The organism is Enterobacter cloacae complex sp. IR5450 (assembly GCF_049238665.1).
GTDB classification, from domain to species: domain Bacteria; phylum Pseudomonadota; class Gammaproteobacteria; order Enterobacterales; family Enterobacteriaceae; genus Enterobacter; species Enterobacter hormaechei_C.
Genome location: NZ_JBMKIC010000036.1, coordinates 1 through 48,014 on the forward strand (window position 1 = coordinate 1; position 48,014 = coordinate 48,014).

Genomic DNA, 48,014 nt, shown 5'->3' on the forward strand with positions numbered 1-48,014 from the left:
GCGCAGCGATGCGTTGAGCTAACCGATACTAATGAACCGTGAGGCTTAACCTTACAACGCCGAAGGTGTTTTGGCGAAGAGACAGACACGATTTTCAGCCTGATACAGATTAAACAGAATTTGCCTGGCGGCTTTAGCGCGGTGGTCCCACCTGACCCCATGCCGAACTCAGAAGTGAAACGCCGTAGCGCCGATGGTAGTGTGGGGTCTCCCCATGTGAGAGTAGGGAACTGCCAGGCATCAATTAAAGAAACCCCGTACCGTAAGGTGCGGGGTTTTTTGCTTTTGTTTTTCTCCCTCTCCCTGTGGGAGAGGGCCGGGGTGAGGGCATCAAACCGCACCGTCCCCTCCTTGAAACTTTCTCACCTTATGCTTGCAGGCTCGACATTAACCCCGTTTCTGGGTATCGTTAGCTGTCTGGATGTCTAAACGTTTATACGTATGCTGTGAGGATTTAAGGTTATGCCGATTCGGGTGCAGGACGAGCTACCAGCCGTCAATTTCTTGCGTGAAGAGAATGTCTTCGTAATGACAACTTCGCGTGCTTCTGGTCAGGAAATTCGCCCGCTGAAGGTGCTGATCCTTAATTTGATGCCAAAGAAGATCGAAACAGAGAACCAGTTCCTGCGTTTGCTCTCCAACTCTCCGCTTCAGGTTGATATCCAGCTGCTGCGCATTGACGCGCGTGAGTCACGCAACACGCCTGCTGAGCATCTGAATAACTTCTACTGTAATTTTGAAGATATTCGCGATGAGAATTTCGATGGGCTGATCGTCACCGGCGCACCGCTGGGTCTGGTGGAATTTAATGACGTTGCCTACTGGCCACAGATCAGGCAGGTGCTGGAGTGGGCAAAAGATCACGTCACGTCCACCTTATTTGTCTGTTGGGCGGTACAGGCCGCACTGAATATCCTCTATGGCATTCCCAAGCAAACCCGCAGCGACAAACTTTCTGGCGTATACGAACACCACATTCTTCACCCGCATGCGCTGCTGACGCGTGGTTTCGATGACACTTTCCTGGCCCCGCATTCTCGCTACGCCGATTTTCCGGCACAGCTGATCCGCGATTATACCGACCTGGAAATCCTGGCCGAAACGGAAGACGGCGATGCCTACCTGTTCGCCAGTAAAGACAAACGCATCGCGTTCGTTACCGGCCATCCTGAGTACGATCCGCATACCCTCGCGGCAGAGTATTTTCGTGACGTTGAAGCGGGTCTGAATCCGGATGTCCCGTACAACTATTTCCCGAAAAACGATCCACAAAACACGCCCCGGGCAACCTGGCGTAGTCATGGAAATTTGCTGTTTACCAACTGGCTCAACTATTACGTCTACCAGATTACGCCGTACGATCTTCGCCACATGAATCCGACGCTGGAGTAATCGTCTGCATTAAACGATCCTAAAGCGTTTCAGCTATTCAGATCAGGCACCTTCGGGTGCCTTTTTTATTTCCGAAATCCTGTTCAACATACCATGAAACTTTAACTCTATATTAATCATGAAGTTGCGTTGCAATTAAAATTAAAATGGAAATTGTTTTTGATTTTGGAAAATTTATAGATAGTCTTAATTCTGCTGAGCGAAAACTACACAACGATCTTTCGCTCGCATCGGGGGCGTGATTTTGGATCTTTGATGAGGAGCAGAACGATGACTCAACAGGCAACAACGGTCGATGAACTGACCTTTACCCAGCCGAATGGTGAGCAAGAACAGCAAGTTTTGACGGCAGAAGCGGTAGAGTTTCTGACTGAACTGGTGACTCGCTTTACGCCACAGCGTAATAAACTGCTGGCGGCGCGCATTCACCAACAGCAGGGGATCGATAACGGCAAGTTGCCAGGATTTATTTCGGAAACTGCTTCCATTCGTCATGGTGATTGGAAAATCCGCGGAATCCCTGAAGATTTACAGGATCGTCGCGTAGAGATCACCGGCCCGGTAGAGCGCAAAATGGTGATCAACGCCATGAATGCCAACGTCAAAGTCTTTATGGCCGATTTTGAAGACTCGCTGGCACCGGACTGGCAGAAAGTTATCGACGGGCAGATCAACCTGCGCGACGCCGTCAATGGCACCATCAGCTATACCAACGAAGCCGGTAAAATTTACCAGCTCAAACCGAATCCGGCGGTGCTGATCTGTCGCGTACGCGGTCTGCATTTGCCAGAAAAACACGTCACCTGGCGCGGAGAAGCGATTCCGGGCAGCCTGTTCGACTTTGCGCTGTACTTCTTCCACAACCATAAGAACCTGCTGGCGAAAGGCAGCGGCCCCTATTTCTATCTGCCGAAAACCCAGTCCTGGCAGGAAGCGGCGTGGTGGAGTGAAGTTTTCAGCTACGCAGAAGACCGCTTCAGCCTGCCGCGCGGCACCATTAAGGCCACGCTGCTGATTGAAACCCTGCCTGCCGTATTCCAGATGCATGAGATCCTCCATGCGCTGCGTGACCATATTGTGGGCCTGAACTGCGGCCGTTGGGATTACATCTTCAGCTACATCAAGACGCTGAAAAACCATGCCGACCGGGTATTGCCGGATCGTCAGGTTGTCACTATGGATAAACCGTTCCTCAGCGCCTACTCGCGCCTGCTGATTAAGACCTGCCACAAACGCGGCGCCTTTGCGATGGGCGGCATGGCGGCCTTTATCCCGAGCAAAGATGCTGAGCGTAACAACCAGGTGCTCAACAAGGTGAAAGCCGATAAAGAGCTGGAAGCCCGTAACGGCCACGACGGGACGTGGATTGCCCATCCTGGTCTGGCCGACACGGCGATGGAGGTCTTTAACCGCGTACTCGGCGACAACAAAAACCAGCTGTTTGTCACCCGTGAAGACGATGCGCCCATCGCAGAAGAACAGTTGCTCGCGCCGTGTGCGGGCGAGCGTACGGAAGAGGGCATGCGCGCCAATATTCGCGTCGCCGTGCAGTACATCGAGGCATGGATCTCCGGCAACGGCTGCGTGCCGATTTACGGCCTGATGGAAGATGCCGCCACGGCGGAAATTTCACGTACCTCCATCTGGCAGTGGATCCATCATCAAAAAACGCTCAGCAACGGCAAACCGGTAACCAAAGCCCTGTTCCGTCAGATGCTGGCCGAAGAGATGCGGGTCATCCAGGACGAACTGGGCGAGCACCGCTTCAGCAGTGGGCGTTTTGACGATGCTGCACGTCTGATGGAACAAATCACCACCTCTGATGACTTAATCGACTTCCTGACCCTGCCGGGCTACCGCTTCCTGGCGTAATTCACCACATAACAATATGGAGCATCTGCACATGAAAACCCGTACCCAACAGATCGAAGAGTTACAAAAAGAGTGGACCCAACCGCGCTGGGAAGGCATTCGCCGTCCGTACAGCGCAGAGGAAGTGGTGAAGTTACGCGGCTCGGTTAATCCGGAGTGTACGCTGGCGCAGAACGGCGCGGCGAAAATGTGGGATCTGCTGCACGGGGGGTCTAAAAAAGGCTATATCAACAGCCTCGGCGCACTGACTGGCGGTCAGGCATTGCAGCAGGCGAAGGCCGGCATTGAAGCTATCTATCTTTCCGGCTGGCAGGTCGCGGCGGATGCTAACCTTGCCTCCAGCATGTATCCGGATCAATCTCTTTATCCGGCGAACTCGGTGCCGTCAGTGGTGGATCGGATCAACAATACCTTCCGCCGTGCGGATCAGATCCAGTGGGCCGCGGGTATCGAACCCCACGATCCGCGTTTTATAGACTATTTCCTGCCGATCGTCGCCGATGCGGAAGCCGGTTTCGGCGGCGTGCTGAACGCCTTTGAGCTGATGAAATCCATGATTGAGGCCGGTGCAGCGGCCGTTCACTTTGAAGATCAACTGGCGTCGGTCAAGAAGTGCGGGCATATGGGCGGGAAAGTGCTGGTACCAACCCAGGAAGCGATCCAAAAGCTGGTTGCCGCGCGTCTGGCTGCTGACGTGCTCGGCGTGCCGACGCTGGTGATTGCCCGTACCGATGCTGATGCGGCGGACCTGATCACCTCTGACTGCGATCCGTACGACAGCGAATTTATTACCGGCGAGCGCACCAGCGAGGGGTTCTATCGCACGCATGCCGGTATCGAACAGGCCATCAGCCGCGGTCTGGCCTATGCCCCTTACGCTGACCTGGTCTGGTGTGAAACCTCCACGCCGGATCTGGCGCTGGCGAAGCGTTTTGCCGATGCGATTCATGCGAAGTATCCGGGCAAGCTGCTGGCCTATAACTGTTCGCCGTCCTTCAACTGGCAAAAGAATCTGGACGATACCACCATCGCCAGCTTCCAGCAGCAGCTGTCGGATATGGGCTACAAGTACCAGTTCATCACCCTGGCGGGTATCCACAGCATGTGGTTCAACATGTTCGACCTGGCGCACGCCTACGCGCAGGGCGAAGGCATGAAGCACTATGTTGAGAAGGTGCAGCAGCCAGAATTTGCGGCAGGCAAAGAGGGATATACCTTCGTTTCGCACCAGCAGGAAGTGGGAACCGGCTACTTCGATAATGTGACCACGATTATTCAGGGCGGGGCCTCCTCCGTCACGGCATTAACGGGCTCAACGGAAGAAGCACAGTTCTAATCTTTTCCCCCTCTCCCCCCTCGGGGAGAGGGTTGGGGTGAGGGGGAATATATGTCGCGTGGTCTGGAATTACTGATTGCCCAAACTATTTTGCAGGGCTTCGATGCCCAATATGGCCGCTTTCTGGAAGTCACCTCCGGCGCGCAACAGCGTTTTGAGCACGCCGACTGGCATGCGGTTCAGCAGGCCATGAAGCAGCGTATCCATCTTTATGATCACCATGTAGGTCTGGTGGTGGAGCAACTGCGCTGTATCACCGACGGTAAAAGCCCGGATGCGGATTTTTTACTGCGCGTGAAAGAGCATTACACCCATCTGTTACCCGACTACCCGCGCTTCGAGATTGCGGAGAGCTTTTTCAACTCCGTCTATTGCCGGTTATTTGACCACCGCTCATTATCTCCTGAGCGGTTATTTATCTTCAGCTCCCAGCCGGAGCGCCGCTTCCGTACCATTCCGCGTCCGCTGGCGAAAGATTTCTTTCCCGATCGCGGCTGGGAAAAGCTCCTGCACCGCGTCTTAACGGATTTGCCGCTGCGCCTGCCGTGGGAGAATAAACCCCGGGATATCGGCTATATCCATGCGTATCTCAATGAAACCTTCGGCGAGGAGGTGCTCAGCCGCAGCCATTTGCAGGTTGCCAACGAGCTTTTCTACCGGAATAAGGCCGCCTGGCTGGTGGGCAAACTGGTTACGCCGACAGCCATCGTGCCGTTTCTGCTGCCCATTCACCGTACCGACGACGGCCAACTGTTTGTCGATACCTGCCTGACTACCAGCGCTGAGGCCAGTATCGTATTTGGCTTCGCCCGTTCCTATTTCATGGTCTATGCCCCACTGCCTGCCGCCCTGGTGGAGTGGCTGCGCGAGATCCTGCCGGGCAAAACCACCGCCGAGCTGTACATGGCGATTGGCTGTCAGAAGCATGCCAAAACGGAAAGTTATCGGGAATACCTGCGTTATGTCACCACGGCTGATGAGCAGTTTATCGAAGCGCCGGGGATCCGCGGCATGGTGATGCTGGTTTTCACACTGCCGGGCTTCGACCGCGTGTTTAAGGTGATTAAGGATAAATTCGCCCCGCAGAAGGAGATGAGCGCCGCGCACGTTCGCGCCTGCTATCAGCTGGTTAAAGAGCACGATCGTGTCGGGCGAATGGCCGATACCCAGGAGTTTGAAAACTTTGTGCTGGATAAGCAGCAGATCGATCCGTCGCTGATGTCGCTGCTAATGCAGGAAACGCCGACGAAAATTACCGATCTTGGCGATAAGATTGCGATTAGCCATCTCTATATCGAACGCCGGATGGTGCCGTTAAATATCTGGCTGGAGCAGTCCGAAGGCCAGGCTTTACGAGACGCCATTGAAGAGTACGGCAATGCGATTCGCCAGCTCGCCGCCGCCAATATTTTCCCCGGCGACATGCTGTTTAAAAACTTCGGCGTCACCCGTCACGGGCGGGTGGTGTTCTACGATTACGATGAAATTTGCTACATGACCGAGGTGAACTTCCGCGATATCCCGCCGCCGCGCTATCCGGAAGATGAGCTTTCCAGCGAGCCGTGGTACAGCGTATCGCCGGGCGATGTGTTTCCGGAGGAGTTTCGCCACTGGCTGTGTGCCGACCCGCGCATCGGGCCGCTATTCGAAGAGATGCATGCCGATCTGTTCCGCGCCAGCTACTGGCGCGGGCTGCAAACGCGGATCAAAAACGGACACGTGGAAGATGTCTACGCTTACCGCCGCAAGCAGCGGTTTTGCATCCGCTTTTCTCCCTCTCCCTGTGGGAGAGGGCCGGGGTGAGGGCATCAGGCGGCAATGCACGTTTAACGAATCCCACCATACGCCAGCGTCACCTCTTTCGCGGCCTTAATCACCATCGCGCCCAGCTCGGTGACGCGGTCGTCGGTCATGCGTGAAATCGGCCCGGAGATGGAGATGGCGGCAAACGGCTCGCGGTGCTCGTCAAAAATGCAGGACGCGAGGCAGCGCAGCCCGAGGGCATGTTCTTCGTCATCAAACGAATAGCCGCGCTTGCGGGTTAGAGCCAGATCTTCTTTCAGATGTACGGGCGACACCAGCGTGGCGTGGGTATAGGCGTGCAGCCCTTTACGGTGCAGCAGCCCCGTTACCTGCTCTTCGCTCAGCTGCGAGAGAAACGCTTTCCCTGCGCCAGAGGCGTGCATCGGCAGCTTGCCGCCAATCGGTGCGGACATGCGCATCAGCTGCGTACACTGCACCTGGTCGATAATAATCGCCTGGTGATCGCTCTGATCCAGTACGGCCAGGTTTACTGTCTCGCCGGACTCCTCCATCAGCTTGCGCAGAATCGGGTGCACAATCGCCAGCAGGTTACGGCTCTGCAGGAAGCTGCTGCCCACGATAAACGCATGCGCGCCCACCGCCCAGTGCCCCAGCTCGCCTACCTGGCGGACAAAGCCCAGCTGCTGCATGGTGGTCAGCAGGCGGTGCGTCGTGGAGTTCGGCAGGCCAGCCTGCTGGGCCAGCTCCGTCAGGGCCACGCTGCTGTGCGACTCGGCTATCCACTCCAGCAGCTTCAGACCGCGCGTGAGCGATTGAACCTGTCCACCCTGTTGTGCGGCAGCGGTGGTGGCAGCAGGTTTTCTGCCGCGTTTAGCGGGAACGGTCGCGACCATGACGATCTCCTTTTTCTGTATCGTGGAAATCATTTTCGTTTTATTTGGTGAATTTGCAACCGTTATCCTGACTGATCGGAGGAGTAATAGTGAACATGTCTCATGTTACCGCTGAGCGACTTTTCCACCCTGCGAGATTGTGCCAGTATGGAACGCAGCCTTTTGGCCTTGTTGAGCGTTGTCGGGAGCAAGTGTGAGCAGCAAAGTAGAGCAACTGCGTGCGCAGTTAAATGAACGAATTCTGGTGCTGGACGGCGGCATGGGCACCATGATCCAGGGTTATCGCCTGAGCGAAGACGATTTCCGCGGCGAGCGCTTTGCCGACTGGCCTTGTGACCTGAAAGGGAACAACGACCTGCTGGTGCTCAGCAAGCCGTCCGTGATCAAGGATATCCACAACGCCTACTTCGAAGCGGGTGCGGATATCGTTGAAACCAACACCTTTAACTCGACAACCATCGCCATGGCGGATTACCAGATGGAATCCCTGTCGGCGGAGATCAACTTTGAAGCCGCAAAGCTTGCGCGCGCCTGCGCCGACGAGTGGACGGCCCGCACGCCGGACAAGCCGCGCTACGTTGCCGGGGTGCTTGGCCCAACCAACCGCACCGCGTCGATTTCACCGGACGTCAACGACCCGGCGTTTCGTAATATCACCTTTGACCAGCTGGTTGTTGCCTACCGTGAATCGACCAGAGCGCTGGTGGAAGGCGGTTCCGATCTGATCCTGATTGAAACGGTATTCGACACTCTCAACGCCAAGGCCGCGGTTTACGCGGTGAAAGAGGAGTTCGAGGCGCTGGGCGTCGACCTGCCGATCATGATTTCCGGTACCATCACCGATGCCTCGGGGCGCACGCTTTCCGGCCAGACAACCGAAGCGTTTTATAACTCTCTGCGCCATGCCGAAGCGCTCTGCTTCGGCCTGAACTGCGCGCTGGGGCCGGACGAGCTGCGCCAGTACGTGCAGGAGCTTTCGCGCATCGCAGAGTGCTACGTCACCGCCCACCCGAACGCCGGTCTGCCGAACGCGTTCGGTGAGTACGATCTGGATGCCGACACCATGGCGGCGCAAATCCGCGAGTGGGCCGAATCTGGCTTCCTCAACATCGTCGGCGGCTGCTGCGGCACCACGCCTGAGCATATCGCCGCCATGAGCCGCGCCGTCGCCGGGCTTCCACCGCGCAAGCTACCCGAACTTCCGGTAGCCTGTCGTCTGTCCGGCCTGGAGCCGTTGACCATCGGCGACGACAGCCTGTTTGTGAACGTGGGTGAACGTACTAACGTTACCGGTTCTGCGAAGTTCAAGCGCCTGATCAAAGAAGAGAAGTACAGCGAAGCGCTGGACGTTGCCCGCCAGCAGGTGGAAAGCGGCGCGCAAATTATCGATATCAACATGGACGAGGGGATGCTTGACGCCGAAGCGGCGATGGTGCGTTTCCTCAACCTGATTGCCGGTGAGCCGGATATCGCCCGCGTGCCGATCATGATTGACTCCTCCAAATGGGACGTCATCGAAAAAGGGCTGAAGTGCATTCAGGGCAAAGGCATCGTTAACTCCATCTCGATGAAAGAGGGGGTCGATACCTTTATCCACCACGCGAAGCTGGTGCGTCGCTACGGGGCCGCCGTGGTGGTGATGGCCTTCGATGAAGTGGGCCAGGCCGATACCCGCGAGCGCAAGATTGAGATTTGCCGCCGCGCGTACAAAATTTTGACCGAAGAAGTGGGCTTCCCGCCGGAAGACATCATCTTCGACCCGAACATCTTCGCCGTCGCGACCGGCATCGAAGAGCACAACAACTACGCCCAGGACTTTATCGGCGCGTGTGAAGACATTAAACGCGAGCTACCGCATGCGCTGATCTCCGGCGGCGTGTCAAACGTGTCGTTCTCGTTCCGCGGCAACGACCCGGTGCGTGAGGCGATCCACGCCGTATTCCTCTACTACGCCATCCGCAACGGGATGGACATGGGGATCGTCAACGCCGGCCAGCTGGCAATTTACGACGATCTGCCAGCCGAGCTGCGCGACGCCGTAGAAGACGTGATCCTCAATCGTCGTGACGACGCCACCGAACGCATGCTGGATCTGGCGGAAAAATACCGCGGCAGTAAATCTGACGAATCAGCCAACGTTCAACAGGCCGAATGGCGCTCCTGGGATGTGAATAAGCGTCTGGAATACTCGCTTGTAAAAGGCATTACCGAGTTTATCGAGGAGGATACTGAGGAAGCGCGTCAGCAGGCCGCCCGTCCGATTGAAGTGATCGAAGGGCCGCTGATGGACGGCATGAACGTGGTCGGCGATCTGTTCGGCGAGGGCAAAATGTTCCTGCCGCAGGTGGTGAAATCCGCCCGCGTCATGAAACAGGCCGTGGCGTATCTGGAACCCTTTATCGAAGCCAGCAAAGAGAAGGGCTCCAGTAACGGTAAAATGGTCATCGCCACCGTGAAGGGCGACGTACACGACATCGGCAAAAACATCGTTGGCGTGGTGTTGCAGTGTAATAACTACGAAATTATCGATCTTGGCGTGATGGTCCCGGCGGATAAAATCCTCAGGACCGCGCGTGAGGTGAATGCGGATCTGATTGGTCTTTCCGGGCTGATTACGCCGTCGCTGGACGAAATGGTCAACGTGGCAAAAGAGATGGAGCGCCAGGGCTTCACCATTCCACTGCTGATTGGCGGGGCAACCACCTCGAAAGCCCACACGGCGGTGAAAATCGAGCAGAACTACAGTGGGCCGACGGTGTATGTCCAAAACGCCTCGCGCACCGTGGGCGTGGTCTCCGCGCTGCTGTCTGACACCCAGCGCGATGACTTTGTCGCCCGCACCCGCAAAGAGTATGAAACCGTCCGCATTCAGCATGGACGTAAGAAACCGCGCACGCCGCCGGTTTCGCTTCAGGCGGCGCGCGAAAACGATCTGGCGTTCGACTGGTCCAGCTATACGCCGCCGGTCGCACACCGTCTGGGCGTGCAGGACGTGACGGCCAGCATCGAAACGCTGCGTAACTACATCGACTGGACGCCGTTCTTCATGACCTGGTCGCTGGCGGGCAAATATCCGCGCATTCTTGAAGATGAGGTGGTGGGCGAAGAGGCGAAGCGCCTGTTTAAAGATGCTAACGACATGCTCGACAGGCTGAGCGCAGAGAAAGCCCTCAACCCGCGCGGCGTGGTGGGGCTGTTCCCGGCGAACCGCGTGGGCGACGACGTGGAAATCTACCGCGATGAAACCCGCACCCATGTGCTGGCCGTGAGCCACCATCTGCGCCAGCAAACCGAGAAAGTGGGCTTTGCCAACTACTGCCTGGCGGATTTCGTCGCACCGAAACTCTCCGGTAAAGCCGACTATATCGGCGCCTTTGCCGTAACCGGCGGTCTGGAAGAAGACGCGCTGGCGGATGCGTACGACGCGCAGCACGATGATTACAACAAAATCATGGTGAAAGCGATTGCCGATCGCCTGGCGGAAGCCTTTGCCGAGTATCTGCACGAGCGCGTACGTAAGGTGCACTGGGGCTACGCGGCGAATGAGAACCTCAGCAACGAGGAGCTGATCCGCGAAAACTACCAGGGCATTCGTCCGGCACCGGGGTATCCGGCGTGTCCGGAACATACCGAGAAGGGCACTATCTGGAAACTGCTGGACGTAGAAGCGCATACGGGCATGAAGCTCACCGAGTCATTTGCCATGTGGCCGGGCGCGTCCGTTTCCGGCTGGTACTTCAGCCATCCGGACAGCAAGTACTTCGCCGTGGCACAGCTTCAGCGCGATCAGATTGAGGATTACGCTCTGCGTAAAGGCATGAGCGTGTCAGAGGTGGAACGCTGGCTGGCGCCGAATTTAGGCTACGACGCAGACTAACGTCACTTTTCCTTACAACAAACAGGGCACCGCTATGGTGCCTTGTCTCTTTCTTACGTTTAAACCCTTATACTGAACCTCAGGAAAACGAATAACGATAAGGAGGAATGCCTACCGTGTTGACGTTGTTACACCTGCTCTCCGCAGTCGCACTGCTGGTATGGGGCACCCATATCGTTCGTACCGGCGTGATGCGTGTGTTTGGCGCACGTTTACGTACCGTTCTCAGCGGCAGCGTTGAGAAGAAGCCGCTCGCCTTCTGTGCGGGTATTGGCGTCACGGCGCTGGTGCAAAGCAGCAACGCCACCACCATGCTCGTCACCTCGTTCGTGGCGCAGGATCTGGTGGCGCTCGCCCCGGCGCTGGTGATTGTCCTGGGCGCCGACGTCGGTACCGCGCTGATGGCGCGTATCCTGACGTTCGATCTCTCCTGGCTGTCGCCGCTGCTGATTTTTATCGGCGTCATTTTCTTCCTCGGCCGTAAGCAAAGCCGTGCCGGGCAGCTTGGCCGCGTCGGTATTGGCCTCGGGCTGATCCTGCTGGCGCTGGAGTTGATTGTGCAGGCTGTCACGCCGATCACCCAGGCCAACGGTGTACAGGTCATCTTCGCCTCGTTAACCGGCGATATTATGCTGGATGCGCTGATCGGCGCGGTATTTGCCATCGTCAGCTACTCCAGCCTGGCAGCGGTCCTGCTGACGGCGACCTTAACCGCCGCAGGGGGCATTTCCTTCCCGGTGGCGCTGTGCCTGGTGATCGGTGCCAACCTCGGCTCTGGCCTGCTGGCGATGCTCAACAACAGCGCCGCCAACGCTGCCGCCCGCCGGGTGGCGCTGGGGAGTTTGCTCTTCAAGCTGGTGGGTAGCCTGATCATTCTTCCGTTTGTGCACCCGCTGGCGAACCTGATGGACAATCTCTCTCTGCCGAAAGCGGAGCTGGTGATTTACTTCCACGTCTTCTACAACCTGGTGCGCTGCCTGGCGATGGTGCCGTTTGCCGCGCCGATGGCCCGCTTCTGCGAGCGGCTAATTCGTGATGAACCGGAGCTGGACGCGCGCCTTAAACCGAAGCATCTGGACACCTCTGTGCTGGACACGCCCGCGCTGGCCATCGCCAATGCCGCCCGCGAAACGCTGCGCATGGGTGACGCGATGGAAACCATGCTGGAAGGGTTGCAAAAGGTGATGCACGGCGAGCCGCGCGAAGAAAAAGAGCTGCGCAGGCTGGCGGACGATATCAACGTGCTGTATACCGCCATCAAGCTCTATCTGGCGCGGATCCCCCAGGACGAGCTGGCGGAAGAGGAATCCCGCCGCTGGGCGGAAATCATTGAGATGTCGCTTAACCTGGAGCAGGCTTCGGATATTGTCGAGCGTATGGGCAGTGAAATCGCGGACAAATCCCTGGCAGCACGTCGGGCGTTTTCTGTGGAAGGGCTGAAGGAGCTGGAAGCGCTGCACGAACAGCTGGTCAGCAACCTGAAGCTGGCGATGTCGGTCTTCTTCTCCAGCGACGTGCCGAGCGCGCGCCGCCTGCGCCGCAACAAGCATCGTTTCCGCATCCTTAATCGCCGCTACTCGCACGCCCACGTTGAGCGTCTGCATCAGCAGAACGTGCAGAGTATCGAAACCAGCTCGCTCCATCTGGGGCTGCTGGGCGATATGAAACGTCTCAACTCGTTGTTCTGCGCGGTGGCGTACAGCGTGATGGAGCAACCGGATGAAGATGACGAGCGGGATGAGTATTAATCCCCAGAGGGTTTGATTGTTAACCCAAGGCCCAATGCTTTCATGACCGCCAGCGTGGTTTTGAGCGTTGGGTTCCCCTTATCACTGAATGATCGATACAGTTGTTCTCGTGACAGGCCCGTTTGCAGGGAAATGGTCGACATCCCTTTCGCTCGGGCGATGACGCCCAGCGCTTTAGCAATGTACGCTGAGTCACCCGTCTCTAATGCATCAGCCATAAACACAGCGATTTCCTCGTCATCCACCAGTGCGTTGGCTGGATCGTAGGGTGTTAATTTATGCATGCTCATTCACTCCTGCCATTGGGATACATTGCTCAGCATTTTTGCCATAAGTATGTCTCTGGCCTGGCTGCTTTTGTCACCACCACATAACAGCACGATGATGCAATTGCCCTGGTCCTTAAAATAGACTCTGTAGCCCGGGCCAAAGTGGATCCTCAGTTCACTGATACCTTCCCCCACGGGTCTAATGTCGCCCGCTAAGCCATTTGCCAGCCTAAAGAGGCGGGAAGCGATAATCGTCTTTGCCCGCCTGTCCTTTAAATTTTGCTCCCAGCGTCGGAAGGATTCTGTCTGAACGATCTCCTTCATATTACTCCCTGTGATTTATAAACTACAAGCAATTGTCTCTGGAGAGTAAAGCTAAAAGGAGTTAGCTCAAGGATAAATAGCCTGACGCTAAATCCTGAAAGCGTCTCGCAAACTAAAAAACCCGTCTCAGTAACCGTCGGCTAATCTTTTTTTCCAGCCCAAACCTAAGGTATATTTCGCCCTTCACAGGAGAAACTATGCTGCCAACTCAATCAACCCGATTAAACAAATACATTAGCGAGAGCGGGATCTGCTCACGTCGCGAGGCTGACCGTTACATTGAACAGGGTAACGTGTTTCTTAACGGCAAACGCGCCACCATTGGTGATCAGGTGGTACCTGGCGATGTGGTGAAAGTGAATGGTCAGGTCATCGAACCGCGTGATGCCGAAGACCTGGTGTTTATCGCGTTGAACAAACCGGTTGGGATTGTCAGCACCACGGAAGATGGCGAGCGGGACAACATTGTTGATTTCGTGAACCACAGCAGCCGCATTTTCCCGATTGGCCGTCTGGATAAAGACTCTCAGGGGCTGATTTTCCTCACCAACCACGGCGATCTGGTGAACAAAATTCTGCGTGCCGGTAACGACCACGAGAAAGAGTACATCGTGACGGTGAACAAGCCGGTGACGGACGAGTTCATTCGCGGGATGGGCGCAGGCGTGCCGATTCTGGGCACCGTAACGAAGAAGTGTAAGGTCAAAAAAGAAGCGCCGTTTGCCTTCCGCATTACCCTGGTGCAGGGCTTAAACCGCCAGATCCGCCGCATGTGCGAGTATTTTGGTTATGAAGTGACGAAGCTGGAACGCACGCGCATCATGAACGTCAGCCTGTCCGGGATCCCGCTGGGCGAGTGGCGTGACCTAACGGATGACGAGCTGATCGAGCTGTTCAAACTTATCGAGAACTCCTCGTCCGAAGCGAAGCCGAAAGCCAAAGCCAAACCGAAAACGCAGGCGATTAAACGTCCGGTGGTGAAGGCACCGCAGGCGGAAGAGAAAGGGCGGGGCAAGCCGGGTAACGGAAAACGCTTTACCCAGCCGGGGCGCAAAAAGAAAGGGCGCTAATTAGCGCCTTCCACGGGTTGATGTATTGGCGGACCAGGAAAAGGTCGCCTCTGCATCCGGCTTATAAGCCTGCTCTTTTTTCAGCTTGCGGGCTTTTTTCGCCGCAGCTTCACGTTGCGCCATCAGCTTGTCGATGTACTCTTTTTTAACCTGATTGGTTTCGGCGTTCGTCAGCGTGCGGCCATTCGCGATGCGGGCGCGGTCGAGAAGCGTTTTAAGTTCGCGCTGCTCGGCTTCGGTCATGTCTTTCTGGGTCAAACGTGGTGTAGCCATTGCTGAAGCCTCCTGATGGGGAGGCTTCAGTGTAAAGCAAGCCGGGACAATTAACCCTGTTTCACCGCATCTTTTTTCGGTTGGTCATCAATCGGCTTACCGGACCAGTACCCTGCTAACAGCGAACCGGACAGGTTATGCCAGACGGAGAACAGCGCCCCCGGTAGCGCTGCCAGCGGTGAGAAGTAAATTTTACCCAGCGCCGCCGCCAGGCCGGAGTTCTGCATCCCCACTTCGATCGCCAGCGTGCGGCAGGTGGATTCGTCAAAGCCAAACAGCTTCCCGCCCCAGTAACCGCCCAGCAGACCGATAGTGTTATGCAGCACAACCGCGACGATCACCACAAAGCCCACCGAAGCAATGTGCGATGCGGAACCGGCTACCACGGCGCTGATAATGGCCAGTATGCAGATCATCGAAAACGCGGGCAGATACGGCTCAACCGCTTTCACCACCCGCGGGAAGAGATGGTGGATCACCAGCCCCAGCGCAATCGGGATCACCACGATTTGCAGGATGCTGAGCAGCATGCCCATCACGTCCACCTGGATATGCGCGTCGACGTACAGGCGGGTTAACAGCGGCGTGGCAATCACGCCCACCAGCGTGGAAACGGACGAGATGGTGACGGAAAGCGCCACGTCGCCTTTCGCCAGATAGATCATGACGTTAGATGCCGTGCCGCTGGCGACGCTCCCCACGAGCACCATCCCGGCGGAAAGGTCGGGCGGCATCTTAAAGGCCATCGCCAGCAGCCAGGCCGCGAGCGGCATCACCAGGTAGTGCAGGAAAATCCCTGCGGCAACCGGCGCCGGGCGAGACAGCACGCGTTTGAAATCGTCAATTTTCAGATGCACGCCCATGCCGAACATAATCAGCATCAGCAGCGTGGTGACCCACGGACCAATGCCCGTGAACGTGGTGGGAGTGTAATACGCGAGTACGGAGAGCAGCAGCGCCCATAACGGGAACAGCCGGGTGATAGCGGAGAGCATAGTGAATTCCTTGCAGTATTGTCGTGTTGTTTTGTTATAAAAAAGCCGGGTCTGTGCCCGGCTTATCGATATTGTTTAACGTGCTAACGAATTTTATTCAAACAAATTCTGATGAAGTTTCTGCACGACCTGCTCGGCCTGATCGGCAGGGACCAGGAAGCAGAGGTTGTAGCTGGATGCACCGTAGCAGATCATGCGGATATTGAACGGGTCGAGCACGCCGAACACCTCTTTACCCACGCCACAGGCGCGCGACAGCTTGTTGCCGATGATGGCCACCAGCGCCAGGTCTTCTTCCACTTCCACACGGCACAACTCGGAAAGCTCAATCAGCAGCGACTGCGTCAGCAGGGTATCACCCGTTGAGGTTGAACCGGTGGTGTCCAGCGTCAGCGCAATACTCACTTCAGAAGTGGTAATCAAATCTACAGAGATATTGTGGCGCGCCAGGATGCCAAACACTTCTGCCAGGAAGCCGCGGGAATGCAGCATATTATGGCTGTGCAGGGTAACCAGCGTCTGCTTACGACGCAGGGCCAGCGCGCGGAACAGCGGCGGGTTCTCGGTTTTCTTGCAGACCAGCGTCCCGCCCGCCTTTGGATCTTTACTTGAGCCAACGAAGACCGGAATGTCGCTGCGCACGGCGGGCAGCAGCGTGGCCGGGTGCAGCACTTTCGCGCCGAAGGTGGCCATTTCAGCCGCTTCTTCAAAGGCGATCACGTCAATACGTTTTGCCGCAGAGACCACTCGCGGGTCGGTGGTGTAGATTCCCGGCACGTCCGTCCAGATATCCACGCGGGTGGCGTGCAGGGCTTCACCCAGCAGGGCGGCGGTGTAGTCGCTACCGCCACGGCCCAGCGTGGTTGTGCGCCCTTTGGCTTCGCTGCCGATAAAGCCCTGGGTGATCACTATGCCTTCATCCAGGCGCGGGGCAAGCTGCTGGTTAGTCAGTTCAGCCAACGCTTCCACGTCCGGCTCGGCGCGGCCAAAGCGGTCGCTGGTGCGCATGACTTTACGCACGTCGAACCACTGCGCCTGAATATTGCGCTCGCGCATGATCTCAACGAACAGCAGGGTAGACATTAATTCACCGTGGCTGACCAGCTCATCGGTCAGGGCGGTAGAGGTTGCCAGCGACGCGGCTTCGGCCAGAGTGGTGATATTTTCCAGCAGGCGTTCCACTTCCTCACGAATGACGTTCGGGTTTTGCAGACGCTCGAGAATGTCGAACTGAATTTTGCGCAGTGCATCCAGCTTCACGAAACGCTCGGTCGCTTCCAGTCCTTCAGACAGAGAAACCAGCAGGTTCGTCACGCCGGCTGAGGCGGAAAGTACCACCAGGCGGGTATTCGGATCGGCCAGCACCACATCGGCGCTGCGGTTCATGGCATCGTAGTCTGCCACACTGGTGCCGCCAAACTTGGCGACCACAAAACTCGTCATAACAACCTCGTGTCAGGGAATGAATAGAGCGACCTTGGCACAAGAATGAAGCGAGAACAGGTGCAGGCGCAAAATACGGCCCTATAAATAAAATGCGGGGGAGGTCCTGTCAATGCTGGGATTATGCGGATTTTTCATGGGGGGGTACCCCTCAGAAACAGGACTTATAACAGGCCCATATTTTATGCTCCTTTTTACCCCTTTTTGACCAACATTTCGCCACGCCGGAAGGGCGCGACAGCAGCTATACTTTTCGGGTCTTTTCACCTGCGTTTGATGCAGACCAGGGCAATGGCATAAAAACCATCACAATTTTTATTTGCAGGCGCTACAATCGACCGCAGTCACAATTCTCAAATCAGAAGAGTATTGCTATGAAAAACATCAACCCAACGCAGACCGCTGCATGGCAGGCACTACAGAAACATTTTGATGAAATGAAAGACGTCACCATCGCGGATCTGTTCGCGAAAGATGCCGATCGTTTCAGCAAGTTTTCCGCCACCTTCGATGACCTGATGCTGGTGGATTTCTCCAAGAACCGTATCACCGAAGAGACGCTGGCGAAGCTGCAAGATCTGGCGAAAGAGACTGAACTGGCAGATGCCATCAAATCCATGTTCTCCGGTGAGAAGATCAACCGCACCGAAGACCGTGCCGTGCTGCACGTGGCGCTGCGCAACCGTAGCAATACTCCAATTATCGTTGACGGCAAAGATGTGATGCCGGAAGTGAACGCGGTGCTGGAAAAGATGAAAACCTTCTCCGAAGCGATCATCTCAGGTAGCTGGAAAGGCTACACCGGCAAAGCGATCACCGACGTCGTAAACATCGGTATCGGCGGCTCTGACCTCGGCCCGTTCATGGTGACCGAGGCGCTGCGCCCGTACAAAAACCACCTCAACATGCACTTCGTGTCCAACGTCGATGGGACCCACATCGCTGAAGTGCTGAAAAAGGTGAACCCGGAAACCACGCTGTTCCTGGTGGCGTCTAAAACCTTCACCACTCAGGAAACCATGACCAACGCCCACAGCGCGCGCGACTGGTTCCTGAAAACCGCGGGCGACGAAAAGCACGTGGCGAAACACTTTGCGGCGCTGTCCACCAACGGTAAAGCGGTAGGCGAGTTCGGCATTGATACGGCGAACATGTTCGAGTTCTGGGACTGGGTTGGCGGCCGCTACTCTCTGTGGTCTGCAATCGGCCTGTCCATCATTCTGTCCGTCGGCTTCGACAACTTCGTTGAGCTGCTCTCCGGTGCGCACGCGATGGACAAACACTTCTCCACCACCGCGCCTGAGAAAAACCTGCCGGTGCTGCTGGCGCTGATCGGGATCTGGTACAACAACTTCTTCGGCGCTGAAACCGAAGCGATTCTGCCGTACGACCAGTACATGCACCGCTTTGCGGCCTACTTCCAGCAGGGCAACATGGAATCCAACGGCAAGTACGTTGACCGTAACGGCAACGCGGTGGATTACCAGACTGGCCCAATCATCTGGGGCGAGCCGGGCACCAACGGTCAGCACGCGTTCTACCAGCTGATCCACCAGGGCACCAAAATGGTACCGTGCGATTTCATCGCCCCGGCGATTACGCACAACCCACTGTCCGACCACCATCCGAAGCTGCTGTCTAACTTCTTCGCCCAGACCGAAGCGCTGGCGTTCGGTAAATCCCGCGAGGTGGTTGAGCAGGAGTACCGTGATCAGGGTAAAGATCCGGCAACGCTGGAGCACGTGGTGCCGTTTAAAGTGTTCGAAGGCAACCGTCCAACTAACTCCATTCTGCTGCGCGAAATCACGCCGTTCAGCCTGGGGGCGCTGATTGCCCTCTACGAGCACAAAATCTTCACTCAGGGCGCTATTCTGAACATCTTCACCTTTGACCAGTGGGGCGTTGAGCTGGGCAAACAGCTGGCAAACCGCATTCTGCCAGAGCTGGGTGACGATAAAGCGATCGACAGCCACGACAGCTCCACCAATGGTCTGATTAACCGTTATAAAGCCTGGCGTGCGTAATAAATATGTCATGAACAATGCCGGCGATATGCCGGCATTTTTTTATCGGATAATTCCTGATGTCTGTTAGTTATCTCAAATTCTGAATCTGAGTTTAATCCGAAAAAGATGGTAACCCCGTTAATTGCGGAGGTTTATTTTAAGAAAATACGGAGTGATGCTTTAATGTTCTTATATTATAAATGTTTGATTTATAGTGATTATATATTTCCTTGATTCTTTTTTCCTTCCATTTTTAACCATTAGTCTGAAAACCTCATCCCTATTTACCCCCACGGTAAACCCACTGCTTTAGTTGTGTATACTCGAATCCGCCTGAATTTCTTTTCGGGCAAATCTCCATTCATTCATTGAAGGGAAATTGTTATGAAGAAAGTACTGTATGGCATTTTTGCCATATCTGCGCTTGCGGCGACGTCTGTCTATGCAGCTCCGGTCCAGGTCGGGGAAGCAGCAGGGTCGGCAGCGACGTCTGCGTCTGCGGGGAGTTCTACCGCAGCCAGCACCAGCGCCGTAAGTTCAGCCGTGGGTGTCGCGCTGGCGGCAACCGGTGGCGGTGATGGCTCCAATACCGGAACCACGACCACTACGACGACCAGCACCCAGTAATACCGGGTGTTTTAATCATAACCACACTTCGGTGTGGTTATTTCGCCCCTTCGGAGAAGAGTCGTGAAGCGACCTGCAATCATCCTGATTTGCCTGCTGTTGCAGGCGTGCTCAGCTACCACCAAAGGGCTGGGCCACTCACTGTGGGACAGCATGTTCGGCACGCCGGGCGTGCATCTGACCGATGACGAACTTCAGAACATGCCGTATGCCAGCCAGTACATGCAGCTAAACGATGGTCCGCAACTGTTTGTGGTGCTCGCTTTCGATGAAAACGGGCAGCAGAAATGGGTGACGCAGGATCAGGCCACCATCGTGACGCAGCATTCCCGCATCGTGAAAACGTTGCTCGGCGGCGACAACCTGCTTGAGGTGAACAACCTGGCTGAAGATCCGCTCATCAAGCCGAATCAGATCGTCGATTGCGCAAGCTGGACGCGCATGATGGGCTGGACCGAGCACAAACAGGTGCGCTACGCCACGGCCCGCTCCACCTTCCGCTGGGACGGTACGGACAGTATCAAAGTGGGCAGCGACGAAACGCAGGTGCGCGTGCTGGATGAAGAGGTGACAACCGATCAGGCCACCTGGCATAACCGCTTCTGGGTGGACGAAGAGGGGCAAATCCGCCAGTCCTTACAGTATCTCGGTGCCGGATTCTTCCCGGTGAAGACCACCCTGATCAAGGCGGCGAAATCATGAAAATGTTCATCCACATTGCGTTTCTCGCCAGCCTGGCCTCGCCGCTGGCGTGGTCTGCGGGAACGGTACAGGTCTACACCCCGGACAGCGAAAAACCTAAAACCTTAACCAATGCCGGGCATCTGCTCGATCTGGTGGGGCAGCCGAGGCTGGCGAAAAGCTGGTGGACCGGGGCGGTTATCAGCGAGCGTCAGGCGACGATTGTAGCGGAACAAAAACATCAGGCGCTGCTCGCCCGACTGAGCGGGCTGGCACAACAGGAAGATGCCGACGATGCCGCGGCTATTACTAGCCTGCGTCAGCAGCTTCAGGCGGTTAAGGTGACGGGGCGCCAGAAGGTGAATCTCGATCCCGACGAAGTGCGTGTCGCGGAAAACGGCAATCCGTCGCTGGAAGGGGACTATACCCTGTGGCTTCCGGCTCAGCCTTCCACCGTCACCGTGATGGGGCTTCTCAGCAGCCCTGGCAAAAAGCCGTTTACGCCGGGCCGGGACGTGGCGAGCTATCTCGACGAGCAAAGTCTGCTCAGCGGAGCGGATAAAAGCTATGCCTGGGTGGTCTATCCGGACGGGCATACGCAGAAAGCGCCGGTGGCTTACTGGAATAAACGCCATATCGAACCTATGCCGGGCAGCATCATTTTTGTCGGTTTTGCCGACCATTTCTGGACGAAAGCGTATGACGGGCTTAATGCCGATATCCTTCGCTCCCTGATACAGCGGATACCGGAATAATGAAAAAAACCTATCTCTACAGCATGCTTGCACTGTGCGTGAGTGCCGCCTGTCATGCAGAAACGTATCCGGCACCCATCGGCCCGTCGCAGTCCGATTTTGGCGGCGTGGGCTTACTGCAAACCCCAACCGCGCGTATGGCCCGCGAGGGGGAAATCAGCCTTAACTATCGCGATAACGATCAGTACCGTTACTACTCAGCGTCCGTGCAGCTGTTCCCCTGGCTGGAGACCACGCTGCGCTACACCGACGTGCGTACAAAACAGTACAGCAGCGTAGACGCTTTCTCCGGCGATCAGACCTACAAAGACAAAGCCTTCGACGTGAAGCTGCGCCTGTGGGAAGAGAGCTACTGGATGCCGCAGGTCTCCGTTGGTGCGAAAGACATTGGCGGGACCGGCCTGTTTGACGCGGAATACATCGTGGCCAGCAAAGCCTGGGGACCGTTTGATTTCTCACTCGGTCTGGGATGGGGCTATCTGGGTACCAGCGGCAACGTCAAAAATCCGTTCTGCTCCTACAGTGATAAATACTGCTACCGTGATAACAGCTACCAGAAAGCGGGCTCCATCAACGGCGACCAGATGTTCCACGGCCCGGCCTCGCTGTTTGGTGGTGTAGAGTATCAAACGCCATGGCAGCCGCTGCGCCTGAAGCTGGAGTACGAAGGTAATAACTACAGCGAAGATTTTGCCGGCAAAATTGAGCAGAAGAGCAAGTTTAACGTCGGCGCCATTTACCGCGTCACCGACTGGGCCGACGTTAACCTCAGCTATGAGCGCGGTAATACCCTGATGTTTGGCTTTACCCTGCGCACTAACTTTAACGACATGCGGCCGCACTATAATGACAACCCGCGGCCAAAATATCAGCCGGAGCCGCAGGATGCGATCATTCAGCACTCCGTGGTAGCGAACCAGCTGACGCTGCTGAAATATAACGCGGGCCTGGCGGATCCGAAGATCCAGACCAAAGGCGATACGCTGTATGTTACCGGCGAGCAGGTGAAATACCGCGACTCCCGCGAAGGGATCGAGCGCGCCAACCGGATCGTCATGAACGATCTGCCGGAGGGGATCCGCACGATCCGCGTGACGGAGAACCGCCTGAATCTGCCGCAGGTCACCACCGAAACCGATGTTGCCAGCCTTAAGCGTCATCTTGAAGGCGAACCGCTCGGGCATGAAACCGAGCTGGTGCAAAAACGCGTTGAGCCGGTGGTGCCGGAAACCACCGAGCAGGGCTGGTATATCGATAAATCGCGCTTCGATTTCCATATCGATCCGGTGCTGAACCAGTCCGTGGGTGGGCCGGAAAACTTCTATATGTATCAGCTGGGCGCGATGGCGACGGCGGATCTGTGGGTGACCGACCACCTGTTGACCACCGGTAGTCTGTTCGGCAACATTGCCAACAACTACGACAAATTTAACTACACCAACCCGCCGAACGATTCAAAACTGCCGCGCGTGCGTACCCGCGTTCGTGAATATGTGCAGAACGATATCTACGTGAATAACCTCCAGGCCAACTACTTCCAGTACTTCGGCAATGGCTTCTACGGCCAGGTTTACGGTGGCTATCTGGAAACCATGTTCGGCGGCGCCGGGGCAGAAGTGCTTTATCGTCCTGTCGACAGCAACTGGGCGTTTGGGGTTGATGCCAACTACGTGAAACAGCGTGACTGGCGCAGCGCGCAGGACATGATGAAGTTCACCGACTACAGCGTCAAAACCGGCCACCTGACCGCCTACTGGACGCCGTCATTCGCGCAGGACGTGCTGGTAAAAGCCAGCGTCGGCCAGTATCTGGCGGGCGATAAGGGCGGCACGCTGGATATCTCCAAACACTTTGACAGCGGCGTTGTGGTGGGCGGCTATGCCACCATCACCAACGTTTCGCCAGACGAGTACGGGGAAGGGGACTTCACCAAAGGGGTGTACGTGTCGATTCCGCTGGATCTGTTCTCATCAGGCCCAACCCGCAGCCGTGCGGCAGTGGGCTGGACGCCGCTGACGCGCGACGGCGGTCAGCAGCTTGGACGTAAATTCCAGCTGTATGATATGACCAGCGATAAGAACATTAACTTCCGCTGATGCTTCACGCCGGGCGGCACTGCGTTTGCCCGGCCTACGGTTTTTGTAGGCCCGGTAAGCGCAGCGCCACCGGGCGAATGCGCCAAACATAAACAAAAAATATAGATCCCCGTCACATTTTTGCGTTATACAGGAACCTCGCCCTGGAGAATGAGGTGCTGTATGACATCCCTGACTCGTCCGCGCGTTGAGTTTATCTCAACGATACTCCAGACCGTACTGAACCTCGGTCTGCTGAGCCTTGGCCTGATCCTGGTCGTTTTTCTGGGTAAAGAGACGGTGCATCTGGCGGATGTGCTCTTCGCTCCTGAGCAAACCAGCAAATACGCACTGGTGGAAGGCCTGGTGGTCTACTTTCTCTACTTTGAATTTATCGCCCTGATTGTGAAGTACTTTCAGTCCGGCTTTCACTTCCCGCTGCGCTATTTTGTCTACATTGGCATCACCGCCATTGTGCGGCTGATCATCGTCGATCATAAATCCCCGCTCGACGTGCTGATCTACTCGGCGGCGATCCTGCTGCTGGTGATCACCCTCTGGCTGTGCAACTCAAAGCGGCTAAAACGCGAATAAAAAAAGGGCGCTCCGAAGAGCGCCTAACAACAGTCACAAGTTGGTTCAATACAATACGTCTAAAGTTGAGGGTTGCAGTGGCATAACAAATGAAACTTAACCTTTCACACCGCCCGCCGTCAGGCCGTTGACCAGCCAGCGCTGGGCCAGCAGGAACACCACGGTAATCGGGATGGCAGAGAGGACGGCCGCCGCGGCAAAGTCGCCCCACAGGTAGTTTTGCGGGTTGAGGTACTGCTGCATACCGACGGCAAGGGTGTAGCTGTTCACATCGCGCAGTAGCAGTGAGGCGACCGGGACTTCGGTGATGGCGGCGATAAACGACAGGATAAACACCACCGCCAGAATCGGCACCGACAGCGGCAGCAGCACCAGGCGGAACGCCTGCCACGGGGTTGCGCCATCCAGCGCTGCCGCTTCTTCCAGCGAGCCGTCGATGGTTTCGAAATAGCCCTTGATGGTCCACACATGCAGGGCGATGCCGCCGAGATAGGCGAAGATCACGCCGCCGTGAGTGTTCAGGCCGATGAACGGCACGTACTGGCCCAGACGGTCAAACAAGGCATATAACGCCACCAGCGACAGTACGGCCGGGAACATCTGGAAAATCAGCATCCCTTTCAGCAGGGTCGCTTTGCCCGGAAAACGCATACGGGCGAAGGCGTAAGCACAGGTGGTGGAGAGCGTCACGATGCCGATGGCTGTGATGGTTGCCACCTTCACCGAGTTCCACAGCCACAGCAGCACCGGGAACGGCGGCGGCGTGACGCGGCCATCCGCGTGTTCCACGCTGAAGCCCAGCGCGAGCTTCCAGTGCTCCCAGGAGATTTCGTCCGGGATCAGGCTCCCGGTGGCGAAGTTCCCCGAACGCAGGGATATGGCGATAACCATCAGCAGCGGGAACATGATCGCCGCGATGAAAATCAGCAGGCCTAAGTGCGTCGCGAGGAGGCGCAGTTTCTGAGATTTGGGTTGTACCATTGCCATGTTCAGTGCCCTCCTTAGTCAAATTTCATACGTGTGGCTTTCAGGTTCACAATCGCCAGGGCGCCCACCAGCAGGAAGATCAGGGTGGCAATCGCCGCCGCCAGGCCGAAGTCCTGACCGCCGCCGCCCTCGAAGGCGATGCGGTAGGTGTAGCTCACGAGCAGGTCGGTATAGCCTGCCGGCGTGGTGGTGCCGAGACGGTCCGGGCCACCGTTAGTCAACAGCTGAATCAGCACGAAGTTGTTAAAGTTAAAGGCGAAGCTGGCAATCATCAGCGGCGTCAGCGGCTTAATGAGCAGCGGCAGGGTAATTTTGAAGAAGTTCTGGAACGGACCCGCGCCGTCCATCGCCGAGGCTTCGTACAGGTCGTCCGGGATGGCCTTCAGCAGCCCCATGCACAGGATCATCATGTACGGATAGCCCAGCCAGGTGTTCACGATGATAATCATCGAGCGAGCGGTGGTCGGGTCGCTGAACCAGGCCGGTTTAATGCCGAACAGCGCGCTCAGCATCATGTTGATTTCACCGAAGCTCTGGTTAAACAGCCCTTTGAAAATCAGAATCGAGATGAACGACGGCACAGCGTACGGCAGAATCAGCAGCACGCGGTAAATCGCTTTGCCCTTCAGGGACTCCCACTGCACGAGGCAGGCCAGCACCATGCCCACGGCCACGGTCAGGATTACGGTCAGCACCGAGAAGACCACCGTCCAGACGAAGATGGCGAAGAACGGTTTCTGGATGCCTTCGTCGGTAAACACGCGGGTAAAGTTGTCCCAGCCGATGGTGACGGTATAGCCCGGGCTGAGTTTGTCATCCCCCCAGCTGCCGTCGGCATTCACAGACTGATAGAAACCGATATCGTTGTTCGGGCGGTACTTCACGCCGCTCTGGTTGTTGGTCAGCGTGCCGTCATCCGCCAGGGTATAGAGCGGTTGGGTGCCGGAGAACTGGCGCAGCGAGCTCATGATCACTTTGCTTTCGTCTGGCAGTACGGCGGTGAGCTGGGTCAGTGCCTGGCGATTCTGGGTGATGATACGCAGGTTGGCACGTTCACCTTCCGGCAGGGCCGCAGCCTCTTTTAAGGTCAGCTTCTGCTCACCGCCAAATTTGAACGCGTCGGAAAGATAGGTTTTGCCGCTCTCACCGTCAGTGAGCGCTAACTTCCACTCATCACCCGCAGGATACAGGCCGAAGTTAAAGGTTTTACCCGCCTGATAAGAACGGTCCAGAAGCACCTGGGTGGCACGCTCCTGCGCGAGCTGGTTGGTGCTGCTGTAGTTGGTAAAGGCAATCGCGATGGTGCAGATCAACGGAAAGAGGACAAACAGCCCCATCCCGGCAACGCCCGGGTAAACATAGCGCCAGGCATACGCTTTACGGTTGGCGAAAATATACAGGCCAACCGAGCTTAAAATCAGCGTCATGATGGCGAATAGGTATTCCCCTTGCACGTACATTAAAACAACAAGGTAACCCACCAGCAGACACAGCAGACCTATCACTGACCACTTCAGTGCGTCGCTTTGCCACCAGTGTTTCTTTTTAATGACATCCATGGGGTTCTTCCTCTACAACGGTGGAAACTTATCGTCAGGTGGCGCTGCGCTTACCTGACCTACGGATCGTGCCGTAGTCGTAGGGCGGGTAAGCGCATGCGCCACCCGCCGTTTTTCAGACTTACTTAGTAATACGACCCTGAGCATCTTTCAGCGCGGCATCGACAGTCTGGCGACCGCTTGCAGCGTTGATGACGGCGGTACGGGTGGCGTACCAGTATGCAGCCATCTGAGGGATGTTCGGCATGATTTCGCCTTTCTGGGCGTTATCCATGGTGGCCGCAATACGTGGATCTTTCGCCAGCTGATCCTGGAAGGATTTCAGCGCAACGGCGCCCAGCGGTTTGTCCTTGTTCACTTCATCCAGACCCTGATCGGTCAGCAGGTAGTTTTCGAGGAACTCTTTCGCCAGCTCTTTGTTCGGGCTGGCGGCGTTGATGCCTGCGCTCAGCACGCCCACGAACGGTTTAGACGGTTTGCCGTTGAAGGTTGGCAGCAGGGTCACGCCGTAGTTGATTTTGCTCTTGTCGATGTTGGTCCAGGCCCACGGACCATTGATGGTCATCGCGGTTTCGCCTTTGTTGAACGCCGCTTCCGCGATGGAGTAGTCAGTATCCGCGTTCATGTGTTTGTTCTTAATCAGGTCAACCAGGAAGGTCAGACCTTTTTTCGCGCCCGCACTGTCCACGCCCACGTCTTTCACGTCATATTTGCCGTTTTCAAACTTGAACGCGTAGCCGCCGTCGGCAGCAATCAGCGGCCAGGTGAAATACGGTTCTTGCAGGTTGAACATCAGAGCGGATTTACCCTTCGCCTTCAGCTCTTTATCCAGAGCAGGGATCTCTTCCCAGGTTTTCGGTGGGTTTGGCACCAGGTCTTTGTTGTAAATCAGTGACAGGGCTTCAACCGCGATTGGGTAAGCGATCAGCTTGCCGTTATAGCGAACGGCGTCCCAGGTGAACGGGAACAGTTTGTCCTGGAAGGCTTTGTCTGGCGTAACTTCTGCCAGCAGGCCAGACTGCGCGTAGCCCCCGAAACGGTCATGCGCCCAGAAGATAATGTCCGGACCATCGCCCGTTGCCGCAACCTGCGGGAACTTCTCTTCCAGTTTGTCCGGGTGCTCTACGGTGACTTTGATACCGGTGTCTTTCTCAAATTTTTTGCCCACTTCGGCCAGACCGTTATAGCCCTTGTCGCCGTTAATCCAGATAACCAGCTTACCTTCTTCAATTTTGGCGAGAGCCGGTGCGGAAATCATCATTGCTGCGAGGGCGGACAATGCGAAAACGCGTGCGCCAGTCTTGATCTTCATATCTGCCATCCTTTATTGGTGATGTGCTCGTGGATACATAAGGTGGTTCAACGTGACTCAGTCTCCTTATTTGACATCCTCTTTCCATCCTCCCAGTCCCTACGCCCCACCCCCTGTTTGTGTGATCCCTGTAACATAAATTTAAGTTATGAGTGCTGGCGCACATAAAAACCCACTGAATTTTGCAGGCCGCTTCACGATTTTCGCCTCGGCCCCTCAGCTGCGGTCGGAGAGCCTGCTCTCTCATCCTCCCGCCTCCTCCCCCATAAAAAAGCCGGGGGGTGGAGGATTCACGAAAGTAATGGAACACGCATAGTGAACTTATCTTGAATGTTTCTGTCGGTGACAGGTTGTAACGAAGGGAGAAGGGCATGGCGAGCGTACAGCTGCGTAATGTAACGAAAGCCTGGGGCGACGTAGTGGTGTCAAAAGACATCAATCTGGACATCCACGAAGGTGAATTTGTGGTGTTCGTGGGTCCATCAGGCTGTGGTAAATCGACTCTGCTGCGTATGATTGCCGGTCTTGAAACCATCACCAGTGGCGATTTATTTATTGGTGATACCCGAATGAACGACATCCCGCCAGCTGAACGCGGCGTGGGCATGGTGTTCCAGTCTTATGCGCTTTATCCGCATCTTTCCGTTGCCGAGAACATGTCCTTTGGCCTGAAGCTGGCCGGCGCGAAAAAAGAGACCATTAACCAGCGCGTCACCCAGGTGGCGGAAGTGCTTCAGCTGGCACATCTGCTGGAGCGTAAACCGAAGGCGCTCTCCGGTGGTCAGCGTCAGCGTGTGGCGATCGGCCGTACGCTGGTGGCCGAGCCGCGCGTGTTCCTGCTCGATGAACCTCTCTCTAACCTGGATGCCGCCCTGCGCGTCCAGATGCGTATCGAAATCTCCCGTCTGCACAAACGCCTTGGACGCACGATGATTTACGTCACCCACGATCAGGTCGAAGCGATGACGCTGGCCGACAAAATCGTGGTGCTGGATGCCGGTCGCGTGGCGCAGGTGGGCAAACCGCTGGAGCTGTATCACTACCCGGCAGACCGCTTTGTTGCGGGCTTTATTGGCTCGCCAAAGATGAACTTCCTGCCCGTAAAAGTGACCGCGACGGCAATCGAACAGGTACAGGTGGAGCTGCCAAACCGTCAGCAAGTCTGGCTGCCGGTCGACAGCGCCAACGTACAGGTGGGGGCCAATATGTCCCTCGGTATCCGTCCTGAGCATCTACTGCCAAGCCACATTGCGGATGTGACGCTGGAAGGTGAAGTTCAGGTCGTCGAACAGCTTGGTCACGAAACACAGATTCATATCCAGATCCCCGCCATCCGTCAGAACCTGGTCTACCGCCAGAATGACGTGGTGTTGGTAGAAGAGGGTGCCACATTCGCTATCGGTTTGCCGCCAGAGCGTTGCCATCTGTTCCGTGAGGATGGCACTGCATGTCGTCGGTTGCACAAAGAGCCAGGCGTTTAAGCATTCCAATTACAAAGAAAAGCAATGATCTCAGGAGATAGAATAATGATTACTCTGCGCAAAGTCCCTCTGGCTGTCGCCATTGCGGCAGGCATCCTGTCTGCCCAGGCGGGCGCCGTAGACTTTAAAGGTTATGCTCGTTCCGGCATTGGCTGGACCGGAAGTGGCGGTGAACAACAATGTTTCCAGGCAACAGGCGCACAAAGTAAATACCGTCTCGGTAACGAATGTGAAACCTACGCCGAACTGAAACTGGGCCAGGAAGTGTGGAAAGAAGGCGACAAGAGCTTCTATTTCGACACCAACGTAGCGTACTCCGTTTCTCAACAGAATGACTGGGAATCCACCAGCCCGGCCTTCCGTGAAGCTAACGTGCAGGGTAAAAACCTGATTGAATGGCTGCCAGGCTCTACCATCTGGGCCGGTAAGCGCTTCTATCAGCGTCATGACGTACACATGATCGACTTCTACTACTGGGATATCTCTGGTCCTGGTGCCGGTATTGAAAACATCGATCTGGGCTTTGGTAAACTCTCTCTGGCAGCGACCCGTTCTTCTGAGTCCGGCGGTTCTGCAACCTTCGCCGATCGTGATGCGAACGGCGACCGTATTTATGACAACGTGGTACCAAACGATGTCTTCGACGTCCGTTTAGCCGGTCTGGAAACCAACCCGGGCGGTACGCTGGAGCTGGGCGTTGACTACGGTCATACCAACATTCCTGACGACTACTATCTGCAACCTGGCGCCTCTAAAGATGGCTGGCTGTTCACCGCTGAACACACCCAGAGCATGATGAAAGGATTCAACAAGTTCGTACTGCAATACGGTACGGATTCCATGACCTCTAACGGTAAAGGTATTCCACAGGGCGGCAGCATCGATAACGACGGCTCTATGTGGCGCGTGCTGGACCACGGTGCAATCACCCTGGCAGACCGTTGGGACCTGATGTACGTCGGTATGTACCAGAACATCGATCGTGACAACAACAACGGTACCGAGTGGTGGACCGTGGGTGTTCGTCCAATGTTCAAATGGACGCCGATCATGAGCACCTTGCTGGAAGTGGGCTACGACAACGTTAAGTCTCAGAAAACTGACGACAAAAACAGCCAGTACAAAATCACCCTGGCACAGCAATGGCAGGCAGGCGACAGCATCTGGTCCCGTCCGGCTATCCGTGTCTTCGCAACCTACGCGAAGTGGGATGAGAAATGGGGCTATGCAAACAACGACTCAGGTGCAGGTTACACCTCTGGCGTAGCGTATAGCGACACCTCCGCGAAAACCTTCAGCCGTGGCGACAACGATGAGTGGACCTTCGGCGCCCAGATGGAAATCTGGTGGTAATTCGTCGAGCCTGACGTAATGACCTGAAAAGAGGGGCGTAAGCCCCTCTCTCCTTAGGGTGCTGCGCGCTATTGCCTGGCCACCGCAGTGCTCACGCTATCAGAGGTAATAACAATGAAAATGAAGAAAAGTCTCGTCGCGCTGTGCCTCTCTGCGGGGCTGTTGGCCTGTGCGCCTGCGCTCACCTATGCAGATGTGAATTTTGTTCCTCAAAATACCAGTGCTGCGCCAGCTATTCCGGCTGCGGCACTTCAGCAACTGGTGTGGACGCCAGTTGATCAGTCGAAAACGCAAACCACGCAGCTTGCCGCTGGCGGTCAGTCGCTGAACGTGCCGGGTATCAGCGGTCCGGTTGCGGCTTTCAGCGTGCCGGCGAATATCGGCGAGCTGACCCTGACGTTAACCAGTGAAGTCAATAAACAGACCAGCGTCTTCGCGCCTAACGTGCTGATCCTCGATCAGAGCATGACGCCATCCGCATTCTTCCCAAGCGACTATTTCAGCTATCAGGAGCCTGGCGTCATGAGTGCCGATCGGCTGGAAGGCGTTATGCGCCTGACGCCAGCCCTGGGTCAGCAGAAGATTTATGTCCTGGTGTTCACGACTGAAAAAGATCTGCAACAGACAACGAAGCTGGTTGATCCGGCGAAAGCCTACGCAAAAGGCACCGGTAACGCTGTCCCGGATATCCCGGATCCGCATGCTCGCCATACTACCGACGGCCTGATCAAGCTGAAAGTCTCTACCAACAGCGCCTCCAGCGTACTCGTAGGCCCGCTGTTTGGCTCATCTGGCCCGGGGCCGGTAACGGTGGGTAATACTGCCGCGCCTGTGTATGCCGCGCCAGCCGCAACACCGGCCGCGGCTCCGGCCCCGGCGAAAAAAGCCGAGCCGGTGCTTAACGATACTGAAACGTACTTTAACAACGCCATCAAGCAGGCAGTTAAAAACGGCGATGTCGATAAAGCGCTGAAACTGCTTGATGAAGCCGAGCGTTTAGGTTCAACCACTGCCCGTTCCACCTTTATCAGCAGTGTAAAAGGCAAGGGGTAACCGTCTCCCCACAGTGCTGATTTTGTTAGTCGTTTGGTGCGCCTTCACGGGCGCACTTTTTTTGGCTAAGTTGCACCATTGTTGCGATAGTGATCGCTAAATTTGGTTTGTCCGTCCTCATTTTGCCAATCTGCGATACAATGCCTTTACGTTATGTATCGGAGAGTCTGGCATGTCACACCCCGCGCTAACGCAGCTGCGTGCGCTACGCTATTTCGACCAAATACCCGCGCTTGACCCGGAGCAACTGGACTGGCTGCTGCTGGAAGATTCCATGACAAAACGTTTTGAGCAACAGGGTAAAACGGTCACGGTGACGATGATTCAGGAAGGGTTTGTCTCGCCTGCGGAGATTGCCAGCGAGCTGCCGCTGCTGCCGCAGGAAGAACGCTACTGGCTGCGTGAAATTTTACTCTGTGCAGATGGCGAGCCGTGGCTTGCCGGGCGGACGGTGGTTCCTGAGTCTACACTTTCCGGGCCGGAGCTTGCATTGCAACGCCTCGGCAAAACGCCCCTGGGGCGCTATCTGTTCACCTCGTCTGAACTGACCCGTGATTTTATTGAAATTGGTTGCGATGCCGATTTGTGGGGGCGCCGTTCCCGCCTTCGTTTGAGTGGCAAGCCGTTAATACTGACGGAACTCTTTTTGCCTGCATCGCCGTTGTACTAAGAGGGAGAGAAAATGGAGTGGAGTCTGACGCAGAATAAGCTGCTGGCCTATCACCGCCTGATGCGTACTGATAAACCCATTGGCGCGCTGCTGCTACTGTGGCCGACCTTATGGGCGCTGTGGGTTGCCACGCCGGGCGTGCCGCCGTTGTGGATCCTGGCGGTGTTTGTGGCGGGTGTCTGGCTGATGCGCGCTGCGGGTTGTGTGGTCAACGACTATGCTGACCGGAAATTTGATGGACATGTTAAGCGCACCGCGAATCGTCCTCTGCCGAGCGGTCAGGTGACCGGGAAAGAGGCGCGCATTCTGTTTGTGGTGCTGGTGCTTCTCTCTTTCATGCTGGTGTTAACCCTTAACACCATGACCATTCTACTGTCCGTTGCGGCTCTGGCGCTGGCCTGGGTTTACCCGTTCATGAAGCGATACACCCATCTGCCGCAGGTGGTATTGGGTGCGGCATTTGGCTGGTCGATTCCCATGGCGTTTGCCGCGGTCAGCGAGTCCGTTCCGCTCAGCTGCTGGCTGATGTTCCTGGCGAATATTCTCTGGGCCGTTGCGTACGATACCCAATACGCGATGGTCGATCGCGATGACGATCTCAAGATTGGCATCAAATCGACGGCGATCCTGTTTGGTCGTCACGACAAGCTGATCATCGGCATATTACAGGTGGCGGTGCTGGCGCTGATGGTGGCGATTGGTCGCCTGAACGGGCTGAACTGGGAGTTTTACTGGTCCGTACTGGTGGCGGGGCTGCTGTTTGCGTATCAGCAGAAGCTGATCGCGAAGCGCGAGCGTGAAGCCTGCTTTAAAGCGTTTCTGAATAATAACTACGTCGGGCTGGCGCTGTTTCTGGGCCTGGCGATGAGTTACTGGTCATAAAAAAGCCGGGTGGCGGCTTCGCCTTACCCGGCCTACGATTTAGCGGAACATGTAGGCCGGGTAGGCGTTAGCGTCACCCGGCTTTAGCATCATTCGCCCTGCGTCGAACTCTCAATCGTTAAACGCACATCCGCGGTAATCAGCTCTGCCAGCATCTGGTAAACCTTCATCGTCTCTTCCGGCTCGGCATCGCCCGTATCGCTAATGTACCCTTCGTCGCGCAGCGTCAGCACCAGGGAGCTGAATACCGCTTTGTCGAAGAATTCCGGGGCGTTAATGCCATGCAGAACGGAGAGGCGCTGGGCCAGCGTCCGGCTCTCTTTTTCCAGCGTACCGCGGTTGATGGACGGATTTGCACTCAGCAACCAGAAGGTAATGGCGTAGCGCTGCAACGTCTCACGCGCACCGGAAGCCAGGAGCTGCAAGGTACGTGAACGTGACGGATTGATATGCAGTTCATCATCACTGATGGTAATCAGCCCCTGACGATGCATCTCTGCCGTCATTTTATCGAGCTCTGCCGCCAGTTCATCCTTACTCCAGCGCAGGAACAGCTCCGCTTTCAGCATCGGGTAGATGGCCTGAATATGGCGCAGCAGCTCCTGACGCGAAATACGGCGGTGCTGGGTAATAATGGCCGCCATCAGCGACGGCAGCATCAGCATGTGCGTGATGTTATTACGGTAGTAGGTCATCAGCACGGCCTGCTCGCGCGGCAGAATGATGATGTCACCAATCGTATCTTTCTCGACTTCGAACTTGTTCATCTGCAACGCGTGATCGATCAGCTCGCTGGCGGTGGCAGACGGCACGGTCGAATCCACGGAATACGGCACGTTGCGCATGATATCCAGGTAGCAGTCAATCTGCTCGGTCAGCTGTTCGCGGGTCAGTGAACGCTGGCGAGAGGCCAGAAGCGCAGTACAACACAGGTTCATGGCGTTTGCCGCACCAGCATTGTTGATGCGTACCATCAGCTCGGATGCAATGCCGTTGACCGTTGGCGTCAGCCAGGCCGGACGTACCGCTTCGATAGGATCGATAGACTCGCGCCACTCCGGAACATGATGGTTCAGATATGTCATCAGCGGCAGGGGCTCGCCAAAGTTCACGTATCCCTGGCCGAGGTTGCGCAATTTACTCAGCCCACGCAGCATCTGCGGCAGACTCTCTTTCTCTTTAGTCGCACCGCGCAGCTCTTTCGCGTAGGTGCCCACTTCCATCACGTGTTCATAACCGATGTAAATCGGCACCAGCGTTATAGGACGGGTACCGCCACGCAGCATGGCCTGAATGGTCATCGACAGCGTGCCGGTCTTTGGATCGAGCAGACGACCGGTACGCGAGCGACCGCCTTCAACAAAGTACTCCACAGAATAACCGCGGCTGAACAGCTCGCCCAGATACTCCCTGAAGACGGTGGAGTAAAGCTTGTTACCTTTAAAGGTACGACGAATGAAGAACGCACCCAGACGGCGGAAAATCGGGCCTGCTGGCCAGAAGTTCAGGTTGATACCGGCAGCAATATGCGGTGGCACCAACCCCTGGTGATAGAGCACGTAAGAGAGCAACAAGTAGTCCATGTGGCTGCGGTGGCAGGGCACATAGACAATCTCGTGGCCGTCGTGCGCTAACTGACGCACGCGTTCGGCGTTGTGGACGTTAATCCCCTGATAGAGGCGGTTCCACGTGAAGCCGAGGATACGGTCAGAGAGGCGAATCATCTCGTAGGAGAAGTTCGCGGCGATCTCTTCCATCAGCGCGATTGCGTTCTGCTGCGCTTTCTCGTGCGAAATTTTCTTGCTGCGCGCTTCATCTTCTACGGCACGGGCAATCGCTTTGGAAGCCAGCAGCTTGTTGAACAGATCCTGACGTGCCGGGAGACGTGGTCCAACGGCCGCCAGACGCTGACGTGCAAAGTGCATACGCGCAACGCGCGCCAGCTTTTGCGCAATGATTTTGTCAGTGCCGTGTTCATCCGCCATGCGGCGCAGTGAAACGGAAGGTGAGAAGCGGACAAAACTGTCGCGTCCCAGCCAGGAGACGGCGAAAAACTTCTGAATGCCGTTGAGCATACGCAGCGGCGGGTTCTCTTCCCCTTTTTCGCGCCCCGGACGACGGCCAAACATCACCGACACCGGCACCATCTGCACGTCCAGATCGGGGTTGCTGCGGTGCAGATCGAGGTAATCATGGAACAGCTTAATGGACTCTTCTTTCGGCGTGTAATAGGTGAACACGCGCGGCCCGCCATGGATGAACACGTAGCGTGGCAGCAGCGTACCGTCGACTTCCAGCGGTTCAAGTGGGTCAGGTAAATCGTGCGCCAGACATTGAGCGCGAAGCGTCAGCAGGTCTGCCTTCGAGTTATAAGGCAAAACGTACATAATAGGGCGCGACGTATCGAGCCCTAATTCCAGCGCAGGTTCTGCTGGGATAGACTTACTTTTTACCAGGACGCTTAATGGTAAATTAAGTAATTTGTAGTAAATTCGTGGCCAGCCGGACATAAACGATGTAAAGCCTCTGGTTAATAATGCAATTGCGGCGCAAGGATAACAGAAAGCGCGCAAAATTTCTGTTGTTACCCGTCATACTTCAGGTTGCAGCAAAACGCGCTGCGGCTTTAGTTACAGACGCTATTTATCATAAAAGGTTCTTTTAATGGCCAATAATACCACTGGGTTAACTCGAATCATTAAAGCTGCCGGTTATTCATGGAAAGGTTTCCGCGCTGCATGGGTTAATGAAGCCGCTTTCCGCCAGGAGGCGGTTGCTGCAATCGTTGCCGTTGTCATCGCCTGCTTCCTTGATGTTGATGCTATCACCCGCGTACTGCTCATCGGATCTGTCTTTCTGGTGATGATAGTGGAAATTCTTAATAGCGCTATTGAGGCCGTTGTTGACCGAATCGGGTCGGAATTCCATGAATTGTCTGGCCGGGCGAAAGACATGGGTTCCGCTGCCGTACTGCTGGCGATTATCACTGCGGCGATCACCTGGGTCACGCTGCTTTGGTCGCATTTCCGATGAGCCTCGAGGAATAATTAAGTCCCTGGTTTTTTGTGCAGTTTTTGGTTCCAAAATCGCCTTTGACTGTATATACTCACAGCATAACTGTATATACACCCAGGGGGCGGTATGAAAGCGTTAACGACCAGGCAGCAAGAGGTGTTTGATCTCATTCGGGATCATATCGGCCAGACGGGTATGCCACCCACGCGTGCAGAAATTGCGCAGCGTCTGGGCTTCCGTTCTCCTAATGCTGCCGAAGAGCACCTTAAAGCGCTGGCGCGTAAGGGCGTGATTGAGATTGTTTCCGGCGCCTCACGCGGTATTCGTCTGCTGGTGGAAGAAGAGAGCGGTATTCCGCTGGTGGGTCGCGTAGCGGCAGGTGAACCTCTGCTGGCGCAGCAGCACATCGAAGGGCACTATCAGGTTGATCCAGGCATGTTCAAGCCGAGCGCCGATTTCCTGCTGCGCGTTAGCGGAATGTCCATGAAAGATATCGGTATTCTGGATGGCGATCTGCTGGCGGTACACAAAACGCAGGACGTGCGTAACGGGCAAGTCGTGGTGGCGCGCATTGATGATGAAGTGACGGTTAAGCGCCTGAAGAAACAAGGCAATACCGTGCAGCTTCTGCCTGAAAACAATGAATTCTCCCCGATTGTGGTGGATCTCCGCGAGCAGAGCTTCTCTATTGAAGGACTGGCGGTCGGCGTTATCCGCAACGGTGAATGGCTGTAATCTCTTCCTGACAGGCTGTAGTTCCTCTACAGCCTGGCCTGTTTTCTGATTCCGGTAATTTCCATGGCATTGCTAACTTCTGCCGATAAGGCGTTGTGGCGTCTTGCGCTACCGATGATTTTTTCCAATATTACCGTTCCTCTGCTTGGGCTGGTGGATACGGCGGTTATCGGGCATCTCGATTCGCCGATTTATCTCGGCGGCGTCGCGATCGGCGCAACGGCGACCAGCTTTCTCTTTATGCTGCTGCTTTTTCTGCGCATGAGTACGACGGGCCTGACGGCCCAGGCGTATGGTGCAAAAGATCCCCTGCGTCTGGCGCGTGCGCTGGTTCAGCCGCTCATTCTGGCATTCGGTGCCGGCGCGTTAATCGTTCTGTTGCGTACGCCGCTGATTGATCTTGCGCTCCATATTGTAGGCGGCAGCGATGCCGTACTGGAACAGGCCCGGCGGTTCCTCGAAATTCGCTGGCTCAGCGCGCCCGCTTCACTGGCAAACCTGGTCCTGCTGGGCTGGCTGCTGGGCGTGCAGTACGCCCGCGCGCCGGTGATCCTGCTGGTGGTGGGCAACCTGCTTAACATTGTGCTCGATCTGTGGCTGGTGATGGGGCTGCACATGAACGTCCGGGGCGCGGCGCTGGCCACGGCAATTGCCGAGTACGGTACGCTGCTGATCGGTTTGGGGATGGTCTGGCGCGTGCTGGCGATGCGCGGTATCACCCTGGATCTGCTGAAATCGGCCTGGCGCGGCAACATTCGTAAGCTGCTGGCGCTTAATCGCGACATCATGCTCCGTTCTCTCCTGCTGCAACTCTGCTTTGGCGCCTTAACCGTTTTTGGTGCGCGTCTTGGGCCTGAGATCGTTGCCGTCAACGCAGTGCTCATGACGTTACTGACCTTTACCGCTTACGCGCTGGATGGTTTTGCTTACGCCGTGGAGGCGCATTCAGGGCAGGCCTATGGCGCGCGTGAAAGCGGCCAGTTACGTGAAGTCTGGCGTGCTGCCTGTCGTCAGGCGGGTCTGGTGGCGCTGGCCTTTGCTCTGGTATACGCCTGTTTTGGTGGGCATATTGTCGCACTACTCACCTCGTTGCCCGCGCTACGTGAGCTGGCCGATCGCTACATCCTCTGGCAGGTAGTATTACCGGTGGTGGGTGTGTGGTGCTATTTGCTGGACGGCATGTTTATTGGTGCGACGCGAGGGGCGGAGATGCGCAACAGCATGGCCGTCGCGGCGGCGGGGTTTGGCCTGACGCTGCTGACCCTGCCGTATCTCGGCAATCATGGTCTGTGGCTGGCGCTGGCGGTGTTTCTCTCACTGCGTGGCCTTTCGCTGGCAGTTATCTGGCATCGTCACTGGCGAAACAATACCTGGTTTCCAGCCCCGCACGATATATCGTAACGGTTAAAGATTCCGAATATAAAAACAACTACCGAATCCTTAACTACAATAATAATCACGTCCAGCAGAAAAGAACGTAGCGGGCGATACTCATAGACGCTTAACACGAGGACACGATTATGAATAAAGACGAAATCGGCGGCAACTGGAAGCAATTCAAAGGTAAAGCGAAAGAACAGTGGGGTAAGCTGACAGATGACGATATGACCGTCATTGAAGGTAAGCGCGATCAGCTGGTAGGTAAAATCCAGGAGCGCTACGGTTACGAAAAAGATCAGGCGGAAAACGAAGTCAAAGACTGGGAAACCCGTAACGACTACCGCTGGTAACCGGTACTATCCCCAAGGGCGGCCCTGAGCCGCCTTTTTCTTTGGCTTTAACGCGGCTTTTTCTTCACCAGGATAGAGTGATCGTGCTGACAGTCATCCTGATGACGGCATGACTCCACCTCCACGCAGGCAGAACATAAGCCGTGGGCTTCAATCACGTTATGGCGCAGCGCAAAGCCCATTCTGGCTGCCAGCGTATGCATAATATCTTCCACACCTTCCGCACACTCTTCTTTCACCACACCACAGCGATCGCAGATAAACATGGCGGACGTGTGAGTTGGCTGGTCAAAAAGATGGCACAGCACATAGCTGTTTGTTGATTCCACTTTATGCACAAATCCTTGCTCCAGCAGAAAATCCAGCGCCCGATAAACGGTCGGCGGTTTTGCCTGCGGCTCGCTTTCACGCAGCAGATCGAGCAGATCGTAGGCGCTGATGGCGCCCTGTTGCAGGCTCATCAGACGCAGTACCTCAAGGCGCTGCGGGGTCAGGCGCACATTGCGTTGCGCGCACAGCTTTTCAGCTTGCGCTAACAGCTCTTTTGTGGACTTGTCCATCGGGCACCTCGGATGTGGTAAGGGGTGAAAACTCTCACTTTATCATGTTCTGCTAAAAACACCGAGATCCGCCAGGCTGTGCTATACCTGACGCATCGCAAATCAGGAGATCGCAAAATGAAAAGACCTGACTGTATTCGGCACTGGCGGGACGTGGAAGGCGCTGATGACGCAACGTATCCTGACAGCAACGAACGTTTTTCTATTGGCGCGCCGCTGGCCCGCAAACTGGGTCTCGGCCGCATTGGTATTCACCATGAACGGCTGCCGCCCGGACGCCGCACATCTTATCCGCATGCGGAAAGCGACGAAGAGGAGTTTGTTTACGTTCTGGAGGGTTACCCTGAGGCCTGGATCAATGGCTATTTATGGAAGCTCGAACCCGGAGACAGCGTGGGATTTCCAGCCGGGACGGGCGTGTGTCACACCTTTATCAACAATACCGATGAAGAGGTGCGCTTACTGGTGGTGGGTGAGGCCAATAAAAAACATAACCGTATCTACTATCCGCTCAATCCGGTGTATGCCGCGACGCGCGAAGACCGCTGGGTCGACCATCCGCCTCAGTTTTTTGGGCCGCACGATGGAAAACCTGGGCGAAAATAATTTCCTCTTCTATAAATATTGATGGTCGTCACATATTACAACAGGCCGGGATGGAATTTAACTTAAGGAAATAGCGGGTCTTTTTGCACTTATTCACAGCAATAGTTCGTTCCTGTTTGGGTGATAACAGACAGGGTTAACTAATAACAAACTATTTACGAGCACACTGTGAAAAAACATTTTAAATTTTCGATGGTTAGCATCGCTGTCTCCTTTTTTATGGCAAATCAGGCGGGAGCAGCCAATACCTGGACGGAAGCGCGTAGCGACGCAATGGGCGGAACGGGTGTCGCGGCAGGGAGCTATGGCAGCGGGGCGTTAATCAACCCCGCGTTGCTGGCAAAATCTAAGCCCGAGGATGATGTGACGGTTATTTTGCCGCCCGTTGGCGTGCAGGTGACCGATGAAGACAATCTTCAGGACGAGATTGATACCATTAACGACAAAATCAATCATTACAAGGATGTGGTTGATAGTCTGACCCCCATTGAAGTTATCACCAATCCATTAGGTTCGATCAATCAGTTCCAGGGCGCAGCGAAAGATCTCGCTGATGAACTGGACTACCTGAAAGGCAAGACCGCACACGCCACCGCAGGGGCGGGGATTGCCGTCAGTATCCCTAACGATGTTCTTTCCGTGGCCTTTATGGCAAAAGGCTATGCCCATGGCCGGGTCAGCTCTTCAATCGATCAGCAGGACATTGATTATCTGCGCGGTATACAACGAAGCGATGCGGTGGCTGCCGGTGTGGCGCTGGATGCCGCGCTAAACGGTACCGATCAGATCACCAAAAACCTTAACTCTACGGCGTCTGGTCGGGCGGCGATTGTGTCCGACTACGGTATTGCGGTGGCCCGTCAGTTCGATCTTGGCGGCGTTCCGGTTTCCGTTGGCGTCACGCCGAAGTTGCAAAAAACCTGGCTCTATAACTACACCACCTCAATCTACGATTACGACAGTAATAAGTGGAACGACAGCCGCTACCGTACCGACGACACTGGCTTCAACGTCGATGCCGGTATTGCGGCTGATTTCGGTGAAAACTGGACGGTCGGTGTGAGCGGACAAAACCTGATGTCGCGCGATATCGATACCAAAGATATCCGCATTCGCAACGGACGCACGGGAGAGGTAGTGAGTTATAAAGACACCTATCAGATCCGTCCGCTGGTCACTGCCGGGGCCGCCTGGCATAACGATCTGGTCACGCTTACCGCAGACGGCGATCTGACCGAAACCAAGGGCTTTAAAAGCGAAGACACCTCCCAGTACGTTGGCGTCGGTGCCGAAGTCACGCCACTGAGCTGGCTGGCAGTACGCGCCGGTTATCGTGCGGATATGAAAGGGAACGACAGCAACGTCTTTACCGGCGGTGTCGGTTTCGCGCCGTTCAACGCCGTCCACGTTGACCTGATGGGGCTTTATGGCGAAGACGAGACCTGGGGCGCAGGGGCACAGTTGAGCATGACGTTCTAAAGTCCACCGGAGGCGCTGCGCCTCCGGCTTTTCTTTATGCTATAGTAGCGCCCCTTTTCCACCAGATGCTTAAAACTTCGCCATGTCGTCAGAATTCCAGACCGCTTTCCCTGCACACCGTTTCTCCATTGCGCCAATGCTCGACTGGACGGACAGACACTGCCGCTATTTCCTGCGCCAGCTCTCCCGCCATACGCTGCTGTACACCGAAATGGTCACTACCGGCGCAATTATTCATGGCAAGGGCGATTATCTGGCGTACAGCGAAGAGGAGCATCCGGTTGCGCTGCAACTGGGTGGCAGCGATCCGGCTGCGCTGGCGCAGTGCGCGAAGCTGGCTGAAGAACGCGGCTATGACGAGATTAACCTCAACGTCGGTTGCCCGTCCGACCGTGTGCAAAACGGTATGTTCGGCGCGTGTCTGATGGGAAATGCACACCTGGTGGCGGACTGCATCAAAGCGATGCGCGACGTCGTCTCTATCCCGGTCACGGTCAAAACCCGTATCGGCATAGACGACCAGGACAGCTATGAGTTTCTGTGTGATTTCATCAACACGGTATCAGGGAAGGGTGAATGCGAGATGTTTATCATCCACGCCCGTAAAGCCTGGCTCTCAGGCCTCAGCCCGAAAGAAAACCGCGAGATCCCGCCGCTGGACTACCCGCGCGTGTACCAGCTGAAACGCGACTTCCCACACCTGACCATGTCGATCAATGGCGGTATTAAGTCGCTGGACGAGGCCAAAGCGCACCTCGAACATATGGATGGCGTGATGGTCGGACGCGAGGCGTATCAGAATCCGGGCATTCTGGCGACGGTTGACCGGGAAATCTTTGGCGTTGAGGGTGCTGACACCGATCCCGTGGCCGTAGTGCGCGCCATGTATCCGTACATTGAGCGCGAACTGAGTCATGGTACGTATCTGGGCCACATTACCCGCCATATGCTTGGCCTGTTCCAGGGCATTCCTGGTGCGCGCCAGTGGCGTCGTTATCTCAGCGAGAACGCGCATAAAGCCGGTGCGGATATTGAGGTACTGGAACACGCGCTGCGTCTGGTTGCGGATAAACGTTAAATTTCGCTAAAAGATGGTCAAATACGCCACGCCCTGCAACACATTGCGGGGCGTTTTGCTTTCAGAACAACAACTTATTTTTGGCATGTTTCTTGTAACGATCGCAGCATCATTCGGGAACTCGTGGGAGAGCACCATGCTTGAACTACTTTTTGTGATTGGTTTCTTTATCATGCTGATGGTCACGGGCGTGTCGCTGCTCGGTATCCTGGCCGCGCTCGTTGTGGCCACGGTGGTGATGTTTGTCGGCGGTTTATTTGCCCTGACGATTAAACTCTTGCCGTGGTTACTTCTGGCGATTGCGGTGGTATGGGCGATACGGGCGATTAAATCGCCAAAACTGCCCAGTTATCAGCGTAATAACCGCTTCCGTTACTAAGGTATTGAGGGGTACGTCACATACCTGCAACTTTTCCGGCAGCAATCCTTAGAACAGAATAGGATTTACTTATCGAATCTGTCACTATGGCTGCCGCTAAAGAATTCATCGAGCTGTACCCTACATACAGCCGAACTAAAAAAAGAAAGGGCTTCCCACGGGAAGCCCAATTTCTTTTTATGGCTCAGGGAATTAACAGACTCGACCCCTGCGTTGCCCGGCTCTCCAGCACCTCATGCGCACGTTGCGCATCGGTCAGCGGATATTTCTGCGCCTCTGCCACATCCACTTTAATCACCCCGCTGGCGATCAGCGAGAACAGCTCGTTGCTGGCTTCCTCAAGTTCTTCCCGGTTGGTGATGTAACCTTGCAGGGAAGGGCGAGTGACGTACAGTGATCCTTTCTGATTCAGAATGCCCAGGTTCACCCCGGTGACAGCCCCGGAGGCGTTACCGAAGCTCACCATCAGCCCGCGACGTTGCAGGCAGTCCAGCGAAGATTCCCAGGTGTCTTTCCCCACCGAGTCATACACCACGCGGACCTTTTTGCCGCCAGTGATCTCTTTTAGCCGCTCAACGATGCTCTCTTCCCGGTAGTTGATCACCTGCCATGCGCCCGCGTCCAGCGCACGCTGCGCTTTTTGCGCGCTGCCTGTGGTGCCGATCAGCTTCGCGCCCAGGGCTTTCGCCCACTGGCAGGCAATCAGCCCCACGCCACCTGCGGCTGCGTGAAACAGGAATTGCTCGTCAGGCTTAATTTCGTAGGTTTTACGCAGCAGATAATAGACCGTCAGCCCTTTCAGGAATGAGGCGGCAGCCTGCTCGAAGCCGATCGCATTTGGCAGAAGCGCCGCTTTCTCGGCCGGAACGTTATGGATGGAGCTGTAAGCGCCCAGCGCCGACTGCGCGTACACCACGCGATCGCCTTCCTTAATGTGCTTAACCGCGCTGCCCACTTTGCTGACGATGCCGGCCGCCTCTGTGCCCAGCCCGCTCGGCATCGACGGAGGCGGATAGAGGCCGCCGCGAATATAGGTATCGATGTAGTTAATGCCGATAGCTTTGTTTTCCACCTGGATTTCGTTCTCGCCAGGCGCAGCGGGGGTAAATTCCACCGCTTTGAGTACGTCAGGGCCACCATGCTTGTGAAATTCAATACGTGTTGCCATGCTTCCTCCAGAATGTGGTAATCTTTCGACCCACTCTTTATCTCGGTAACTCCATTCACTATGGCAGGAAACAAACCCTTCAACAAACAGACTGAACCTCGTGAGCGTGATTATCAGGTCGCCGGGTTAAAAGTCCCGCCGCACTCGATTGAAGCGGAACAGTCGGTGTTGGGCGGTTTAATGCTGGATAACGAACGCTGGGACGACGTCGCCGAGCGCGTTGTCGCGGAAGACTTCTATACCCGCCCGCACCGCCACATCTTTACGGAAATGGCGCGTTTGCAGGAGTCGGGCAGCCCGATCGACCTGATTACGCTCGCAGAATCGCTGGAGCGTCTGGGACAGCTCGACAGCGTCGGCGGATTTGCCTATCTGGCAGAACTGTCAAAAAACACGCCAAGTGCCGCGAATATCAGCGCTTACGCTGATATAGTTCGTGAACGTGCCGTTGTCCGCGAGATGATCTCGGTGGCGAATGAGATCGCCGAGGCCGGTTTCGATCCCCAGGGGCGCACCAGCGAAGATCTGCTCGACCTGGCGGAATCCCGCGTCTTTAAAATCGCCGAAAGCCGTGCGAATAAAGACGAAGGCCCGAAAAACATCGCCGATGTGCTCGACGCCACCGTCGCACGTATTGAGCAGCTTTTCCAGCAGCCGCACGATGGCGTGACGGGGGTGAACACCGGTTATGACGATCTCAACAAGAAAACGGCAGGTCTTCAGCCGTCGGATTTGATTATCGTGGCCGCACGTCCGTCGATGGGTAAAACGACATTTGCAATGAACCTCGTCGAAAACGCGGCGATGTTGCAGGATAAGCCGGTGCTTATCTTCAGTCTGGAGATGCCCTCTGAACAGATCATGATGCGTTCTCTGGCGTCCCTGTCGCGCGTGGATCAGACCCGCATCCGTACCGGTCAGCTGGACGATGAGGACTGGGCGCGGATCTCCGGCACCATGGGGATTTTGCTGGAAAAACGGAACATCTATATTGATGACTCCTCCGGCCTGACGCCGACGGAAGTGCGCTCCCGCGCACGCCGTATCGCCCGTGAACACGGTGGCATCGGTCTCATCATGATCGACTACCTTCAGCTGATGCGCGTTCCGTCGCTTTCCGACAACCGTACGCTGGAGATTGCCGAGATTTCGCGCTCGCTCAAGGCGTTAGCCAAAGAGCTGCACGTGCCGGTGGTGGCGCTGTCGCAGCTTAACCGCTCTCTGGAACAACGTGCAGACAAGCGCCCGGTCAACTCCGACCTGCGTGAATCCGGCTCCATCGAGCAGGATGCCGACTTAATCATGTTCATCTACCGTGATGAGGTTTATCACGAGAACAGCGACCTGAAAGGGATCGCCGAAATTATTATTGGTAAGCAACGTAACGGCCCCATCGGTACGGTACGTCTGACCTTTAACGGCCAGTGGTCGCGTTTCGACAACTATGCCGGTCCTCAATATGATGATGAGTAATTTCTAAGGAATTCAAATGCAAGCGGCAACTGTTGTTATTAACCGCCGCGCTCTGCGACACAACCTGCAACGTCTGCGAGAACTGGCGCCCGCCAGTAAGCTCGTTGCAGTCGTGAAAGCGAACGCTTACGGACACGGTCTTCTTGAGACCGCGCGAACGCTCCCCGATGCCGACGCTTTTGGCGTCGCCCGTCTCGAAGAAGCTCTCCGCCTGCGCGCAGGTGGAATTACGCAACCGATTCTGCTCCTCGAAGGCTTTTTTGAAGCCTCGGACCTGCCGACCATTGCCGATCAGCACCTGCACACGGCGGTGCATAACGAAGAACAGCTGGCCGCGCTGGAAACGGCCGAACTGAGCGAGCCGGTCACCGTCTGGATGAAGCTCGACACGGGCATGCACCGTCTGGGCGTGCGGCCGGAAAGCGCGGAGGCGTTTTATCAGCGTCTGTGTCAGTGCAAAAATGTGCGTCAGCCGGTAAACATCGTCAGCCACTTTGCCCGCGCCGATGAGCCTGAATGCGGCGCAACGGAACAGCAGCTTGATATCTTCAATACCTTCTGCGAAGGCAAACCGGGGATGCGCTCGATCGCGGCATCCGGCGGTATTCTGCTGTGGCCGCAGTCGCACTTCGACTGGGCGCGTCCGGGCATCATTCTTTACGGCGTATCGCCACTGGAGCACAAACCCTGGGGGCCGGACTTTGGCTTTAAGCCGGTGATGTCGCTGGTTTCAAAGCTGATTGCCGTGCGTGAGCACAAAGCGGGAGAGCCGGTAGGTTACGGCGGCACCTGGATCAGCGAGCGCGATACCCGTCTTGGCGTGGTGGCGATGGGCTACGGTGACGGCTATCCCCGCGCCGCACCAACGGGCACGCCGGTGCTGGTCAACGGTCGTGAAGTGAAGATTGTCGGCCGCGTGGCGATGGACATGATTTGTGTTGATCTGGGGCCCGACGCGCAGGATAAAGCGGGGGACGATGCGGTGATGTGGGGCGAAGGCCTGCCGGTAGAACGTATTGCTGAAATAACAAAAGTGAGTGCTTACGAACTTATCACGCGTCTTACCTCAAGGGTCGCGATGAAATATGTCGACTAAGCATGAGCGGGATGCGGTGCATCCCGCTTCTGTTAACATCCCCTCGATCTTCTTCCGCTTCCGGTTTATTGTTGAATTCCCTGCCTCATAATAATCCGGAGAACATCGCGTGTTTCAGAAAGTAGACGCCTACGCCGGCGACCCTATCCTCTCCTTGATGGAGCGTTTCAAAGAAGATCCTCGCAGCGACAAAGTGAACCTCAGCATTGGTCTTTACTACAACGAAGACGGCATCATTCCTCAGTTGAAAGCCGTTGCCGAAGCTGAAGCGCGTCTTAACGCAACCCCGCACGGTGCTTCGCTTTATCTGCCGATGGAAGGATTAAACACCTACCGCAACACTATCGCGCCGCTGCTGTTTGGTGCGGACCACGCGGTGCTCGCGCAAAAGCGCGTGGCGACTATCCAGACGCTGGGTGGCTCGGGTGCGCTGAAGGTAGGCGCAGATTTCCTGAAAAAGTACTTCCCGGATTCCGGCGTGTGGGTCAGCGACCCGACGTGGGAAAACCACGTTGCGATCTTCGAGGGCGCGGGCTTTAAGGTTGAAACCTATCCGTGGTTCGACAGCGAAACGAACGGCGTGCGCGTTGATGCGCTGCTGGAAAAACTGAACACCCTGCCGGAGCGCAGTATCGTATTGCTGCATCCGTGCTGCCATAACCCGACGGGTGCGGACCTCACCAATGCCCAGTGGGATGCGGTGATCGAGGTACTGAAGGCGCGTAACCTGATCCCGTTCCTCGACATCGCCTATCAGGGCTTTGGCGCGGGCATGGAGGAAGACGCCTACGCCATTCGCGCGATTGCCAGCGCGGGGCTTCCCGCTCTGGTCAGCAACTCCTTCTCAAAAATCTTCTCCCTGTACGGCGAGCGCGTTGGCGGTCTGTCCGTGGTGTGTGAAGACGCCGAAGCCGCGGGACGCGTACTCGGCCAGCTGAAAGCGACGGTCCGCCGGATCTACTCCAGCCCGCCGAACTTTGGTGCGCAGGTGGTGGCGACAGTTCTCGGTGACGAAACACTGAAAGCCACCTGGCTTGCGGAAGTGGAAGCGATGCGTAAGCGCATCCTGTCGATGCGTCAGGAGCTGGTTAACGTCCTGAAAGAGGCCGTGCCTGGGCATAACTTTGATTATCTTCTCAAGCAGCGCGGGATGTTCAGCTACACCGGACTGAGCGCAGCGCAGGTCGATCGCCTGCGTGAAGAGTTCGGTGTCTACCTGATCGCCAGCGGCCGTATGTGCGTGGCGGGTCTGAATGCCAGCAACGTCCAGCGCGTGGCGCAGGCGTTTGCAGCTGTGATGTAAGTACTCACTACTTATTATCTCCCTCTCCCTGTGGGCTGAGGGTTCCCCAGAAAAATGAAAAGCACGATGAAGTGTGATCTACTGGTTGCGCTAACAAATCA

General features: G+C 56.0%; 41 protein-coding genes and 1 rRNA gene. 30 read left to right on the top strand and 12 right to left on the bottom strand.

Annotation, left to right across the window (positions count from 1 at the left end; translation table 11 throughout):
* Positions 1-123: 123 nt before the first annotated feature.
* The 5 genes from rrf (at position 124) to aceK (ending at position 6,403) form a co-directional block, all read left to right on the top strand.
* Positions 124-239, top strand: a 5S ribosomal RNA gene (gene rrf / locus ACOTYB_RS20790).
* Between the two features lie 223 nt (positions 240-462).
* Positions 463-1,392, top strand: a complete 930-nt coding sequence (metA, locus tag ACOTYB_RS20795) for a homoserine O-acetyltransferase MetA (RefSeq protein WP_003860360.1) — start codon at positions 463-465, stop codon at positions 1,390-1,392.
* 270 nt (positions 1,393-1,662) lie between these two features.
* Positions 1,663-3,264 carry a malate synthase A gene (aceB, locus tag ACOTYB_RS20800; protein WP_045331332.1) on the top strand — a complete coding sequence of 534 codons (1,602 nt, stop codon included), beginning with the start codon at positions 1,663-1,665 and terminating at the stop codon, positions 3,262-3,264.
* Between the two features lie 31 nt (positions 3,265-3,295).
* A complete protein-coding gene (gene aceA / locus ACOTYB_RS20805) occupies positions 3,296-4,600 on the top strand; it encodes an isocitrate lyase (RefSeq protein ID WP_023295753.1) in 1,305 nt (434 codons plus the stop codon).
* Positions 4,601-4,651: 51 nt separating this feature from the next.
* Positions 4,652-6,403 carry a bifunctional isocitrate dehydrogenase kinase/phosphatase gene (aceK, locus tag ACOTYB_RS20810; protein WP_220153499.1) on the top strand — a complete coding sequence of 584 codons (1,752 nt, stop codon included), beginning with the start codon at positions 4,652-4,654 and terminating at the stop codon, positions 6,401-6,403.
* 23 nt (positions 6,404-6,426) lie between these two features.
* Here aceK and iclR read toward each other — a convergent pair whose 3' ends face one another.
* Positions 6,427-7,257 carry a glyoxylate bypass operon transcriptional repressor IclR gene (iclR, locus tag ACOTYB_RS20815; protein ID WP_045343493.1) on the bottom strand — a complete coding sequence of 277 codons (831 nt, stop codon included), beginning with the start codon at positions 7,255-7,257 and terminating at the stop codon, positions 6,427-6,429.
* A 193-nt stretch (positions 7,258-7,450) separates the two neighbouring features.
* Between iclR and metH the strand changes: the two genes are divergently transcribed.
* Positions 7,451-11,134 (top strand): methionine synthase, encoded by a 3,684-nt coding sequence (gene metH, locus ACOTYB_RS20820; RefSeq protein WP_220153500.1) that lies wholly within the window; start codon positions 7,451-7,453, stop codon positions 11,132-11,134.
* Between the two features lie 116 nt (positions 11,135-11,250).
* On the top strand, positions 11,251-12,882 hold the full coding sequence (locus ACOTYB_RS20825) for a Na/Pi cotransporter family protein (protein WP_409249024.1): 1,632 nt from the start codon (positions 11,251-11,253) through the stop codon (positions 12,880-12,882).
* Here ACOTYB_RS20825 and ACOTYB_RS20830 read toward each other — a convergent pair.
* A complete protein-coding gene (locus tag ACOTYB_RS20830; protein WP_032610152.1) occupies positions 12,879-13,166 on the bottom strand; it encodes an addiction module antidote protein in 288 nt (95 codons plus the stop codon). The genes ACOTYB_RS20825 and ACOTYB_RS20830 overlap by 4 nt on opposite strands.
* A 6-nt stretch (positions 13,167-13,172) precedes the next feature.
* Complete coding sequence (locus tag ACOTYB_RS20835; protein WP_023315213.1) at positions 13,173-13,475, bottom strand: type II toxin-antitoxin system RelE/ParE family toxin; 303 nt, start codon at positions 13,473-13,475, stop codon at positions 13,173-13,175.
* Positions 13,476-13,672: 197 nt separating this feature from the next.
* Here ACOTYB_RS20835 and rluF point away from each other — a divergent pair, with 197 nt between their 5' ends.
* Positions 13,673-14,545 carry a 23S rRNA pseudouridine(2604) synthase RluF gene (rluF, locus tag ACOTYB_RS20840; protein ID WP_022646725.1) on the top strand — a complete coding sequence of 291 codons (873 nt, stop codon included), beginning with the start codon at positions 13,673-13,675 and terminating at the stop codon, positions 14,543-14,545.
* Here rluF and ACOTYB_RS20845 read toward each other — a convergent pair whose 3' ends face one another.
* From ACOTYB_RS20845 to lysC, 3 genes are all read right to left on the bottom strand, one after another.
* Entirely contained in the window at positions 14,546-14,818 is a 273-nt protein-coding gene (locus ACOTYB_RS20845) for a DUF3811 domain-containing protein (protein WP_058648117.1), read from the bottom strand.
* Positions 14,819-14,868: 50 nt separating this feature from the next.
* Positions 14,869-15,813, bottom strand: a complete 945-nt coding sequence (panS, locus tag ACOTYB_RS20850; RefSeq protein ID WP_032627014.1) for a ketopantoate/pantoate/pantothenate transporter PanS — start codon at positions 15,811-15,813, stop codon at positions 14,869-14,871.
* Positions 15,814-15,906: 93 nt separating this feature from the next.
* Positions 15,907-17,256, bottom strand: a complete 1,350-nt coding sequence (gene lysC / locus ACOTYB_RS20855; RefSeq protein WP_045337031.1) for a lysine-sensitive aspartokinase 3 — start codon at positions 17,254-17,256, stop codon at positions 15,907-15,909.
* Positions 17,257-17,630: 374 nt separating this feature from the next.
* Between lysC and pgi the strand changes: the two genes are divergently transcribed.
* The 6 genes from pgi to psiE all read left to right on the top strand — a co-directional run bounded on the left by pgi (position 17,631) and on the right by psiE (position 23,994).
* On the top strand, positions 17,631-19,280 hold the full coding sequence (gene pgi, locus ACOTYB_RS20860; RefSeq protein WP_003860343.1) for a glucose-6-phosphate isomerase: 1,650 nt from the start codon (positions 17,631-17,633) through the stop codon (positions 19,278-19,280).
* A gap of 366 nt (positions 19,281-19,646) precedes the next feature.
* Positions 19,647-19,889, top strand: coding sequence for an exopolysaccharide production protein YjbE (gene yjbE / locus ACOTYB_RS20865; protein WP_003860341.1), 243 nt, complete (start codon positions 19,647-19,649; stop codon positions 19,887-19,889).
* Positions 19,890-19,952: 63 nt separating this feature from the next.
* Positions 19,953-20,591 carry a YjbF family lipoprotein gene (locus ACOTYB_RS20870; RefSeq protein ID WP_409249023.1) on the top strand — a complete coding sequence of 213 codons (639 nt, stop codon included), beginning with the start codon at positions 19,953-19,955 and terminating at the stop codon, positions 20,589-20,591.
* The gene (locus ACOTYB_RS20875) at positions 20,588-21,325 is read left to right on the top strand and encodes a capsule biosynthesis GfcC D2 domain-containing protein (RefSeq protein WP_003860336.1); all 738 of its coding nucleotides are present in this window, start codon (positions 20,588-20,590) and stop codon (positions 21,323-21,325) included. Before ACOTYB_RS20870 ends, ACOTYB_RS20875 begins: the two co-directional genes overlap by 4 nt.
* Positions 21,325-23,421, top strand: coding sequence for a YjbH domain-containing protein (locus ACOTYB_RS20880; RefSeq protein WP_003860333.1), 2,097 nt, complete (start codon positions 21,325-21,327; stop codon positions 23,419-23,421). The genes ACOTYB_RS20875 and ACOTYB_RS20880 overlap by 1 nt, the downstream gene beginning before the upstream one ends.
* 162 nt (positions 23,422-23,583) lie before the next feature.
* On the top strand, positions 23,584-23,994 hold the full coding sequence (psiE, locus tag ACOTYB_RS20885) for a phosphate-starvation-inducible protein PsiE (protein ID WP_000202963.1): 411 nt from the start codon (positions 23,584-23,586) through the stop codon (positions 23,992-23,994).
* A gap of 96 nt (positions 23,995-24,090) precedes the next feature.
* Here psiE and malG read toward each other — a convergent pair whose 3' ends face one another.
* From malG to malE, 3 genes are all read right to left on the bottom strand, one after another.
* The gene (gene malG / locus ACOTYB_RS20890; RefSeq protein ID WP_003860332.1) at positions 24,091-24,981 is read right to left on the bottom strand and encodes a maltose ABC transporter permease MalG; all 891 of its coding nucleotides are present in this window, start codon (positions 24,979-24,981) and stop codon (positions 24,091-24,093) included.
* A gap of 14 nt (positions 24,982-24,995) precedes the next feature.
* Positions 24,996-26,540, bottom strand: a complete 1,545-nt coding sequence (gene malF, locus ACOTYB_RS20895; RefSeq protein WP_003860331.1) for a maltose ABC transporter permease MalF — start codon at positions 26,538-26,540, stop codon at positions 24,996-24,998.
* 121 nt (positions 26,541-26,661) lie between these two features.
* Positions 26,662-27,852: a maltose/maltodextrin ABC transporter substrate-binding protein MalE gene (malE, locus tag ACOTYB_RS20900; RefSeq protein WP_421765877.1), complete on the bottom strand. Its 1,191-nt coding sequence runs from the start codon at positions 27,850-27,852 to the stop codon at positions 26,662-26,664.
* A 371-nt stretch (positions 27,853-28,223) separates the two neighbouring features.
* Here malE and malK point away from each other — a divergent pair, with 371 nt between their 5' ends.
* The 5 genes from malK to ubiA all read left to right on the top strand — a co-directional run bounded on the left by malK (position 28,224) and on the right by ubiA (position 33,291).
* Positions 28,224-29,333 carry a maltose/maltodextrin ABC transporter ATP-binding protein MalK gene (malK, locus tag ACOTYB_RS20905; RefSeq protein WP_003860329.1) on the top strand — a complete coding sequence of 370 codons (1,110 nt, stop codon included), beginning with the start codon at positions 28,224-28,226 and terminating at the stop codon, positions 29,331-29,333.
* Between the two features lie 42 nt (positions 29,334-29,375).
* On the top strand, positions 29,376-30,686 hold the full coding sequence (locus ACOTYB_RS20910) for a maltoporin (RefSeq protein ID WP_026080558.1): 1,311 nt from the start codon (positions 29,376-29,378) through the stop codon (positions 30,684-30,686).
* A gap of 114 nt (positions 30,687-30,800) precedes the next feature.
* Complete coding sequence (gene malM / locus ACOTYB_RS20915) at positions 30,801-31,739, top strand: maltose operon protein MalM (RefSeq protein WP_003860327.1); 939 nt, start codon at positions 30,801-30,803, stop codon at positions 31,737-31,739.
* 172 nt (positions 31,740-31,911) lie between these two features.
* On the top strand, positions 31,912-32,409 hold the full coding sequence (ubiC, locus tag ACOTYB_RS20920) for a chorismate lyase (RefSeq protein WP_015570175.1): 498 nt from the start codon (positions 31,912-31,914) through the stop codon (positions 32,407-32,409).
* A gap of 12 nt (positions 32,410-32,421) precedes the next feature.
* A complete protein-coding gene (ubiA, locus tag ACOTYB_RS20925) occupies positions 32,422-33,291 on the top strand; it encodes a 4-hydroxybenzoate octaprenyltransferase (RefSeq protein ID WP_409249022.1) in 870 nt (289 codons plus the stop codon).
* Between the two features lie 89 nt (positions 33,292-33,380).
* Here ubiA and plsB read toward each other — a convergent pair whose 3' ends face one another.
* Positions 33,381-35,801, bottom strand: a complete 2,421-nt coding sequence (gene plsB, locus ACOTYB_RS20930) for a glycerol-3-phosphate 1-O-acyltransferase PlsB (protein ID WP_003860322.1) — start codon at positions 35,799-35,801, stop codon at positions 33,381-33,383.
* Positions 35,802-35,955: 154 nt separating this feature from the next.
* Here plsB and ACOTYB_RS20935 point away from each other — a divergent pair, with 154 nt between their 5' ends.
* The 4 genes from ACOTYB_RS20935 (at position 35,956) to ACOTYB_RS20950 (ending at position 38,771) form a co-directional block, all read left to right on the top strand.
* Entirely contained in the window at positions 35,956-36,324 is a 369-nt protein-coding gene (locus ACOTYB_RS20935; protein WP_003860321.1) for a diacylglycerol kinase, read from the top strand.
* Between the two features lie 108 nt (positions 36,325-36,432).
* Positions 36,433-37,041: a transcriptional repressor LexA gene (gene lexA / locus ACOTYB_RS20940; RefSeq protein WP_003860318.1), complete on the top strand. Its 609-nt coding sequence runs from the start codon at positions 36,433-36,435 to the stop codon at positions 37,039-37,041.
* Between the two features lie 63 nt (positions 37,042-37,104).
* A complete protein-coding gene (dinF, locus tag ACOTYB_RS20945) occupies positions 37,105-38,442 on the top strand; it encodes an MATE family efflux transporter DinF (RefSeq protein ID WP_045350760.1) in 1,338 nt (445 codons plus the stop codon).
* Positions 38,443-38,561: 119 nt separating this feature from the next.
* Positions 38,562-38,771 (top strand): CsbD family protein, encoded by a 210-nt coding sequence (locus tag ACOTYB_RS20950; RefSeq protein ID WP_003860314.1) that lies wholly within the window; start codon positions 38,562-38,564, stop codon positions 38,769-38,771.
* A 47-nt stretch (positions 38,772-38,818) separates the two neighbouring features.
* Here ACOTYB_RS20950 and zur read toward each other — a convergent pair whose 3' ends face one another.
* On the bottom strand, positions 38,819-39,331 hold the full coding sequence (gene zur / locus ACOTYB_RS20955; RefSeq protein ID WP_003860309.1) for a zinc uptake transcriptional repressor Zur: 513 nt from the start codon (positions 39,329-39,331) through the stop codon (positions 38,819-38,821).
* A 117-nt stretch (positions 39,332-39,448) separates the two neighbouring features.
* Here zur and ACOTYB_RS20960 point away from each other — a divergent pair, with 117 nt between their 5' ends.
* From ACOTYB_RS20960 to pspG, 4 genes are all read left to right on the top strand, one after another.
* Positions 39,449-39,937, top strand: coding sequence for a cupin domain-containing protein (locus ACOTYB_RS20960; RefSeq protein ID WP_003860307.1), 489 nt, complete (start codon positions 39,449-39,451; stop codon positions 39,935-39,937).
* Between the two features lie 192 nt (positions 39,938-40,129).
* A complete protein-coding gene (gene traF, locus ACOTYB_RS20965) occupies positions 40,130-41,416 on the top strand; it encodes a conjugal transfer protein TraF (protein ID WP_409249025.1) in 1,287 nt (428 codons plus the stop codon).
* Positions 41,417-41,498: 82 nt separating this feature from the next.
* A complete protein-coding gene (gene dusA / locus ACOTYB_RS20970) occupies positions 41,499-42,494 on the top strand; it encodes a tRNA dihydrouridine(20/20a) synthase DusA (protein WP_003860304.1) in 996 nt (331 codons plus the stop codon).
* 136 nt (positions 42,495-42,630) lie between these two features.
* Positions 42,631-42,873, top strand: coding sequence for an envelope stress response protein PspG (gene pspG, locus ACOTYB_RS20975; RefSeq protein WP_003860302.1), 243 nt, complete (start codon positions 42,631-42,633; stop codon positions 42,871-42,873).
* A 184-nt stretch (positions 42,874-43,057) separates the two neighbouring features.
* Here pspG and ACOTYB_RS20980 read toward each other — a convergent pair whose 3' ends face one another.
* Positions 43,058-44,041 carry a quinone oxidoreductase gene (locus tag ACOTYB_RS20980; RefSeq protein WP_003860300.1) on the bottom strand — a complete coding sequence of 328 codons (984 nt, stop codon included), beginning with the start codon at positions 44,039-44,041 and terminating at the stop codon, positions 43,058-43,060.
* Between the two features lie 60 nt (positions 44,042-44,101).
* On the opposite strand from ACOTYB_RS20980, the gene dnaB reads away from it, so the two are divergent.
* The 3 genes from dnaB to tyrB all read left to right on the top strand — a co-directional run bounded on the left by dnaB (position 44,102) and on the right by tyrB (position 47,913).
* A complete protein-coding gene (dnaB, locus tag ACOTYB_RS20985; protein WP_003860298.1) occupies positions 44,102-45,514 on the top strand; it encodes a replicative DNA helicase in 1,413 nt (470 codons plus the stop codon).
* A gap of 16 nt (positions 45,515-45,530) precedes the next feature.
* Positions 45,531-46,610, top strand: a complete 1,080-nt coding sequence (gene alr / locus ACOTYB_RS20990; protein WP_023324011.1) for an alanine racemase — start codon at positions 45,531-45,533, stop codon at positions 46,608-46,610.
* Positions 46,611-46,719: 109 nt separating this feature from the next.
* Positions 46,720-47,913, top strand: coding sequence for an aromatic amino acid transaminase (tyrB, locus tag ACOTYB_RS20995; protein ID WP_032661168.1), 1,194 nt, complete (start codon positions 46,720-46,722; stop codon positions 47,911-47,913).
* Positions 47,914-48,014: the final 101 nt, after the last annotated feature.

Coding starts and splice junctions, on each gene's coding strand:
- metA (WP_003860360.1), top strand. CDS start 463: ATGCCGATTCGGGTGCAGGACGAGCTACCAGCCGTCAATTTCTTGCGT.
- aceB (WP_045331332.1), top strand. CDS start 1,663: ATGACTCAACAGGCAACAACGGTCGATGAACTGACCTTTACCCAGCCG.
- aceA (WP_023295753.1), top strand. CDS start 3,296: ATGAAAACCCGTACCCAACAGATCGAAGAGTTACAAAAAGAGTGGACC.
- aceK (WP_220153499.1), top strand. CDS start 4,652: ATGTCGCGTGGTCTGGAATTACTGATTGCCCAAACTATTTTGCAGGGC.
- iclR (WP_045343493.1), bottom strand. CDS start 7,257: ATGGTCGCGACCGTTCCCGCTAAACGCGGCAGAAAACCTGCTGCCACC.
- ACOTYB_RS20830 (WP_032610152.1), bottom strand. CDS start 13,166: ATGCATAAATTAACACCCTACGATCCAGCCAACGCACTGGTGGATGAC.
- ACOTYB_RS20835 (WP_023315213.1), bottom strand. CDS start 13,475: ATGAAGGAGATCGTTCAGACAGAATCCTTCCGACGCTGGGAGCAAAAT.
- rluF (WP_022646725.1), top strand. CDS start 13,673: ATGCTGCCAACTCAATCAACCCGATTAAACAAATACATTAGCGAGAGC.
- ACOTYB_RS20845 (WP_058648117.1), bottom strand. CDS start 14,818: ATGGCTACACCACGTTTGACCCAGAAAGACATGACCGAAGCCGAGCAG.
- panS (WP_032627014.1), bottom strand. CDS start 15,813: ATGCTCTCCGCTATCACCCGGCTGTTCCCGTTATGGGCGCTGCTGCTC.
- lysC (WP_045337031.1), bottom strand. CDS start 17,256: ATGACGAGTTTTGTGGTCGCCAAGTTTGGCGGCACCAGTGTGGCAGAC.
- pgi (WP_003860343.1), top strand. CDS start 17,631: ATGAAAAACATCAACCCAACGCAGACCGCTGCATGGCAGGCACTACAG.
- yjbE (WP_003860341.1), top strand. CDS start 19,647: ATGAAGAAAGTACTGTATGGCATTTTTGCCATATCTGCGCTTGCGGCG.
- ACOTYB_RS20875 (WP_003860336.1), top strand. CDS start 20,588: ATGAAAATGTTCATCCACATTGCGTTTCTCGCCAGCCTGGCCTCGCCG.
- ACOTYB_RS20880 (WP_003860333.1), top strand. CDS start 21,325: ATGAAAAAAACCTATCTCTACAGCATGCTTGCACTGTGCGTGAGTGCC.
- psiE (WP_000202963.1), top strand. CDS start 23,584: ATGACATCCCTGACTCGTCCGCGCGTTGAGTTTATCTCAACGATACTC.
- malG (WP_003860332.1), bottom strand. CDS start 24,981: ATGGCAATGGTACAACCCAAATCTCAGAAACTGCGCCTCCTCGCGACG.
- malF (WP_003860331.1), bottom strand. CDS start 26,540: ATGGATGTCATTAAAAAGAAACACTGGTGGCAAAGCGACGCACTGAAG.
- malE (WP_421765877.1), bottom strand. CDS start 27,852: ATGAAGATCAAGACTGGCGCACGCGTTTTCGCATTGTCCGCCCTCGCA.
- malK (WP_003860329.1), top strand. CDS start 28,224: ATGGCGAGCGTACAGCTGCGTAATGTAACGAAAGCCTGGGGCGACGTA.
- malM (WP_003860327.1), top strand. CDS start 30,801: ATGAAAATGAAGAAAAGTCTCGTCGCGCTGTGCCTCTCTGCGGGGCTG.
- ubiC (WP_015570175.1), top strand. CDS start 31,912: ATGTCACACCCCGCGCTAACGCAGCTGCGTGCGCTACGCTATTTCGAC.
- ubiA (WP_409249022.1), top strand. CDS start 32,422: ATGGAGTGGAGTCTGACGCAGAATAAGCTGCTGGCCTATCACCGCCTG.
- plsB (WP_003860322.1), bottom strand. CDS start 35,801: ATGTCCGGCTGGCCACGAATTTACTACAAATTACTTAATTTACCATTA.
- ACOTYB_RS20935 (WP_003860321.1), top strand. CDS start 35,956: ATGGCCAATAATACCACTGGGTTAACTCGAATCATTAAAGCTGCCGGT.
- lexA (WP_003860318.1), top strand. CDS start 36,433: ATGAAAGCGTTAACGACCAGGCAGCAAGAGGTGTTTGATCTCATTCGG.
- dinF (WP_045350760.1), top strand. CDS start 37,105: ATGGCATTGCTAACTTCTGCCGATAAGGCGTTGTGGCGTCTTGCGCTA.
- ACOTYB_RS20950 (WP_003860314.1), top strand. CDS start 38,562: ATGAATAAAGACGAAATCGGCGGCAACTGGAAGCAATTCAAAGGTAAA.
- zur (WP_003860309.1), bottom strand. CDS start 39,331: ATGGACAAGTCCACAAAAGAGCTGTTAGCGCAAGCTGAAAAGCTGTGC.
- ACOTYB_RS20960 (WP_003860307.1), top strand. CDS start 39,449: ATGAAAAGACCTGACTGTATTCGGCACTGGCGGGACGTGGAAGGCGCT.
- traF (WP_409249025.1), top strand. CDS start 40,130: ATGGTTAGCATCGCTGTCTCCTTTTTTATGGCAAATCAGGCGGGAGCA.
- dusA (WP_003860304.1), top strand. CDS start 41,499: ATGTCGTCAGAATTCCAGACCGCTTTCCCTGCACACCGTTTCTCCATT.
- pspG (WP_003860302.1), top strand. CDS start 42,631: ATGCTTGAACTACTTTTTGTGATTGGTTTCTTTATCATGCTGATGGTC.
- ACOTYB_RS20980 (WP_003860300.1), bottom strand. CDS start 44,041: ATGGCAACACGTATTGAATTTCACAAGCATGGTGGCCCTGACGTACTC.
- dnaB (WP_003860298.1), top strand. CDS start 44,102: ATGGCAGGAAACAAACCCTTCAACAAACAGACTGAACCTCGTGAGCGT.
- alr (WP_023324011.1), top strand. CDS start 45,531: ATGCAAGCGGCAACTGTTGTTATTAACCGCCGCGCTCTGCGACACAAC.